General features: G+C 60.7%; 47 protein-coding genes. 32 read left to right on the top strand and 15 right to left on the bottom strand.

Features of this window, described 5'->3' with window-relative positions; translation table 11 throughout:
- Positions 1–128: 128 nt before the first annotated feature.
- The 3 genes from GT571_RS06625 to GT571_RS06615 all read right to left on the bottom strand — a co-directional run bounded on the left by GT571_RS06625 (position 129) and on the right by GT571_RS06615 (position 3,810).
- Positions 129–1,049 carry a helix-turn-helix domain-containing protein gene (locus tag GT571_RS06625; protein WP_161156201.1) on the bottom strand — a complete coding sequence of 307 codons (921 nt, stop codon included), beginning with the start codon at positions 1,047–1,049 and terminating at the stop codon, positions 129–131.
- Between the two features lie 455 nt (positions 1,050–1,504).
- Positions 1,505–2,584, bottom strand: coding sequence for a 6-phosphofructokinase (locus GT571_RS06620; protein ID WP_161156199.1), 1,080 nt, complete (start codon positions 2,582–2,584; stop codon positions 1,505–1,507).
- A gap of 140 nt (positions 2,585–2,724) precedes the next feature.
- A complete protein-coding gene (locus GT571_RS06615; RefSeq protein ID WP_161156197.1) occupies positions 2,725–3,810 on the bottom strand; it encodes a carcinine hydrolase/isopenicillin-N N-acyltransferase family protein in 1,086 nt (361 codons plus the stop codon).
- Between the two features lie 161 nt (positions 3,811–3,971).
- Between GT571_RS06615 and GT571_RS06610 the strand changes: the two genes are divergently transcribed.
- The 3 genes from GT571_RS06610 to GT571_RS06600 all read left to right on the top strand — a co-directional run bounded on the left by GT571_RS06610 (position 3,972) and on the right by GT571_RS06600 (position 6,441).
- Positions 3,972–5,357 carry a M18 family aminopeptidase gene (locus GT571_RS06610; protein ID WP_192934658.1) on the top strand — a complete coding sequence of 462 codons (1,386 nt, stop codon included), beginning with the start codon at positions 3,972–3,974 and terminating at the stop codon, positions 5,355–5,357.
- A gap of 216 nt (positions 5,358–5,573) precedes the next feature.
- Positions 5,574–5,954: a translation repressor RelB gene (locus GT571_RS06605; RefSeq protein WP_161156195.1), complete on the top strand. Its 381-nt coding sequence runs from the start codon at positions 5,574–5,576 to the stop codon at positions 5,952–5,954.
- A complete protein-coding gene (locus tag GT571_RS06600; RefSeq protein WP_161156193.1) occupies positions 5,947–6,441 on the top strand; it encodes a PIN domain-containing protein in 495 nt (164 codons plus the stop codon). Before GT571_RS06605 ends, GT571_RS06600 begins: the two co-directional genes overlap by 8 nt.
- A 234-nt stretch (positions 6,442–6,675) precedes the next feature.
- On the opposite strand, the gene GT571_RS06595 is transcribed toward GT571_RS06600, so the two are convergent.
- From GT571_RS06595 to GT571_RS06585, 3 genes are all read right to left on the bottom strand, one after another.
- The gene (locus GT571_RS06595) at positions 6,676–7,611 is read right to left on the bottom strand and encodes an NAD(P)-dependent oxidoreductase (RefSeq protein ID WP_161156191.1); all 936 of its coding nucleotides are present in this window, start codon (positions 7,609–7,611) and stop codon (positions 6,676–6,678) included.
- A 132-nt stretch (positions 7,612–7,743) separates the two neighbouring features.
- Entirely contained in the window at positions 7,744–8,631 is an 888-nt protein-coding gene (gene map, locus GT571_RS06590) for a type I methionyl aminopeptidase (RefSeq protein WP_161156189.1), read from the bottom strand.
- A gap of 55 nt (positions 8,632–8,686) precedes the next feature.
- Positions 8,687–9,463: a radical SAM protein gene (locus GT571_RS06585; protein WP_161156187.1), complete on the bottom strand. Its 777-nt coding sequence runs from the start codon at positions 9,461–9,463 to the stop codon at positions 8,687–8,689.
- A 225-nt stretch (positions 9,464–9,688) separates the two neighbouring features.
- On the opposite strand from GT571_RS06585, the gene GT571_RS06580 reads away from it, so the two are divergent.
- The 3 genes from GT571_RS06580 to GT571_RS06570 all read left to right on the top strand — a co-directional run bounded on the left by GT571_RS06580 (position 9,689) and on the right by GT571_RS06570 (position 12,960).
- Positions 9,689–10,486, top strand: coding sequence for an alpha/beta fold hydrolase (locus GT571_RS06580; RefSeq protein ID WP_161156184.1), 798 nt, complete (start codon positions 9,689–9,691; stop codon positions 10,484–10,486).
- A 212-nt stretch (positions 10,487–10,698) separates the two neighbouring features.
- Positions 10,699–12,579: a diguanylate cyclase gene (locus GT571_RS06575; RefSeq protein WP_161156182.1), complete on the top strand. Its 1,881-nt coding sequence runs from the start codon at positions 10,699–10,701 to the stop codon at positions 12,577–12,579.
- Between the two features lie 24 nt (positions 12,580–12,603).
- On the top strand, positions 12,604–12,960 hold the full coding sequence (locus tag GT571_RS06570; RefSeq protein ID WP_161156180.1) for an Hpt domain-containing protein: 357 nt from the start codon (positions 12,604–12,606) through the stop codon (positions 12,958–12,960).
- A 105-nt stretch (positions 12,961–13,065) separates the two neighbouring features.
- On the opposite strand, the gene GT571_RS06565 is transcribed toward GT571_RS06570, so the two are convergent.
- The 6 genes from GT571_RS06565 to GT571_RS06540 all read right to left on the bottom strand — a co-directional run bounded on the left by GT571_RS06565 (position 13,066) and on the right by GT571_RS06540 (position 19,629).
- A complete protein-coding gene (locus GT571_RS06565) occupies positions 13,066–13,875 on the bottom strand; it encodes a gamma-glutamyl-gamma-aminobutyrate hydrolase family protein (protein WP_161156178.1) in 810 nt (269 codons plus the stop codon).
- Between the two features lie 90 nt (positions 13,876–13,965).
- A complete protein-coding gene (locus GT571_RS06560; RefSeq protein WP_117629932.1) occupies positions 13,966–14,730 on the bottom strand; it encodes an amino acid ABC transporter ATP-binding protein in 765 nt (254 codons plus the stop codon).
- Between the two features lie 37 nt (positions 14,731–14,767).
- A complete protein-coding gene (locus GT571_RS06555) occupies positions 14,768–15,601 on the bottom strand; it encodes an amino acid ABC transporter permease (protein WP_161156176.1) in 834 nt (277 codons plus the stop codon).
- Positions 15,598–16,257, bottom strand: coding sequence for an amino acid ABC transporter permease (locus GT571_RS06550; protein WP_022094657.1), 660 nt, complete (start codon positions 16,255–16,257; stop codon positions 15,598–15,600). Before GT571_RS06550 ends, GT571_RS06555 begins: the two co-directional genes overlap by 4 nt.
- A gap of 138 nt (positions 16,258–16,395) precedes the next feature.
- Entirely contained in the window at positions 16,396–17,391 is a 996-nt protein-coding gene (locus tag GT571_RS06545; RefSeq protein ID WP_161156174.1) for a glutamate ABC transporter substrate-binding protein, read from the bottom strand.
- A gap of 456 nt (positions 17,392–17,847) precedes the next feature.
- A complete protein-coding gene (locus GT571_RS06540; protein ID WP_161156172.1) occupies positions 17,848–19,629 on the bottom strand; it encodes a 1-deoxy-D-xylulose-5-phosphate synthase in 1,782 nt (593 codons plus the stop codon).
- A gap of 228 nt (positions 19,630–19,857) precedes the next feature.
- Here GT571_RS06540 and GT571_RS06535 point away from each other — a divergent pair, with 228 nt between their 5' ends.
- The 11 genes from GT571_RS06535 to GT571_RS06485 all read left to right on the top strand — a co-directional run bounded on the left by GT571_RS06535 (position 19,858) and on the right by GT571_RS06485 (position 33,405).
- Entirely contained in the window at positions 19,858–20,415 is a 558-nt protein-coding gene (locus GT571_RS06535) for an HD domain-containing protein (RefSeq protein WP_161156170.1), read from the top strand.
- Between the two features lie 3 nt (positions 20,416–20,418).
- Positions 20,419–21,438 (top strand): putative ABC transporter permease, encoded by a 1,020-nt coding sequence (locus tag GT571_RS06530; protein WP_233505172.1) that lies wholly within the window; start codon positions 20,419–20,421, stop codon positions 21,436–21,438.
- Between the two features lie 198 nt (positions 21,439–21,636).
- Positions 21,637–22,914 carry an ammonium transporter gene (locus GT571_RS06525; protein ID WP_161156168.1) on the top strand — a complete coding sequence of 426 codons (1,278 nt, stop codon included), beginning with the start codon at positions 21,637–21,639 and terminating at the stop codon, positions 22,912–22,914.
- A gap of 218 nt (positions 22,915–23,132) precedes the next feature.
- Positions 23,133–23,471 (top strand): P-II family nitrogen regulator, encoded by a 339-nt coding sequence (locus GT571_RS06520; RefSeq protein ID WP_099432138.1) that lies wholly within the window; start codon positions 23,133–23,135, stop codon positions 23,469–23,471.
- Between the two features lie 74 nt (positions 23,472–23,545).
- Positions 23,546–24,208, top strand: a complete 663-nt coding sequence (locus GT571_RS06515; protein WP_161156166.1) for a TetR/AcrR family transcriptional regulator — start codon at positions 23,546–23,548, stop codon at positions 24,206–24,208.
- A gap of 100 nt (positions 24,209–24,308) precedes the next feature.
- Positions 24,309–25,571 carry an MFS transporter gene (locus GT571_RS06510; protein WP_161156164.1) on the top strand — a complete coding sequence of 421 codons (1,263 nt, stop codon included), beginning with the start codon at positions 24,309–24,311 and terminating at the stop codon, positions 25,569–25,571.
- Positions 25,572–25,686: 115 nt separating this feature from the next.
- Entirely contained in the window at positions 25,687–26,544 is an 858-nt protein-coding gene (locus GT571_RS06505) for an HAD-IIB family hydrolase (protein WP_161156161.1), read from the top strand.
- 121 nt (positions 26,545–26,665) lie between these two features.
- Entirely contained in the window at positions 26,666–27,376 is a 711-nt protein-coding gene (locus GT571_RS06500; protein WP_040358972.1) for a TetR/AcrR family transcriptional regulator, read from the top strand.
- A 12-nt stretch (positions 27,377–27,388) separates the two neighbouring features.
- Entirely contained in the window at positions 27,389–32,170 is a 4,782-nt protein-coding gene (locus GT571_RS06495) for a 2-hydroxyacyl-CoA dehydratase (RefSeq protein WP_161156159.1), read from the top strand.
- A gap of 85 nt (positions 32,171–32,255) precedes the next feature.
- Positions 32,256–32,765 carry an aryl-sulfate sulfotransferase gene (locus GT571_RS06490; RefSeq protein ID WP_204987205.1) on the top strand — a complete coding sequence of 170 codons (510 nt, stop codon included), beginning with the start codon at positions 32,256–32,258 and terminating at the stop codon, positions 32,763–32,765.
- Positions 32,766–32,955: 190 nt separating this feature from the next.
- Positions 32,956–33,405 (top strand): hypothetical protein, encoded by a 450-nt coding sequence (locus tag GT571_RS06485; protein WP_147344059.1) that lies wholly within the window; start codon positions 32,956–32,958, stop codon positions 33,403–33,405.
- Positions 33,406–33,533: 128 nt separating this feature from the next.
- Here GT571_RS06485 and GT571_RS06480 read toward each other — a convergent pair whose 3' ends face one another.
- Positions 33,534–34,673, bottom strand: a complete 1,140-nt coding sequence (locus GT571_RS06480; protein WP_161156155.1) for a DUF389 domain-containing protein — start codon at positions 34,671–34,673, stop codon at positions 33,534–33,536.
- A 307-nt stretch (positions 34,674–34,980) separates the two neighbouring features.
- Here GT571_RS06480 and GT571_RS06475 point away from each other — a divergent pair, with 307 nt between their 5' ends.
- The gene (locus GT571_RS06475; protein ID WP_161156153.1) at positions 34,981–38,436 is read left to right on the top strand and encodes a CAP domain-containing protein; all 3,456 of its coding nucleotides are present in this window, start codon (positions 34,981–34,983) and stop codon (positions 38,434–38,436) included.
- Between the two features lie 199 nt (positions 38,437–38,635).
- Here GT571_RS06475 and GT571_RS06470 read toward each other — a convergent pair whose 3' ends face one another.
- The gene (locus GT571_RS06470; protein WP_161156151.1) at positions 38,636–40,339 is read right to left on the bottom strand and encodes an OPT/YSL family transporter; all 1,704 of its coding nucleotides are present in this window, start codon (positions 40,337–40,339) and stop codon (positions 38,636–38,638) included.
- Positions 40,340–40,627: 288 nt separating this feature from the next.
- Here GT571_RS06470 and GT571_RS06465 point away from each other — a divergent pair, with 288 nt between their 5' ends.
- The 11 genes from GT571_RS06465 to GT571_RS06420 all read left to right on the top strand — a co-directional run bounded on the left by GT571_RS06465 (position 40,628) and on the right by GT571_RS06420 (position 51,113).
- Positions 40,628–41,479, top strand: coding sequence for a type III pantothenate kinase (locus tag GT571_RS06465; protein ID WP_161156149.1), 852 nt, complete (start codon positions 40,628–40,630; stop codon positions 41,477–41,479).
- Positions 41,480–41,563: 84 nt separating this feature from the next.
- Positions 41,564–42,088 carry a deoxycytidylate deaminase gene (locus GT571_RS06460; RefSeq protein ID WP_099432128.1) on the top strand — a complete coding sequence of 175 codons (525 nt, stop codon included), beginning with the start codon at positions 41,564–41,566 and terminating at the stop codon, positions 42,086–42,088.
- A 172-nt stretch (positions 42,089–42,260) separates the two neighbouring features.
- Entirely contained in the window at positions 42,261–42,539 is a 279-nt protein-coding gene (locus tag GT571_RS06455; RefSeq protein ID WP_099432127.1) for a NifU family protein, read from the top strand.
- Positions 42,540–42,648: 109 nt separating this feature from the next.
- Entirely contained in the window at positions 42,649–43,470 is an 822-nt protein-coding gene (lgt, locus tag GT571_RS06450) for a prolipoprotein diacylglyceryl transferase (protein WP_161156147.1), read from the top strand.
- Between the two features lie 144 nt (positions 43,471–43,614).
- A complete protein-coding gene (locus GT571_RS06445; protein WP_338400651.1) occupies positions 43,615–45,798 on the top strand; it encodes a DUF6020 family protein in 2,184 nt (727 codons plus the stop codon).
- A gap of 164 nt (positions 45,799–45,962) precedes the next feature.
- On the top strand, positions 45,963–46,769 hold the full coding sequence (locus GT571_RS06440) for a YebC/PmpR family DNA-binding transcriptional regulator (protein WP_006234926.1): 807 nt from the start codon (positions 45,963–45,965) through the stop codon (positions 46,767–46,769).
- 166 nt (positions 46,770–46,935) lie between these two features.
- Entirely contained in the window at positions 46,936–47,481 is a 546-nt protein-coding gene (locus GT571_RS10095; RefSeq protein WP_240136182.1) for an Asp23/Gls24 family envelope stress response protein, read from the top strand.
- On the top strand, positions 47,474–47,851 hold the full coding sequence (locus GT571_RS10090; protein WP_338400650.1) for a DUF2273 domain-containing protein: 378 nt from the start codon (positions 47,474–47,476) through the stop codon (positions 47,849–47,851). The genes GT571_RS10095 and GT571_RS10090 overlap by 8 nt, the downstream gene beginning before the upstream one ends.
- A 44-nt stretch (positions 47,852–47,895) precedes the next feature.
- Positions 47,896–48,411: an Asp23/Gls24 family envelope stress response protein gene (locus GT571_RS06430; protein ID WP_055251999.1), complete on the top strand. Its 516-nt coding sequence runs from the start codon at positions 47,896–47,898 to the stop codon at positions 48,409–48,411.
- 206 nt (positions 48,412–48,617) lie between these two features.
- Positions 48,618–49,640 (top strand): YitT family protein, encoded by a 1,023-nt coding sequence (locus GT571_RS06425; protein ID WP_082435553.1) that lies wholly within the window; start codon positions 48,618–48,620, stop codon positions 49,638–49,640.
- Positions 49,641–49,790: 150 nt separating this feature from the next.
- On the top strand, positions 49,791–51,113 hold the full coding sequence (locus GT571_RS06420; RefSeq protein ID WP_161156145.1) for a DUF4013 domain-containing protein: 1,323 nt from the start codon (positions 49,791–49,793) through the stop codon (positions 51,111–51,113).
- 140 nt (positions 51,114–51,253) lie between these two features.
- On the opposite strand, the gene GT571_RS06415 is transcribed toward GT571_RS06420, so the two are convergent.
- A complete protein-coding gene (locus tag GT571_RS06415) occupies positions 51,254–52,717 on the bottom strand; it encodes a M20 family metallopeptidase (protein WP_161156143.1) in 1,464 nt (487 codons plus the stop codon).
- A 162-nt stretch (positions 52,718–52,879) separates the two neighbouring features.
- Between GT571_RS06415 and GT571_RS06410 the strand changes: the two genes are divergently transcribed.
- The 3 genes from GT571_RS06410 (at position 52,880) to groL (ending at position 57,470) form a co-directional block, all read left to right on the top strand.
- Positions 52,880–54,523, top strand: coding sequence for an amidohydrolase (locus GT571_RS06410; protein ID WP_240136180.1), 1,644 nt, complete (start codon positions 52,880–52,882; stop codon positions 54,521–54,523).
- 919 nt (positions 54,524–55,442) lie between these two features.
- Positions 55,443–55,736: a co-chaperone GroES gene (gene groES, locus GT571_RS06405; RefSeq protein WP_022094351.1), complete on the top strand. Its 294-nt coding sequence runs from the start codon at positions 55,443–55,445 to the stop codon at positions 55,734–55,736.
- Between the two features lie 96 nt (positions 55,737–55,832).
- The gene (gene groL / locus GT571_RS06400; RefSeq protein WP_006234938.1) at positions 55,833–57,470 is read left to right on the top strand and encodes a chaperonin GroEL; all 1,638 of its coding nucleotides are present in this window, start codon (positions 55,833–55,835) and stop codon (positions 57,468–57,470) included.
- The last annotated feature ends 201 nt before the right edge of the window (positions 57,471–57,671 follow it).

Raw genomic sequence — 57,671 nt, 5'->3', positions numbered from 1 at the left:
AGTTGTTTGTAAGTTGCGGTGATATACGGACTGTTTGGCGCTTTGGAGCCTCAAAACAGTCCCTATATCACCGCAACTTGGAAAGGGCGGGCGGTGTCGGATGAGTGGCGCTGGCTGGTTGGGACGGTTTAGGCCTGTTTGCGGCACTTCCATTGTTTGCGGCACCAACGCATGAGTGCTTTTACGATGGGAATCGTGATGAGGATGATCCATGCAGGATGGGGCTGTCCCAAACAGAGCCACATGTAGAGGAACCAAGCGATGGCGGCTGCCGGATAGACACATTCAGTGAGCTTTGACAAATGGCGTCGATCGATAAAGTCACCAATCGCGTAGTAGATGGGAACCAAAAAGACGAGGAAAAGCCCCATGCCCCATGTGCCGTAGACAATGCCGAGCACCAGATAGGCGAGAGTGACAAGTGCGGGGAAGGGGAATTTGTTCCATGCACGTCCGACCTTGGTGTGGAAATGCTTGCCATGATGGTCGAGCTTGTCGTGTGCTTCCTTCCAGCTGGAAAATGTCTCGCCGTCGATGGTGACGGTGCCGTCGTCATTGGTACGCACGCTATATCCATCGTCCTCAAGCGTATCGATATGCACGCCGCCCGGCCCCACATGCACCTCTTCGCCCTTGCGCTCGTTGGTCACATGGATGCCGCTCCAACCAACATGGACTTCCTCGCCTTTATTGGGATCAATGACGTGGATACCACGCGCGAGGGAAATATCGACAAGAGGTTTGTCGCCGCAATCGGCGTGCTCGGCAGAATCCTCAGCCTCGTCAGCCACATCCGCCGTCTCGGTGTCGGCGCTACCGTCCTCCAGGTCGTCGGCATCGTTGGCCGCCTCCCCATATAGCAGCTCGTCCAACGACACGCCATACAGCGCGGCGAGCGCAATGAGGTTATCGGTATCGGGTGAGGACTCGCTGCGCTCCCATTTACTAACAGCCTGGCGGCTTACGCCCAGCTGGGCAGCAAGCGCCTCCTGAGAAAGCCCGGCAGCTTTACGGCGATCGACGAGGCGCTGTGCCATCGCAAGATCCATGGTGGTTCCTTTCGTTTGATGGTCGAATCGAATGAGCCGAGTATGCCGAGAACAACCGGTAGCGACCACCATTTCTAGTTAGAATCTGTCCCAACCCTACCGCAACTACCGGTAGCAACCCCTAACGACCAGCCATTTTAGGGTAAATGTCAATGCAAGTAGCAGCCAAGAGCCCCCACTCAGTAAGTTGCGGTGGAATAATTCCTAGATTCAGTCATTTGCGGGCTAAGCAGGAACTATTTCACCGCAACTGAATTTCAGACCAGGCACCCGCAGCAAGAAGACGAATAGTCTCGGCCTCCCTAGTTGTCGCAGGAGCCCCAGGGCTTACCTCCCAAATCTTTCCGCAGGACGGAAGGACCCCGCCGCGCGAAGCGCACGGTGGGGTCCTGACATGTCCGAGGACGATTTGGGAGGTAAGCCCTGGGGCTCCGATGGGGCGGTTCCGACCGAGGCTATTCGTCGCCGAAGCTGATGCCCAACGCCTTGGCCTCGCGCACCAGATCGCTCTGGGGATCGACAAACTTGAGCTTGCCGGCGACATCCTCGAGCGGCATGTGGCACATTTTGCCGTCGCGCAGGGCAATCATGTAGCCAAACTCGCCGCGTAGGCAGCCGAGCGCTGCCTCGACGCCGCACTGGGTCGCAAAGATGCGGTCCTGGGCGTCGGGCTGGCCGCCGCGCTGCGTGTGACCGGGGATGGCGACGCGGGTCTCGCGACCAGTCTTGGCTTCGATCTCCTTTGCGATGTCGTACACGATTGACGGGCTCGTGCGCTCGGCGAGCTTCTTCTTGTACTCCTTCTTGGACAGTGCCGCGTCCTCCTTGGAGATGGCGCCCTCGGCGACGACTACAATCGTAAAGCGGCTGCCGGTCTCCATGCGATACTCGATGGTCTTGATGACGTTATCCATGTCGTAGGGGATTTCGGGAATCAGGATGACGTCCGCACCGCCCGCGACGCCGGCGTACAGCGGGATCCAGCCAACTTTGTGGCCCATGATTTCGATGACGAACACGCGCCCATGGCTCGAAGCGGTGGTGTGGATGTCGTCGATGCACTTGGTGGCGACGTCGATGGCGCTCGTAAAGCCAAACGTCAACTCGGTGCCCCAGGTGTCGTTATCGATGGTCTTGGGCAGGGCGATAACGTTGAGGCCCTCTTCGCGCAGGCGGTTGGCGGTCTTGGTGGATCCGTTGCCGCCCAGCATAAACAGGCAGTTGAGCTGCAGCTTATGATAGGTGTGGACCATCGCCGGCACCTTCTCGATGCCATCGGCCTCGGGAACATCCAGGCGCTTGAACGGCGTACGGCTCGTGCCCAGGATGGTGCCGCCGCGGGTGAGGATGCCGCTAAAATCAGCGGGCGTCATGACGCGGAATCTGCTGTAGATAAGGCCCTGGTAGCCGTCCTCAAAACCATAGATCTCGATAGGCTCTTCGCTATTGGTCATAAGCGTTTTGACGATGCCGCGCATGGTGGCGTTGAGTGCCTGGCAGTCGCCGCCACTGGTAAGAAGACCGATCCTAAGCATGATGAATCCTTCCGGGCAAGTTATAACATGCGCATAAGTTTACCCCCGCACACTGTTGATACGGGGGTAAAACGTGTTAGCTCAAGCGTATGGAAATGTAAACAAGGTCAGGCGAGCGTAAGACCGACGGGCCTGGCTCCTTACAACACGAAGGCGTCGACGTCGCCCCAGTGGCGGCGCAGCGTAATATCGGCGGCGGGTTCGGTATTGTCAAAGACGACCGACCATTGCGTATTGCTGGTGATGTCTTCCGGATTGGGCTCTTGCGCTGCGGCGCGCAGGGCATCCCAGACAATCGATTCGTCCTGGGCACCGACATGGGCGTCAAGGACATCGGCGATTGCGACGGCGCGCTCTTTACCATGGCCCAGCTCGCCATTCTTTTGGTTGGGCAGCACTTCGTCGCCATAGCAGGCGTAGAAGTTCGTAACCTGGCGTACAGGAGTCGCTTTGAAAGCGCGGTCCGGATCGCGCGGATCCCACTCTACTACGTGCGCGTCACCGGCGGCGTCGTTGATAAAGAAGTGGTAATCGCGTCCTGCCATGGCGTGCATGTCGTAGGCGGAAAGCAGGTCTACGGCCTCCTGCGTGGTAGCGGCACGGTCGAGCACCAGACGGATGGCGAGCGAGGTATTGATGACGGGACGCTGCGTGTCCTGGTCACAGGGTTTGGAATCCAGGGTGAGTACGGCAATGGACACGCCGCATTCGTTAACACCGTCGAGCTGGGCAAACGGGCCCATGAGTGCGGCGGCGCGTCCGGCGACGGAGTCAAGCGGAGTGTTATCGCCCAGGTTGTTAAGGGCGGCAAACCCGATGGAGGCATAGCCGCCTCGTGGGTGATTGCGCACCAGCAGCGCCGAGGTGTCGTCCTTAAAGTCGTAATTGCGACCGGTGCGCACGCGGCCTTCGGCATCTACGGCGACAAAAGCGCTGCAGGCAAACTGGGGTGCCTGGACATGTGCCGGCACACCGGGCAGCACCTGCGCCACCACGGCATCGATGTAGGCCTGGTCGTCGCGCACGCCAGCGGCGATGATGCGATCAAGATCGTAGTCGTAGGCGATGTCGATTGCGTACAGGTCATAGCCATCTGCATGATCGGTCAAGCGTTTGAGCGACGCGGCGGACTTGATTTGCTTGCGGTAAACGATACCGGCGGCAGCGGCAAGGCCGACCGCGACCCCCGCGACACCGCAGGCGATGGCAATGTTACGTGGCTTCATGACGGCTCCTCTCGTCCTGTTAGCGCAATTGTCGCAAAAGGAGCGCGGGCATGATGGCTCAACTTGGTGAGCGGCGCGGAATTAAGCACGGAATGAAGAGTGCGGCGCTGGCGTGGCGGGGTATGCTGGAGGGGACCATCAGCCCAGCGAAAGGGGAGAGCATGACGGATCAGGAAACGCCCGAGCGCGCGCATGTGACGGCCGACGATATCGAGGCCGCCAACGACCTTATCGACTTTATCGAGGCATGCCCCAGCATGTTCCATACGGCGGCGACCATTATGGCCGAGCTCGACGAGGCGGGCTTTACCTACCTGCCCGAGAATGCGGCGTGGGACATCGAGCCGGGCGGGCGTTATTACACGCAGCGCAATACCTCGAGCGTTGTTGCCTTTAAGGTGGGCGAGGACCTGGCCGCGACGTGGGGCGAGGACGGCGTTGCCGGTGACTATCATTTTCAGCTCACGGCGTCGCACAGCGATTCGCCGACGTTTAAGGTCAAGGCCGTGCCCGAGCTCGACGGCGCGGGCGAGACGCTGCGCCTGAACACCGAGGCCTACGGCGGCATGATCGACTACACCTGGTTCGATCGTCCGCTGGCACTCGCGGGCCGCGTGCTGGTGCGCGAGGGCGACCGTATTGAGAGCCGCCTGCTTGCCACCGAGCGCGAGGTCGCTATCATTCCGAGCCTTGCTATCCATATGAACCGCGGCGTTAACGAGGGCTTTGCTCCCAACCGAGCCGTCGACCTGTGCCCGCTCATCAGCGCCGGTGACCTTAAGCAGGGCGACTTTGATGCTCTGATCGCCGACGAGCTGGACGTCGAGCCCGAACAGATTTTGGGCCGCGATTTGTTCCTGGTCAATCGTCAGGATGCGCGTATTTGGGGCTGGTCCGACGAGTTTATCTCGACGCCCAAGCTCGACGACCTGGCCTGCGCCTACACCTCGCTGCAGGCATTTTTGGGTGCCGAGAACGCGCACGACGTTTCAGTCTTCTGCTGCTTCGATAACGAGGAGGTTGGCTCCGAGACCAAGCAGGGCGCCATGTCGACGTTCTTGGCCGATGCGCTGCGCCGCATTAACGGCTCGCTGGGCTTTGACGACGAGTCGTATCATCGCGCCCTTGCCGCATCGATGCTCGTGAGCTGCGACAACGCGCATGCCGTGCACCCCAACCACGCCGAGAAGTGCGATGCCCGCAATCAGGTTGTGCTCAACGGCGGCATCGTCATCAAGGAAGCCGCCAACCAGCACTACTGCACCGATGCCTTTAGCCGCGCGGTGTTCCAGGCCATCTGCGATGACGCCGACGTGCCCACGCAGGCCTTCGCCAATAAGAGCGACATGGCCGGCGGCTCCACGCTCGGCAATCTGTCCAATATGCAGGCGAGCATGCATGCCGTGGACGTGGGCCTGCCGCAGCTTGCCATGCACTCGAGCTACGAGACCGGCGGCGTGCGCGACGTCATGTACGCTATCCGTGCCCTCACCGCCTTCTACGAGCGCGACCTAACCATCAACGGCGCCGAAAGTGTGGAGCTCTAAAACCTGCCAAAAAGGGACAGGTTTATTTTGGCAGGTTTTATCTGGGCAAATGCAAAGGGTGAAACCGAACTAGATCTGTGATACGTAGCCGCCGAGGTGCAGTGTGCCTCGGCGGCTTTTTGTGTACAGAGTACGGCTAATGCTTATAAATGCTATACATGCTTTACGTATCTACCATAGAGTTTTATGATAGTTTTGAAGTATTAAGGAGGGGTCATGACCACAACAGCCGCTCAGATCAACGTGCGCCTCGATGCCGATCTTAAAAGGAGTGGGGACGCCGCTCTCTCCAGGGCCGGTATGACGCCGAGCCAAGCGGTGCGAGCGCTCTGGCAGCTTGCAGCGTCGCTGGCCGATCGCCCCGGTGCGCTCGAGGATATCCTGCTGCCCAGTCGTGCCCGGGCGGAACAGCGCGAGCGCGAAAGGGCCGCCAAACGTAAGCTCGAGCTCATGGATCAGGGGTCGAAGCTGTTCGCTGCTGCTTGCCGTGAGTCGGGAATCGATATGGTCAAGGCTCAGCCATCGGACGACGAAGAGCTCAAACGGAATGCCTATGCGGATCGCTATGGCGAGGAGATGAGCTGGCTCTATGAGTGAGACTCCAAAGCGCATCTTGGTTGACACCAACGTGTGGTTCGATTACTTCATTCCCTCACGACGTGGTCGTTCGGTGGCGATTGAGTTTTTACGCGATGCATGCACGGCACAGGTGGATTTGCTGTATGCGGCGACATCGTCCAAAGACCTGTTCTATTTGATTTCAAGCGAACATAAGGCATGGTATCGGCGGGAGCACGGTTCGCTTTCCCAGTATGCCGCTACGGCAGCGACTTCGCTTGCATGGGATTGTCTTAGCGTGCTTTCGCAGCTTGCCACGCCAGTGCCCTGTGACCTGAGCGATATATGGATGGCGAGCAGGCAGCGTGAGCTCCATAGCGATTACGAAGACGATTTAATCATTGCGGCAGCGATACGTGCCCAAGCAGATTTACTGGTCACCAACGATGTCAAGCTTTGTTCGCATGCGCCCGTCGCAGCAATGAACGTCGAAAACGCAAGAAACTATCTAACAACGCTTAAATAGCACTAGACCCCTCTGGTCGAATAATGGTCAGCGAGAGCCCACAGGTAGGGCCGCGCCAGCAAAGCGCCGCAGGTTGAACAAAAGTCAGCGAGAGCCCGCCGTTTGAGCCAAGGTGCCGTGAAATGAAAAGGCGCTGACCTTCTGGTCGCGCCTTTGAAATTGAACGGCAGATTGGCCAAACGGCGGGCTCGCAGCGTCGAGGGGTTCCGGCGTTTGGTAAAACGCCGGAACAAATTAATGCTCGATCCAGCAGCGCAGGGTCTCGCCCGCCTGCAGGTGACGCAGGTTTTCCGCGGCGATGTCGACGACGTTGTTGAGCGTGGCGGTCAGGTGGAACCAGCCGGAGACATGCGGCGTGATGAGCATGTTGGGCGCATCCCACAGGGGGCTTGTCGCGGGCAGCGGTTCGGGGTCGGTGACGTCGACCGCGGCGCCGGCGAGATGTCCCGATTCCAGAGCGCCAACCAAGTCGTCGGCAACCACAAGATCGCCGCGGCCGCCGTTTGCAAAGAAGGCGCCCGGCTTCATCGCGGCGAAGAACTCGGCGTTCGCCAGACCGCGGGTCTCGGGTGTGCTGGGCATAAAGGATGCGACGATGTCTGCCTCGGCCAGGCGCTCGGGCAGGGCATCCATGCCGTCCATGTCCTCAAACACAATGGGGTAGACGAGCGGATGGCGCTTGATGCCGCGGACGTGTGCGCCCATGCTGCGGCAGAGCGTGGCAAAGTGGCCGCCGATATCGCCCGCGCCCAGCACCAGCACGTTGGCATTTTTGAGCGAGGTGACCGGGCCCAAGTCCTCCCAGCGATGCTCGCGCTGCAGGTCCTGGTAGCCGGGCAGGCGCTTCATCATTGACAGCACCATGGCAAATATGTGCTCGCTTACGGCCTGACCGTAGGCGCCGATCGAGCAAGACAGCTTGGCGTCAGCCGGCACGGTGCCAGCAGCAAGGTAGTCGTCATAGCCGGCGGTCTGCAACTGCAACAGCCGGAGATGCTCGCATGCCGTGAGCATGTCAGGGTCGATGTTGCCCAGGATCACGTCGGCATCGGCGACCTGCTCGCGCGTGGCGGCGTCGGCGCTCGTGTAGATAAAGTCCTCGCCCGGAGCGCTCGACTCAAGAATTGCGCGATGACGGTCGTTGACGGGCAGCAAAACCAGGATGTTCACAAGCAGTCCTCTCCGCTCGACCTACCAAAAGGGGCAGGTTAATTTTGGTAGGTTTTATCAGGCAAAACGCTATAAAAACGCCGGGCTTCGCGATGGTTAACATATCCATCGCGAAGCCCGGCGCATCTACAGCTACCAGCTCAGCAGCTCGTAGCCGCCCTCGGTCACCACGAGCTGTACCTCGCATTGGGCCGAATCGCTACCGTCCTTGGTACGCACGCACCAGCCGTCGCCCTTGCTGATCTTGATGCCGGGCGCTCCGGCGTTGACCATGGGCTCGATGGTAAAGACCATGCCCGGGGCCATGATGGTGTCCACATCGGGCGCCTCGGTGGTAAAGCCCACAAACGGGTCCTCGTGGAACTCCTTACCGATGCCGTGTCCGCCGTACTCGCGCACCACGCTAAAGCCGGCGTCCTCGACGGTCTTTTGCACTGCCTCGGCCATAACGGACAACGGCAGCCATGGCTTGACGGCCGCCAGACCCGCCTCCACGCTGGCACGGGTGACGTCGACCAGGCGCTGGCGCTCGGCAGAGACCTCGCCGATGCAGAACATGCGGCTCGAGTCGCTAAAGTAGCCGTCTAGGATCGTGGAGCAGTCCACGTTGATGATGTCGCCCTCGTGCAGCACATCCGCATCGCAGGGGATACCGTGGCAGACGACGTCGTTGATCGAGGTGCACACGCTCTTGGGATAGCCCTCGTAGTTGAGATCGGCCGGCGTGCCACCGTGCTCGACGGTGTAGTCGTAGATCATCTGGTCGATCTGGTTGGTGGTCATGCCTGCGGCGATATGCTCGCCCACATAATCGAGCACGCCCACGTTGATGGCAGCCGAGCGCTTGATGCCCTCGATATCGGCGGGAGTCTTGTAGAGCGTGCGGGGCAGAACCTCCCAGCCCTCTTCCCACAAGCGCTCGAGGCGCTCATCAAAGGCGCTATGGCATTTCTTGTATTTCTTGCCGCTGCCGCACCAGCAAGCGTCGTTGCGGCCGGGCACGGGTCCTTTGTCATACATGGCTAACTTCCTTTCGTTCGCAGCTAGTATAGCCCACCTTCAGAGCAGCTGCGCGCTAGTAGCTCACCTGGCAGGGAATGCCGAGGGCTTGGACGCGCGCGGCAATGGCGTCGAGGACGTCGGGTGCTGCCTTGACAAGGCCGGCGATCGGTGTCTCGCGCGCCACCGTGTAGATGGTCGCCTCCTGCGGGCGAATGCGTTCGAGCGCCGCGAGCCAAGGGCCAACGTACTCCTCGCCGGTGTTATCGAGAGACTTGCCCCGGTACTCACCGCTCAAAAACATCGTCTGGATAATGACGTGACCGTTAAAGCTCGCGAACGTTTCGATCTGGTGCTCTACATCGTAGGGGCCAACGGGCTGGTCGAGCAGCTGGATAAACGCCGGGTCGACGGTATCGAGCTTAAGAATGTTGTCGTCGACCATCATGAGCGCGTCGTGCACCTCGGGGCGGTCGGCGCGTGTGCCGTTGGAGAGCACGGCGATCTTGGAGTTTGGGGCAAGCTTGTCGCGCAGCGCGACGGCGCCGGCGATGGCCTGCGGAAATTCCGGCGCGGCGGTGGGCTCGCCATTGCCTGCGAAGGTGATCACATCGGGGAGCTCGCCCTCGGCTGCCATCTCACGCAGCTTTGCCTCGAGCGCGTCGAGCACCACGGCGGCCGTGTTGTACGGCTCATGGCAGGGGCGTTCGGCGTTGAGGCCGTTTTCGCAGTAAATGCAGTCGAACGTGCAGATTTTGCCGCTGGCCGGCATCATGTTGACGCCGAGCGAGAGACCAAGGCGACGGCTGCGAACGGGCCCAAAGATGGGGCTGGCATTCAAAAACGTAGACATAGGCATATGCTCCTCAAGACAATTGTGCCTAAGCATAGCATCGGCTCCAAAGCAAGGTGCGGGCTCTTGCTTTACTAGTTTCGTTTTTTCACGTCGCTCATGATGCCGTGCCATGAAAAGCCTCGGGTCGGGTACAGTTAATCTGTTAACAAGGCGTAAGGCAATGCGGGTCCATCCAACCGTACTGACGTGCAACTGGATGGGCATTGATGATGGGGGCACAACATGGATTTTACGGTCGAGAATGCGGGCACCACGATTGCCTGTCGCGAATATGCCGGCCCGGATGTGTCGCCTGATACTCCTGCTTTGGTGTGCGTGCACGGCGCTTGTGTCGACGGCACATTTTTCGACGGCATCGCTTGTGAGCTCAGCCGCAACTACCGCGTAATTGCCTACGACCGCCGCGGTTGCGGCGAGAGCGGCGACGCTGCGGACGGACGCTACGATCTCGCCGCCCAGGCCGCCGACCTGCAGGCCGTTATCGAGCATATTGGCGCTCCGACAAACGTGCTCGCGCACAGTGCCGGTACGTTGGTGACCCTGGAGCTTCTCCGTGCAAACCCCGTCATAATTTCGCGTGCGATCCTGCATGAACCCGCCGTGACAAACGAGGGCGCCGGTTTGGGCGCGGCCCCGGTTTTGCTCGAGATGATCGCTGCGGGAAAGGTCTCCAGGGCATTACGGGCCTTCCTGGGCGCTATCGGCGATTCGGACCCTGAGGCCCCCAAGACAACCGAGGCAGAAGCCAAACATGCCCTGCGCAACGGCCGCAGCTTCATGGCAAACGAATACGGGATTACTATGACCTGCGTTCCCGATTGGGATAGCGTCCGTGCGTCGAAAACGGTGGCCGCCGTGCTCCTGGGCGAGCTCTCGATTGGCACGCCTCGCGAGGCGGGCACGAGGGTGGCGGCTGAGCTTTTGGACTGTCCGCTCGTAACGGTTCCCGGCGCGCACAACGGCCTACGCGATCGCCCGGCAGCGGCTGCCCGGGCTGTTCGTGACATTCTGGGGTTCTAGCACCCGCAAATAGCCAAAGCAGGCTTCATCCGCAAACGTTTCGGCCGTGTTAACAAATGTGCTCAAAACCTCACGTCTGCGGCTTCAATCGTGCCGTCTGCCAACTCATAAAAATGTAGCAGCATTCACGTGCTTACCTTCATCGGCAAGGTGCTACCCTTGTAACATTTGGAACCCACCGCTACCATGCGAAACTATCGAAAGGGCCCCATATGCTCAATAATCACGAGGTCAATCTAACCGACGAGGAGGCTGCCGCCGAGGTTGCCCGTGTCGCGAAGACCTACCCCGTGGTGCGTTTGCTGTCGGCCGATCAGATTAAGAGCGAGCCTAACTGTCTGCTCGCCGGCGATCGCTGCCCTTGTCTGCGTCAGTCGAGTCTTGAGGCCTTGGCAGACTCCGATGAGGTGTCGGAGCAACTGCTCAACGATGGTACTGAGTACCGCGCTCGCCTGCGCCCTCTGAAGGTCGAGGGCGAGCCTCACGTCCTGCTGATGGTGCGTCCAATCGATGAGCAAGAGGCTGCAGAAGAGGACCTTGTCTACACCGACGTGCTGACAAGTGTGCGCAATCGCCGATATTACGAGGAAAAGCTCCGTAGCGCCCGCATGAAGGCCGGCGTGGCGGTGATCGACCTTGATGATTTTAGGGTCTTCAACGATACGTGTGGCCGTCATGCCGGCGACCTTGCGCTCGGTGCTGTGGCGACAGCCATACGCAGCAGCATTCGTTCGACTGACGAGCTTGTGCGCTATGGCTGCGACAAGTTTGTGGTCGTCATGCCCAATATTCCCTCCGATGACTTTACCCGTCGTCTGCATCAGGTATCCGATGCCGTTCATTCCACGATTATTCCGGGCCATGAGTACGTGAGCTTGACGGCATGTGTTGGTGGCGTTCGCATTCATGGCGAGACAGTCGATGAGGGCGTTGGCCGCGCTGTCCAGTTACTGAGCCGTGCTAAGGCAAAAGCCGGTACGGTCGTGACCGATGCCGATTCCATCGAGGCCTTCCAAAACGAAAAGCCTTCGGTGCTTATTGTTGATGACTCCGAGATGAACCGAGCCATTCTCAACGAGATGCTCAAGGACGAGTATTGCATCCTCGAGGCCGATAACGGTCGTACGGCGCTCGACATGGTCGACCGCCATGGCGATGAGTTGTCACTCGTGCTGCTGGACATTGTGATGCCGGGCATAAGCGGCTTTGAGGTGCTGGCCGATTTGTCGCGCCGATCGGGTATCGACAATCTGCCTGTCATCATGATCTCGAGCGAAGATTCCGACGATATGGTTCTGCGCGCGTACGAGCTGGGTGCCTCGGACTATATCAACCGCCCGTTTGACTCCCGTGTCGTGCGCCGCCGCGTAAACAACACCATCCGCCTGTACGCCAAACAGCGCCGCCTGACGAGCCTGCTGTCCCAGCAGTACAACGAGCGCGTCAAGAACAGTCGCATGCTCATCGACATCATGGCCGGCGTCATGGAGCTTCGCAATGGCGAGAGCGGCAGGCACGTTACGAACATCGAGAAGCTGACCGAGCTGCTGCTTGGCTGTCTGGTCCAGCGTAGCGACACCATCTCCCTCGACAATGAGGAGCGCTCCACGATTGCCCTGGCTTCGGCGCTGCACGATATCGGCAAGATGTCGATTGATGATGCGATTCTCAACAAACCCGGGCGCCTTACGCCCGAGGAGTTCGAGATTATGAAGACGCATACTACGATCGGCGCCGACATGTTGCTTGAGCTGGGCCGCCATCACGTCGGTAATGCGCTTATGGAATATGCGTACCAGATTGCGCGTTGGCATCACGAGCGCTGGGACGGCAGGGGTTATCCCGATGGCCTTAAGGGCGACGAGATTCCCATTGCCGCTCAGGTGGTTTCGGTGGCTGACGTGTACGATGCGCTGACGAGCGTGCGCGTATACAAAGACGCTATCCCGCACGAGGAGGCGATCCAGATGATTCTGGACGGTAAGTGCGGTACCTTTAACCCGCTGCTGCTCGATTGCCTGCTCGAGGTGCAAGACCAAATTGCCGAGACGTTGGCACGCCCCGCTGACGTCGTTGCGTTTCCCACGATTTAGTTTGACCAAAGGAGTTTTTAACCCATGATTTCCATGCGTGAGGCGTATGAGAAGATTGGCGCCAATTATGATGACGCGTGCGCTCGGCTGATGGGCGAGGAAATGCTTGCCCGCTTTGCCCTCAAGTTTTTGGATGACGAGAGCATGGACAAGCTGGAGGCTGCCATGGCGGCGGGAGATGCCGAGAGCGCGTTTATGGCAGTGCATACGCTCAAAGGCGTGAGCCAGAACCTGGGATTCGATAATCTGTACGAGCCGGCGGTCTTGGTGACCGAGGCGCTGCGCGGCGCCGATGCCGTTGACGGCGCTCGTGAGGGAATGCATGCGCTGCAGCAGCAATATGCGGCCACGATGTCGGCCCTGCGCGAGGCGGCTGAATAAGGGCTCGCGAGCCTTGGGCTGTGTGCCGGCAGCATATAGGTAATAGGGCGCCCCGTCGGACCATGTGGCCGGCGGGGCGCCCTTATCTGTTGTGCGGTTCGCGAGCTAGCGGGCCTGCTTTACCTTGGTCGCTGCCTCGACAAACGACTTCCACAGGTTAAAGTCGGTCTCGAGCGTCTTCCACGTATACTCAGGGTGCCATTGCACGCCCAGGCAGAAAGGCTGGCCTTCGACTTCGATGCACTCGGGAACGCCGTCGGTTGCCTTGGCGACCAAGCGCGTGCTCTTACCCAGACGGTCGACGCAGCAGTGATGTGCCGAGTTAGTCTGGATCAGCCTGTGTCCGCCAACCGCGCGGTCGAGCAGCGAGCCCGGCACGACCTCGACGGGATGCACGGGGTCGTTGAGCACGTGGGTATGGCGCCACTGCGTGCGGCCCTCGCGAGCGCCCAGGCTCGGCACGTCCATGCACAGGGTGCCGCCAGTGGCGACGTTGAGCAACTGCGTGCCACGGCAGGTGGTAAAGAGCGGCTTTTTGGCGCGGAGCACTTCGCCGACCAGCTTAAACTCAAAGCTATCGCGGATCTCGCAGCAGAGGGTGGGGTCGTAGGGTCGATCATCGCCCCAGCGTTTGGGGTTGACATCCGGGCCGCCGGGAATAGCGATACCGTCGGCGATATCGACGTAATGGCGGATGACCTCAATGTCCTCGGTGATGGACATCTGCAGCGGCAGGCCGCCGGCGGCAAGGATGGCATCGACAAAGACACTTGCGATTTCCTCGTTGGGGGAGAGCGTCTCGCTTAAAAACGGCTTCGCCTCTTCCCAACGCGGCGCGACGAGGATGAGCGGGCGGTCGGCGGGATCGACGTCGACGTGCGGGGTGTATGACGATGAAGTGCGAGTTCCGATCATAGGTGTTGCTTTCGAATCTAAAGGTGACAGGGCGCATGAGAGACGTCGTAGGACAACACTTTCAATGGATTTGTCCCACGGGGTGGCTGGCTAGTGGCCCTTGATGGAGTTGAGGAAGTCCTGGGCGCGCTTGGTCTGGGGGTGGTCGAAGAACCCGTCGGGCGTGCCGGTTTCCACGATCTGGCCATCGGCCATAAACACGACACGGTCGGCCACGCGGCGGGCAAAGTTCATCTCGTGCGTAATGACGATCATCGTCATGCCCTGCTGCGCCAAGCGCACCATGACCTCGAGCACCTCATTGATCATCTCGGGGTCAAGGGCACTCGTGGGCTCATCGAAGAGCATGGCCTTGGGCTGCATGGCAAGAGAACGGGCGATGGCCACGCGCTGCTGCTGGCCGCCCGAAAGCTGTGCGGGTACCTTGTCGGCCTGCTCGGCCACGCCCACGCGGCTCAGCAGGTCCATGGCGCGCTCACGAGCCTCCTCCTTGGACACGCCCAGCACATCGACCGGTCCCAGCATGACGTTCTGCAGTACCGTCATATGTGCAAACAGGTTGAACTGTTGGAACACCATGCCCAGCTCGGCACGCATGCGGGCAAGGTCTTTGCCTTCCTGCGGCAAGGGCTCGCCCTCGATGAGGATCTCGCCCGAGTCGATGGTTTCCAGGCGATTGATGGTGCGGCACATGGTCGACTTGCCCGAGCCCGAGGGGCCGATCACCACGACGACTTCGCCGCGGTCGACCGAGAGATTGATGTCGTTGAGAACGTGCAGGTCGCCGTAGTGCTTATCGACGTGCCTGAGCTCGATCAGCGGCTGATTGCCGGTGGAAGAGGTGCTCTGTGCCATGGTGCTCGGCTCCTTATGACTCGAAATGGTAAAAGCGTTAGCGGATGATCGTCGCGCCGGTCTTGTGCGAAACGTAGACAGCGGCCTTGTTGATCGCGACGTTGATGAGGATGTAGATGACCGCGATAACCAGGTAAACCGACACGAGGGCGTCGTAGTTGGTAATGAGCACGCGGGCATTTTGCATGAGGTCGGGGTAGCTCACCACGTAGGCGACGGTGGTGTCTTTGACTACGACCACGAGCTGCGAAATCAACGACGGAATGATAAACCGAATCGCCTGGGGCAATACGATTTTAAAGGTGATTTTGGCCTTGGAGAGACCGAGCGCCTGGGCTGCCTCGACCTGACCACGCGGCACGGCGTTGACGCCTGCGCGGAAGATCTCGGCAAGTACGCCGGCTGCGGCGAGCGCGACGGGAAGCGTGAGCATCCAAAACGACGGCAGTGAAATCTTGTACTGAGGCAGCACCAAAAAGAAGAAGTAGATGAACAGCAGGCTCGGCACGCCACGGAAGAAATCGGTGAGCACGCGGCAGACCAGCTGCAGCGGCTTGATGTTGCTGGTACGGCCGAGCATGAGGGCTAAGCCCAGTACCAGCGCGATGGCGCCGGCGGTGAGCGCGACCTTTACCGTGCCCTCAAAACCGGCAAGCAGGAACTTCCAGGTGGTGAGGTGCGTAAAGAAGTACCAGTAATGGACCGAAAGCTGGCCGGTCACATAAAAGCGCTGCAGTACCAGAGCGATGAGCGCGGCCACGGCAACAAGTGAGATGGCGGTGCCGACGCGAATCTTGGCGCGCATCTTGGGGCCGGGAGCCTCGTAGAGCGCATCGCGCATGGTGAGCGCGGAGGTGGAGTGCTTGCTCATCGGAGGATCCTCACCTTCTTATCGATATAGTTGCCAATGTGGCTCACCACAAAGGCCGTGCCCAGGTAGCCGAGCGCCGAGATAAAGAACGCGGCGACGCCGCCGAGCGAGCGCGTGTTGATGTAGCTCACCACGCCGGTGAGCTCCTGCGGTTTAAGCGGCACCTGACTGCCGAGCGCGGTGGTGAGCATGACGGCGATAAAGAGGTTGGTCATGGGCAGCACGCTCGAGCGCAGCGCCTGCGGAATCACGATCTTGGCGAGGATACGGCTGAAGCTCATGCCCAGCGAGCGGGCGGCTTCCACCTGGCCGACACCGACGGTGTTGATGCCGCTCATAAAGTTCTCGGAGCCAAAGGCAGAACCCAAGAGCACTGTGGCGACGATGACGCAGGTGCGGTAGGGCAGGACGACCTTGAGCGGCGGCAGCGCGTAGACGACGATAATGAGCAGCGCGATGCCGGGGATGTTACGGAAGACCTGGACATACAGGTCGCCAAAGACGCGCAGCGGCTTGAGCGGCGACACGCGCATCACGGTGACGGCGACGGCCAGCACCATGGCGATGGCAAACGACTCAAGCGTCATGCCCCAGGTTGCTAGCAGCGCGTCGATATAGTTCTGGCCATAGAGCGACCAGAGCTCGGAGAGACTCATGCGGACCTCCCGCCGGTAAGGAAAGGGGCTCCCGTGTGTACGGAAGCCCCGACAACTCAGTGAGGAAACAGTTTAGCGCAATAAAGCGCATCGTGCGTTTCCGTATGGTTTCGTAGCGGCCGTTACTAGGCTCGCTGCCTAGGCGCCGATCTCGGGCAGCTCGGGAACATTGGTGTCGCCCGTACGGTCGCCAATGCAGATCTGCCACAGCTCGGTCCAGGTGCCGTCATCCTCGATCTTCTTAAGGAAGTCGTTGACAAAGGCGACACCGTCGGAATCGAGCGGCAGGCCGATGCCGTAGGGCTCCTTGCTGCCGAAGGGCTTGCCGGCAATCTTGTACTTGCCGGGCTCGCGGACCAGGGCGCTCTGCTGCATGTTGTTGTCGATGACGTAGGCGTCAACGCGTCCCTGCTGAAGTGCCTGGCGGGCCTCCTCGTCGGTCTTGAACTCCTGCTGGCTGGCCTTGGGAGCGAACTCCTCCAGGATGGCGGGGCCGTTGGAGCCGGACTGGACGGCGACGTTCTTGTCGGCCAGGTCGTCGACGCTCTTGATGTCGTCGTTATCGGCAAGCACCAGGATGGCCTGCTGCGTGTAGTAGTAGGGACCGGCAAAGGAGACAAGCTTCTTGCGCTCGTCGGTGATGGTGTAGGTGGCAAAGACAGCGTCGACCTGGCCGTTCTGCAGGACGGACTCGCGCGTGTCCGAGGTCACCTGGGTGATCTCGACCTTGTTCTCGCCTAGGATGTAGTTGGACAGAAGCTGCGCGATGCCGGCATCGAAGCCACGGGTCTGACCGTCTTTCTCGTTGAGGAGGGAGAAGAGCGTGGAGGTCTGAACGCCACCGATCTTAAAGACGCCGGCGTCCTTGACGGCCGTGGCCCAGGTGCTGGCGGCGATGACATCGTCATCGGCCTTGGGGCCGTTGTCGACGAGCTTGTCGAATGCCTTGGCGTCGAGCGTGGTGGAAGCCTCGGTATCTTCGGAGCTCTTGGAGGAGCCAGCGGCGGAACCCTTGTCAGCCTCGGCGCTGGTGTCAGAGCAGCCGGCAAGACCAAGGCCGGCGACGGTTGCGAAGGTGGCGGCAACGAAGCCGCGGCGGTCGAGAACGACCTGCTGGGAGAGGTTCTTGCTCATAGGAGAACACCTTTCTCAATAAAATCCCTAGCGGTTGAGTAGAGTTATACCCCATCCCGCTCAAATGGGTCAACACGAAATAACTCAGAAACATACTTACCTTATGGGTAATTCTTCCTACCAAAAAGGGACAGGCACCTTTGTGGTGGTTCTTGCAGATGTGGTGGCCTGTCTCGCTGCTTTGTCTCAATCTGTAACAGTTAGACGAGGAAATGGGTTCTACCTGTTACAGATCGAGATTTTCTCTTTAGGGGAATTCGAATGTCTCAATCTGTAACATCTGGACGGCCAGAAGGTCTCTATCTGTTACAGATTGAGACAAAGGTCAGGGACTAAGACGTCTTTTCTAGATCTGTAACAGTTAGACGGGAATTCGGGCCATAGATGTTACAGATTGAGATAATCGCGTCGCGAAAATAAAAACCTCCGCATGGGTGCTTCCCTTGCGGAGGTTTTTTACTCGTTGAGTAGCCTTACGGCCTCGGCGGCCATGTTCTCGACCGTCATGCCGTTCTGAGCGAGCAGCTCGTTGGGGTCGTAGCGGTCGGGGAAGCCCTTGGCGATGCCGAAGGTGCGCGTGCGCACGGGCGTGCAGGCCAAGTAGCACGCGACGCGTTCGCCCCAACCGCCGTCCAAGATGCCGTCCTCGAGGGTGACGACAACGCGATGCTTGGCGGCAAGGCTGTCGAGGAACTCGCGGTCAAGCTCGGTTGCAAAGCGAGGGTTGACGAGCGTGGCCTCGATACCGTATTCGGCTGCCAAGCGGTTTGCCACACGCTCGCCCAGCTCAAAGAAATCGCCGAGCGCGAGCACGGCCACGTCGCGGCCTTGGCGCACCACGTTGTAGCGCGCGACACCGTAATCGGCGTCCTCGGCAGGCGCCAAGTCGGGGCGGCTTACCAGGCCAATGCCGGGCACGCGAATCGCCACAGGATGCTCGCGGTGATCGAGCGACCAGCTCAGCATGGACAGATATTCCTCCATGCAGGCCGGCGCCAAGTAGTGCATGTTGGGAAGACCGCCCAGCATGGAAATATCAAAGAACGAGAGATGCGTCTCGGATGTGGTGCCAAAGATCGACGCGCCAAATACCAGGATGGTTGCGGGGGCGTCGTTGAGGCACAGGTCGTGCCACAGCTCGTCGTAGGCGCGCTGCAAAAACGTGCCGTACACACCAAAGACTGGCTTGGCGCCCGAGCGCGCAAGCGCGGTGGCAAAGGTCACGGCGTGCTCCTCGGCAATGCCCACGTCAACAAACTGCTTGCCTGCCGCGGCGCGAAGCTCGGGTGTAAAGCCCATGATGTAGGGCGTGGCGGCCGTGATGCCCACGACCTGCGGATCGTGCTCGATGGCGGCGCTGAGCGCCTCGCCCGTAATGTCGGCATAGGTGCGCGGCGCAGGCTCGCTCGGATGGCCCGGGCAGAGCTTGCGCCCGGTCGCCATGTCAAACGGACCCACGTGGTGCCAGCGCTCGGGGTCGCTCTGGGCCGGCTCAAAGCCCTTGCCCTTTGCGGTGGAGACGTGCAGCACGATGGGATGATCGATATCGCGCAGCTCCTGCAGCGCGTCGACCAGGGCCAACACATCGTTGCCGGCGTCCAGATAGCGGTAGTCGAGTCCCATCGCGCGGAAAACGTTGCGCTCGCAGGTGCCGTTGCTGGCGCGCAGCTCGGCCAGATTGCGATACAGGCCACCGTGGTTTTCGGCGATGGACTGGTCGTTGTCATTGACGATGATGATCAGGTTGCTGTCGAGATCGGCGGCGTTGTTGAAGCCCTCAAACGCCAGACCGCCCGAAAGCGAACCGTCGCCAATGATGGTAATGACGTTGTAGCTGTCGCCCGCCAGATCACGGGCGTGTGCCAAGCCGCAGCCCAAGCTCACCGATGTGGAGGTGTGGCCCATGGCGAACAGGTCGTGCTCGGACTCGTCGGGATTGGCAAAGCCAGAAGCCTCACCATAACGCTCCGGATCGATATAGGTGTACGCGCGCCCAGTCAGCGCCTTGTGGGCATAGGTCTGGTGTGACACGTCAAAGACAATTTTGTCGGTGGGGGAGTTAAACACGCGATGGAGCGCGACCGTAAGCTCAACGACGCCCAGGTTGGGGGCAACGTGCCCGCCGACGGCGGCGGAGCTTTCGAGGATGGCGTGGCGGATCTCGCCGCAGAGCAGCGGAAGCTCGGCGCGATCGAGAGCCTTGACGTCCTCGGGCGTTGTCGTTTGCGTAAGCAGCATCGTTGTGGGTTACTCCATGCGAATCGTGCGCCGGCACTCCCTCGGCCGGCACAATTGCACAAGACAGTCTCGCACATTTTGGCGTTTGATATGTGACGGCGGCGCGGTAATTCGCCAACTGGTGGGGCAAAACGTTTTGTCCGATGCCATACTGGTAGATTCGATGATGATTTTATTCATTGCGTGCAGGCCGCGGCTTGCCGCCGAGCGCCGCCGGAAGGAGGCCGCATGTCCGATACCATTCGTGCCGAGAAAATCGCGCGCGAGGTCGACGATGCCGCCCGTCAGCTTGCCCAGGCGGGCCGCTTGGACCTGATGCATGAGTTTATCCAACATGGCGATGTGACGGTTTATGCACATGTGACCTCGGTGGCGCGGGCAAGTCTGTCCTTTGCCGAGCGCCTGGGCCGCGTCGGTATCTCCGTCGACCGCTTGTCGCTGCTGCGCGGGGCCCTGCTGCACGATTACTTTCTCTATGACTGGCACGATCCCGACCCAAGCCATCGACTGCATGGCTTTCGTCACCCGTTTTTTGCCCTGGCGCGTGCGGAGGAAGATTTTGAGCTGACGTCGCGCGAGCGGAATATTATCGTGCGGCATATGTTTCCGCTGGTACCGGTGCCGCCGACGTGTCGCGAGGCATGGATTGTGTGCTTGGCCGATAAATGGTGCGCATTGCGCGAGACGGTTGCCGGTCGTCTGCCACGCAAAGGCGGCGCGAACGATTTGAACGAGGGCTCGAGTGACGGCTCGAGCAAAGAATCGAACGAAAAGAGGAGTGGGTAGACGGTGGGAACCGCGATCGACATGGCATTTGACGGCGCGACGCTTGCTGCCTGTCCGCTCTCGGCGCTGGTACTCTCGTTTGCCTTCTACGGTTTTTGCGGCTGGGTATGGGAGTCGACGGTTTGCGCCATGCTCAACCACGGACGCTTTGCCAACAGCGGCTTTTTGCTAGGGCCGTGTTGTCCCATCTACGGTGCGGGCGGCATCGCGTGCTGGTTGCTGCTGCGTGGAATCCCAGACGCCTCGAGCCAGTTTGTCGCTGCCGCGCTCGTATGCAGCGTGATCGAATATAGCGTGGGCGTGCTGTTGGAAAAAACGACGGGTGCCCGGTTTTGGGATTACTCGCATCTGCCGTTTAACCTGCACGGACGCATCTGCCTGTACTGGGCCTGCGCGTTTGGCTTGGGTGCGTTGTGTATTTGCCGTTTAGTGGAGCCGGCATTGCTGGGGCTGCTTGGCCATCTGCCGGTGCTGATTGTGCGGCTGTCCGCCTTTATCGTCGCGGTCGCGATGATGGTCGATGCGGTGTGCTCGTTGGCCAGCTGGCGCCGCCTGTCCGATCAGCTTGAGCGTGTGCGTGCCGACCTTGCCGACCGCATCAATGAGTCGCTTGCCGACGCCTCCGACTCTATGCTCGAACGTATTCCCGATTCGGCGATCGACTCGGTGGCGCAGACGCATATCCGCGGTCGCGCCGTTAACGCTTGGCTGGCCGAGCTGGGCGACGCGGCGCTCGATGCCCTGCGCGAGAAGGCTTCGATGCCGACGTTTATCTCGGATGGTGCTCGCGGCCTGGCGCTCGCTGCCCGCCGCGTTGCCGATGTCGCGCCGAGCATGCCGCGTCCGTCGCTCAGTCGTCGCCTTGCCGGCAAGCGCATGAGCCGTCCGGTGCCGAGTGTGTCGCTCAGCCGTCGTGACCTGCGCTTCTTTAACGCCTTCCCGCGTCTGCGCATCAATCGCTACGAGGGCGTCATCCGAGCTACCGACCTCCGCGACCGAGCCCGCGAGCTGTTCCGGCGCTAGCCAGAGCGGAGCCAAGCGCGCCCTTCTCGTTCGCACGTTTCCCGTTCGTTTCGCGCCCGTTGCCGTGCCGTTTCCAAGATTGCGGCACCGTTTCCATTCGACAACGCAGCGTTTAACAACGCCGTATCTGGTCTACACCAGTTGGCCCTCGGCCGCATCATGAGCGCCGACAACGTTCATGCGACCAAGGGGGAGCGAATGTACGATACGGGATCGACAACGTTTATGCTCATCTGCACCATGCTCGTGTTTTTAATGACACCGGGTCTGGCGTTTTTCTATGGCGGCCTGTCCAGGCGCAAAAATGTCATCAACACCATGCTTATGTGCTTTGGCGCCATTGGCCTGGTTGGTGTGCTGTGGATTGTTGCCGGCTGGTCGCTGGCCTACGGTGGCGACGGTTCTAACCCGTTTATTGGCGGCTTTGACCAGCTGCTGTGCCTGCCGGTGCTCAACCAGGTGCTGCAGGCGGCCGAGGGCAATGCTGCGGATGGTGCCGTCTACCCTCAGATCATCAACATCGCCTTCCAGATGGCGTTTGCCATGATCACCGCCGCTATCGTTACGGGCAGTCTGGCAGGCCGCGTTAAGTTTGGTGCCATGACGGCCTTCCTGGGCATTTGGCTGCTCGTGGTCTATGCGCCGCTCGCCCACATGGTTTGGGGCGGCGATGGTTCCTTTATCGGCGACATCATCGGCGCGCTCGACTTTGCCGGCGGCGACGTGGTACACATTTCGTCCGGTCTCACGGGCCTGATTCTCTGCTTAATGCTCGGCCGTCGTCGCGGCTTTGGCATGATGAGCTACCGTCCGCATAACGTGCCGTTTGTGGCGCTGGGCGCCGGCCTGCTTTGGTTTGGCTGGTTTGGCTTTAACGGCGGCAGCGAGTTTAAGGCCGACGCCGCGGCGGCGCTCGCCATCCTCAACACCGTGACGGCCAGCGCGGCGGGCATGGTCTCGTGGCTTGCCGTCGAGCGCGTGCACACCGGTCGCCCCACGCTGGTGGGTGCCAGCACCGGTCTGGTTGCGGGCCTTGTGGTGGTCACGCCGGGTGCGGGCTTTGTCGAGCCGTGGGCAGCGCTGGTCATGGGCCTGATCGTCTCGCCCGTCTGTTACCTGGCCATCAGCCATCTTAAGACCAAGTTTGGCTACGACGATGCGCTCGACGCGTTCGGTTGCCACGGTATCGGCGGCATCTTGGGCGGTGTGCTCACGGGCCTGTTCTGCGTGCCGGAGCTCTCGTGGACCGGTAAGGGCGGCCTGTTCTACACGGGTGACATGTCGCTGCTCATCTCGCAAATCCTGGGCATTGTGGTGACGGTCGCTATTGTGCTGGTGCTCGACTTGGTGATTGCCGCGGTGGTCAAGGCGCTGTTCCGCGGCAGCCTGCGCGTGGACGAGGCCGATGAGGCGCTGGGCTTGGATGCGAGTCAGCACGGCGAGAGCGCTTATCCCTCGTTCTCCGGACTCGATTAGCAGCACGGCTTTCCCAGGCACCCGACCTTGCCCCTCAAACCGTCGCTTGCGTACCGAAGTACGCTTCGCTCCTCTTTCACGGCAATCTGCGGCACTTGGGAAACCTGCTAAGACCAGTCAGTTGAACTTATTGATCTCTGAGGTTGGTTTGCGGCACCTGGAAAACCCGTGCCATGTGAAGGGCAATTCATTTCTTTTATTGAAGAGAGGAATTCACTATGAAGAAAATTACGGCTATCGTGCGCCAGGAGAAGCTTGAGGTTCTCAAAGACGCGCTGTTTGCTGCCGATGTTCGCGGTATGACGATTAACCAGGTGCAGGGCTGCGGCGCACAGCATGGCTGGAAGGAATACGTGCGCGGCAACGAACTGCTCGTCAATACCATCCCCAAGGTGCAGTTCACCCTCATCTGCGCTGATGAGCACGTTGACGGAATTGTCGACATCATCTGCAATGCCGCCCGCACCGGTGCCGTTGGAGACGGCAAGATTTGGGTCGAGCCGGTCGAAGAAGTCATCCGCATTCGCACCGGCGAACACGGCCCGGCCGCGGTGTAGAATCGACCGTCTGCCATCCGCAACGTTAAAATGCTGCAATGAGGCACAAGACTTGCGTTGCGGATGGGCGGATTATGGGTCGCAATAAATATCCCGAGGAGACGGTCGCGAAGATTCTCGACGCGGCACTGGAACTATTCTGCGCACAGGGTTATGAGGGGACGAGTATTCAAGATATCGTTGACCGTCTCGACGGCATGACCAAGGGCGCTGTCTATCATCACTTCAAGAGCAAAGAAGAGATTTTCAACGCCGCGTTTGATCGGGCGATGACTCCGATTGTTGAGCACCGCCGCTCGATGCTTGGCGTCGGTAATATGACCGGAGCCCAAAAGCTCAAGCGACTGTACGCTCCCGAGTCCGTTGTTCCACAAATTGAGCTATGGGCACGTATGCGTCCTGCAGCAGATCCGGTAAAAAGCTCGCGCCTACTGGCGATGCAGTACCAGGGCTCGTTTGACGAGTCAGCCGATGGCTGTCTCTTGCCAGTGATCGAGGAGGGCATCGCCGACGGCTCCATTGCGTGCGAATGCCCGCGCGAAGCGGCGGAGGCCGTATCGTTGCTAGCGAATCTCTGGCTGCTGCCGCTGTTCCGTCCGCTCGAGCCCAAGGAGCGAATGCTCGCTCGCGCACAATGTTTGGCGCAGATGGCTGCCGCGGTGGGACTCGATTTGGGGGAAGAAGTGCTTCAGACAACGGCGCAGATTTGGGACGTATGGGACCGCGCCGGGTGGTAATATAGATACCAACGGTATGTAATAGATTTGAGAGGGCAGCTCCGGCTGCCCTTTTCAAGTCGATAAATACATATTAGCGGTATGTATAGGGAGCGGACTTATGGCTGGACTGAGAGACGTCAGAGTCTTGTTGGAACCAAAAACAGTGCGGTCAATCAGGCTTGCGGAACTTCTGGTTGCGCAGCTGTGCACGTATTCGATGCTGTCAGCGCTGTGCTTTGCGTATCCGCTTTACTTGTTCGATTGCAGCGGATCGTCAACGTTATATGGCGCCGTCGTGGCGACGGCGTTCATACCCGGCGTACTCGCAACTCCGGCTGGCGGAATCTTGGCGGATAGGGGAAGACATCGCGAGGCCCTCGTGGCCCTCGGCATTGCTCTGATGACTGCATCACTGCTGTCTATCCCCATGAAGCACTCATTGCCTCTTGCGGTCGTCGTAGTAGCGATACTTTGTGTTCAATATGGCGCTCAATCGCTGCTAAAGCCAATACTCCAAATTGAGACGGTGCGCATGGCGGGTGAAAAGAAGGTTGAGCGGGCCACTGCATTGGTTTCGCAGGTGACCATGGTGAGCAATATCTTGGGTCCTGTGGTCGGGACGGCAGTCTATGGGTGCTTTGGCATCGATGCTCTTTGCACAATCGCGTCGGTAACGTTTGCGATTTCAGCTCTGTTGTTTGGTGGCGTACTCAAGCAAAATGCCTCATCTGAAACGATGGGAGACGGCGCGACTCGTACGACATGCCGAAACGATTTTCGGGAGTCGATTCGGTATCTGTTGCAAAATGCATCATTGGTCGCTGTGATTTTGCTTGCGGCAGTTTTGAACCTTGCGTTGGTTGGGCTAACGATTGGCGCTCCCATTATTGTTACAAAGCATCTCGGCATGCAATCGTCCTGCGTTGGGATAGTTGAGGTTGCTCTGGGCCTGGGTGGTCTTACCGGCAGTGGCTTGGTCGGCATTTGGCCGCATCGTTTTTCTTTCAATGGCATATGTCGATATGTTGCGATGATCTGTTTTGGAGTCGCGCCGATTATTGTTACGCTGCTGTTCGGCGTAGATGTATGCGTGTTCACCGTGTTTGCGGTCGCTTCGGCATGGGCCATGGTGTGGGCAAGCATTGCGTCGGTTGAAATCACCGCGTTTGTTCAGCGGGCAGCGCCGACTGAGCTCTGCGGAAAAGTGCTTTCGGTCGTTTACATGGTCCTTTCCTGCGCAACACCTATCGGCCAATTGACGTACGGGGTTGCATATGATCGATGGACACCGGCGATTGTATTCGCAGCCATGTTGGCGGTGCTGACGTTGACGACGGCGCTGTTTTATCGTCTGAAAAATCGCTTGCGGCGATTGTCTTGACGCGCTGGGGCACCGTGAATTTGCGGAGGCAGTGGCCCGCCGCGCCGGGACGGCATTGTTCGGGCATGCCTCTCTTTCGTCTACAATATCGTGCAGACGAAGGAGAGGCACGCCCATGATCAAGATGTTTGCGAGTGACTTAGACGGAACGCTGCTGAACGCCCTGCACGAGGCAGATAGGACCATCCGCCGTGCCATTCGCGAGCTGACCGAGGCTGGCCTGCATGTGGTTCCCGCGACCGGGCGCTCGACGTTGCCAATCGGCGAGCATGGCTTTACGGGCCTGGCGCTTGACGCCTGCTGCTCCAACGGGTCCATCGTGCGCGACAGCCACGGCGAGGTGCTCAAGACCTGGACCATCGACCCGCAGATTACCGAGGAACTGCTCAAGGAGTTTCCGGATATCTGTTTTGACTGCTCAACGCCCGATGGCATGTTCTCGAGCGGATCGTTCGAGATGCATCAGGCGGGCTTTAAAAAGGACAGCCCTATCAAGCGCATCGTGATGCGCGGCATGCGTGCGCGTGGCGGCTATCACGAGGAACAGTACTTCGACCAGTCGATCGGTGACATCCTGCGCCACGATGTGTGCAAGATCAACTGTCGCGTGACCTCGCCCGAGCTGGAGCGCGACCTTAAGGCGTATCTGGCCGAGCGCTCGGACCGCGTGGTCAACGCGCCGTTCGATCCGGTGATGTTCGAGATCACGGACGCGGCATGCAACAAGGGCGAGAGCGTGGCATGGCTGGCGGGCTACTACGGTATTGCCGAGGACGAGGTCGCGGTCTACGGCGACGGCGGCAACGATATCGCCATGCTCAAACGCTTCCGCCACAGCTACGCGACCAAAAACGCTAGCGATGCAGCTAAGGCCGCCGCGAGCGTGACCATCGGCAGCTGCATGGTCCATGCCGTCCCCAAACACATGCTCGCCACCATGCGCAAGCAAAACTCCCGCACCGTCATCGAATAATGTGACAAAGGGACAGTCCCTTTGCCACAATCTAAATATTGCCTTTACGTGTTGGTACACACGGTGTGCAATAATACTCGCACTGTGCAATAGTGCACAGGCTGAGTAACAAGGAGGACGCTTGTCCCAGCTCGAGAAATGCGATCGCCGGTCCCTTCGCTCGCAGCGTGCCCTTCGCCAGGCACTTGCCAGCGAGCTTGCCGAAAGCGGCGACCTTTCGCGCATTAATGTCGCGTCGCTCACCGAGCGCGCCGGCCTTACGCGTCGCACGTTCTATTCACACTACCGCGATATCCCCGACTTTATCAATCAAATCGAGGACGGCTTGCTGGCCGAGATCCGTGAGCGCATTGAGCTCATCACCGCAGCTCAGCTGCCTGATCTCTATCACAACATCGATGAGCTCGAGCCGGCGCCCGGTTCGGTTGAGCTGCTGCGTTATCTTGCGGCCAACCGCGACTTAATCGGTGCGCTGCTGGGTCCGGGCGGCGACCAGGCCTTCATTAAAAGGATCATCGACACTGCGCGTGAGGCTGTGGTGCCGCGTGCGCAGACGGGCATTTTGGGCCTGGCGCTGGGCACGTTCTTTGACTACTACGTCACCTACGTTGTGAGTGCCGAGGTCGGCATGATTCAGCGCTGGTTTGAGCGTGGGCTCACCGAATCGCCCGAGGCCATGGCGCGCATTATGACGGTGCTCGCTTTTGTTCGTCCTGGTGACCTGTATGGCCAGCCCATCGATATCAACGTGCCGGAATACGGCATGAAGCTATTGAACTTGCAGCTCGAGGATGCGGCCGACACCGCCGCAACCGTCGAGTCCAACAACTAAGAGGAGAGACAGATGAGCAAACTCGTCGAGGGCATCAAGGACCGTATGGTCGCTGCCGCACGCGAGGCCGCGCCCGCCGTGGTGGACGCCGCGCAGAAGGCCGCGACCGCGGCTGCCGAGAAAGTTGCCGAGGCCGTTGCCGATGCCAAGAACGTGGCAGGGGAGACGTCCATCGCTAGCGAGCCCGCCACCGCCGCTGAGCCCGTAGCCGCCGCCCACGCCCCCGAAGGCGCGATCTTCAACCCCGAGGCCGCCCGCGGCAACCTGCACCTGGGCATCGACGTGGGCTCCACCACCGTCAAGCTTGCCGTGCTCAACGATGACAACCAGATCGTCTACGCCAAGTACCAGCGCCACCACACCGACGTCCGTGCCTGCGCCCGCGATCTGTTCGAGGGCGCCGCGACTGTGCTGCCGACGGCCCAGATGACCTGCGCCATCACCGGCTCGGGCGGTCTGCTGCTGTCCCAGTGGCTCGACTTGGAGTTTGTCCAGGAGGTCATCGCCAGCAAACGCGCCGTCGAGACCCTTATCCCGGCCACCGATGTCGCCATCGAGCTGGGCGGTGAGGACGCCAAGATCATCTACTTTGACAACGGCATCGAGCAGCGCATGAACGGCACCTGCGCCGGCGGCACGGGCGCGTTCATCGATCAGATGGCCACTCTGCTGCACACCGACGCGAGCGGCCTCAACGAGCTCGCGGCCAACGCCACCACCATCTATCCCATCGCCAGCCGTTGCGGCGTCTTTGCCAAGACCGACGTGCAGCCGCTCCTCAACGAGGGCGCCCGCCCCGAGGACGTCGCCGCTTCCATCTTCCAGGCCGTCGTGACCCAGACCATCTCGGGCCTGGCGTGCGGCCGTCCCATTCGCGGTAACGTCGCCTTCCTGGGCGGCCCGCTGCAGTATCTCTCCGAGTTGCGCCACCGCTTCTACCTCACGCTCAACCTGGACGAGGAGCACCGCATTGTGCCCCAAAACGCCCACCTGTTTGTGGCGAGCGGCGCTGCCATGGCGCACGAGTCCAACAAGCTCAGCACGTTCCCGCAGCTTATCGAGGCCATCGACAGCCTGGGTGACACACAGGGTGCCGAGGTCGAGCGCCTGGATCCGCTCTTTGCCACCGACGATGACTTTGTCGAGTTCAAGAACCGCCACGACCAGGAAGTCGTCCCCAAGGGTAAGCTCGACGGCTACACCGGCCGCGTGTTCATCGGCATCGACGCCGGCTCCACCACCATGAAGGCCGCGCTCGTGGGCGAGGACGGCCAGCTGTTGCACACCTGGTACGGCAACAACAACGGCGACATCCTGGGCACGGCCAAGGTCATCATGGCCGATTTCTACAATCACATCCCTGCCGGCTGCACCATCGGCCACGTGACCACCACGGGCTACGGCGAGGCGCTGCTCATCGAGGCCCTCAAGGCCGACTCCGGCGAGATCGAGACCGTTGCGCACCTGCGCGGCGCCAAGGCATTCCTGCCCGGTGTCGAGTTTATCCTGGACATCGGCGGCCAGGACATGAAGTGCCTGCGCGTGAAGGACGGCGTCATCGAGCACATTATGCTCAACGAGGCCTGCTCATCGGGCTGCGGCAGCTTTATCGAGAGCTTCGCCGTGTCCATGAACATGGACGTGCGCGCGTTCGCCGATGCCGCCATCCATGCCAAGGCCCCGGTCGATTTGGGCAGCCGCTGCACGGTCTTTATGAACTCGCGCGTCAAGCAGGCGCAAAAGGAAGGTGCCACGGTGGGCGACATCGCGGCCGGCCTGTCCTATTCCGTCATCAAGAATGCCCTGTTCAAGGTTATTAAGCTGCGCGATCCCAAGGAGATCGGCAGTCAGGTGATCGTCCAGGGTGGTACCTTTATGTCCGACGCCACGCTGCGTGCGTTTGAGCAGCTCACCGGTGTTCACGCCGTGCGCCCCGATATCGCCGGCTGCATGGGCGCCTACGGTGCGGCCCTGCTCGCCCGCGATCGCGCCGGCGCCGACGGCACCTCGATCATCCTTTCGGCCGAGGACATCGCGCACCTCACCGTGACGCAAAAGCACGTCCGCTGCGGCCGTTGCTCCAACAACTGCCAGCTCACCGTCAACGATTTTGGCGGCGGTAGGCGCTTCATTACCGGCAACCGCTGCGAGAAGGGCGCCGGCCACAAAAAGCAGAAGACCGAGGCCCCCAACCTCTTCAAAAAGAAAAACGAGCTGCTCTTTAACCGCGAGGTGCTGAGCCCCGACGAGGCCCCGCGCGGCACCGTCGGTATCCCCCGCGCGCTCAACATGTACGAGAACTACCCCTTCTGGCACGCGTTCTTTACGCGCCTGGGCTTTAGCGTGCAGCTGTCCGACCAGTCGAGCAAGAAGACCTACCAGGCGGGCATCGAGTCCATGCCGTCCGAGAGCGTGTGCTATCCGGCAAAGATGAGCCACGGCCATGTGATGAACCTTATCGACCGCGATGTCGACTTCATCTGGATGCCGTGCGTGCGCTGGGAGCGCAAGGAGGATCCGACCGCCGGCAACTGTTACAACTGCCCCATCGTCATGAGCTACCCCACGGCGTTGGCACTCAACATCGACGAGATCCGCGAGCAGAACATCGAGTTCCTGTATCCGTTTGTGCCCTATCACGACAAGACCGAGCTCAAGCGCCGTCTGTACCAGGTGCTCGCCGTCGACCGTGTGGCCGATGCTGAGGCCGGTCGCGGTCGCGTGCGTGGACCCAAGATCACGCGCTCCGAGGTCGATGCCGCCGTCAACGCTGCCTTTGAGGCCGACGCGCGCTTCCACGAGGACATCCAGACCATGGGCGAGGAGGCCCTTAAGTGGGTCGAGGACCACGGCGGTCACGGCATCGTGCTCGCCGGTCGTCCCTACCATAACGACCCCGAGATCAACCACGCCCTGCCCGAGCTTATCTCAAGCTTTGGTTTTGCGGTCTTTACCGAGGATTCGCTCGCGCACCTGGTAAAGCCTGAGCGTCCGATTCGCGTCGTCGACCAGTGGATGTACCACAGCCGCCTGTATGCCGTCGCCCGCTTTGTGACGATGCGCAACGACCTGGACCTGATCCAGCTCAATTCCTTCGGCTGCGGCCTTGATGCCCTGACCACCGACCAAGTGCAGGAGATTCTGGAAGCCAGCGGCAAGATCTACACCGTGCTCAAGATCGACGAGGTGTCCAACCTGGGCGCTGCGCGCATCCGCATCCGCTCGCTCATGGCGGCGCTCAAGGACCAGGAGGCCGAGCGCTTGGCCGAGGCTACGGCAGCGGGCGAGGCCTACGAGCAGGGTGATGCCGCGCCGGTGGCGCCCTCCACGGATGCCCCCGCGTTCGCGAGCCGCAAGTACACGTTCGAGGCGCAGCGCGAGAGTGCTTCGACCGCGTGGCCCAAGGTACCCTTTACCGAGCAGATGCGCGACGAGGGCTACACCATCCTGTGCCCGCAGATGGCGCCGATTCACTTTGACCTGGTCAAAGAGGTGTTCCGCGGTGCCGGCTACAACTTGGAGCTGCTGCCCTCGACCGATCACGATGCCGTCGAGGCCGGCCTGCGCTACGTGAACAACGACATCTGCTATCCGTCGATTCTGGTGACGGGCCAGATCATGGAGGCCATCGAGAGCGGTCGGTACGACCTGTCCAAGACAGCCGTGGTCATCAGCCAGACCGGCGGTGGCTGCCGTGCTACCAACTACATCGCGCTTATCCGCAAGGCCCTGCGCGAGAGCGGCCACCCCGAGATTCCGGTGATCTCGCTTTCGGCCGTGGCGCTGGGCGAGGACAACCCCGGCTTTAAGATTACGCCGGCGCTGCTTAAGCAGGCAGTCTACGCGGTGCTCTTTGGCGACGTGATGATGCAGATGCTCTATCGTTGCCGCCCGTACGAGGCAACGCCCGGTGCCGCCAACGCGCTCTACGAGGAGTACATGGCGCGTGCCCGCAAGCTGGCACCCAAGTTTAACCGTCACAACTACACCAAGTTGTGCCGCGAGGCCATCCGCGCGTTCGACACTATGCCGCTCGTGGGCGAGGGTACTAAGCCGCGCGTGGGCGTGGTCGGTGAGATCTTGGTCAAGTTCCATCCCACGGCCAACAACCACGTGGTCGACGTTATCGAGCGCGAGGGCTGCGAGGCCGTGGTGCCGGGTCTGCTCGACTTCTTCCTGTACTCCATGAGCAACGCCGAGCTGCAGAAGGACGAGCTGGGAAGCTCTGCTACGACGCGCGCGGGCATGCAGGCGCTCATCAAGCTTGTGGACTGGATGCGCACGCCGGTGGAGGAGATGCTCGAAAAGTCCCGCCGCTTTGAGGCGCCCGAGCGCATCGGCACCATGGCCGACAAGGCCCGCACGGTGCTTTCGGTGTGCAACAACATGGGCGAGGGGTGGCTCCTCACGGCCGAGATGCTCGACCTGATCGACCACGGCGCGCCCAACATCATCTGTACGCAGCCCTTCGCGTGCCTGCCCAACCACGTGGTGGGCAAGGCCGTGATCAAGGAGCTGCGCCGCCAGCATCCCGAGAGCAACATCGTCGCGGTGGACTACGACCCCGGTGCATCCGAGGTCAACCAGCTCAACCGTATCAAGCTCATGATCAGCGTGGCCAAGGAAAACATGCGCGCCGGTAAGGGCTTTAGGCTCGAGAAGGTAGCGCCGCTCGCGATGGACGAGGTCACCGGCCAGATGCGTGCCCACGACGGCTGCGTGAGCTGCGGACCGGGCAGCGAGGAGGCCGTGGCGTCGGTCGCCGAGCGTCTGGGGCGTGGCATTAAGAAGTAACTGGCCTGCTATGGGCTGGATATGAGACAAACGGGTGGTAGCCGGTACGGCTACCACCCGTTTTTGCTGGACATATGTTGCGCAAATGACCTTGCTACAGCCTTCCGTGGGCTTGCCCGATTTTTGGGCCGGTCCGGGCTTTGAGGACAAGTTGCTGCGGGCCCAAGGCGATTTTTCGCTCAACGCAGGCCAGCACGGTTTGACCTATCTGCCAAATGACGAGACGACCACGATTGGTCGCTACCAGGTGCTGCTATACGACAACAACTTTGGTGCGGCAGAAAGCTATCCCAAGTTCGACTGGGGCCAGCTGGGCGCCGCGGTAGTGACTGATTACAGCAAGGGCACGCATTCGTTTGGGCGCGTGTTCGCGGTGGACGAGACCGCACGCACCTATGAGCTCGAGGACCAGATCGCGGTGCCGTTCTCGGGCTACGTCAGCAGTGCGCAGCGCGTCGGCAATTCGAACAGCATGCTCGTGGCATCGGGCCAGGCCAAGACCTTTACCGAGTACGATCGCTGCGGACTGCCCATCGCCACCTACGAGATGGAAGCCGAGAAGTACATCTATCGCGTGTACAAGTACAAGTTGTAGCGCTGCGCTTAGGTTTGACCAATAGAGTATGAAAACACGCCGTTCGCCGATGCCCCCTCCGTGAGTGGCAGCCATATGGTTTGATGTTGGAAACATATGATTGCCGGCAGGCCATAGGTGACGTTCCCCCTGATATCGGAGGTTCCAGGTATGTTTCGCGCTCCGTTAAATAACTATCGGTTGGGCTAACATGGGTCGCCGTGCTATTTCGATAACCCTTGCAGTGGTCTGCCTGGCTGTGCTCTTAGGCGCTACGGGGCTGTTTGCTATAAGTCGAGAAACATCCTATATGCAGGAATGTGCTTCCGAAGGCTTTGTCATTGATGGTTACTATCGGGATGACAAAACGAGTCGGGAAACCCTGGCTTTTCTTGAGGAGGACAACTGTCGATGGCAGCTGGTCGACCAAGACGGAATCTGCACAGACGGGCAGTTTAAGCGTACGGATGACCCCAACATCCTGATATTAAAGAAGGAAAACGGTGAAGAATTCGGTACGGTCCACGTGGCGTACTTGTCACGCCGACGCGATCAGGGCTTGCTCTACCTATTTAGAGATACCAGGGTGACCCGTTTTTATCTGGTGAGTACCGGTCCGGCGTTTACGGTGGAGTCTGGCGATGTCGATGCGGACAGTTGATTCACGGCAATAAAACAGCGAGCGGGGCACGGACATGAATCGCGCCCCGCTTTTTTGCTCGCGGCCTGCGTCGCGTCTGCGCCTCGTTCCGACTCGCGCCCGTGCGCGCATCCATCTCACATCCCGCATCACTTCACATCGAACTCCACGCGATCGAGTTCGGGTACGTTGAGGTCGATGAGCTTGCGGGCAACGCGGCGGTCGTGTGCCCCAAGCGCCTCGCCTGTCGTCACATGGGCGACAATCTCGCGCTCGACGATGCCCTCCTCGTCCCCTTCGGTGGCCGAGGTCTCGACGGCGACGGTGTAATCCTTAAAGCCCGGCAGCACCGCGGCAAGCTCGCGTGTGGTCTCGGTGACGCCGTAGCCGTCCTGCACGCCGACCTGCGCCGAGCCAATAGACCCCGCGGTCATAACGATGCAGGGGATGGCAAAGATCACCGTGCCCACAATAATGCGGCGGCGCACCTTGCGTGACAGCTCGTCGACCTCGGCATTTTCCTCAGCAGTCACAATACCGTCGCCGTTGAGGTCGCGCTTGAGCGGCACACGCAATAGAAGTAGTACGGCTTCGGCAGCCAGTGCGATAAAGACCACGTTGATGCCAAACTCGTAAAGCGCCGAGAGAAACAGCGACCCGCTTGCGATGGCGATGCCGTAGCCCGCCGCGCACAGGGGTGGCATGAGCGCGGTCGCCACGGCCACACCGGCGATGAGCGTGGCGGGTTCCTGGTCGCGCGAGTTGCCCAGGCCGCCTGCAAAGCCGCCGGCGAGCGCGACAGCGAGGTCCCAGACAGTTGGTGTCGAATTGTCGATAATGGCGGCCGTGGTGGTGCCAAGGGGCGAGAGCTTAAAGTACAACGTGGATGTGACCAGGCAAAAGGCCATTTGCAGCGCAAGGCTGGCGACGGCTTCGACGGTAATCTCGCGGTCGAGCGTGGCAATGCCGTATGCCATGGCAAGAACCGAGCCCATGAGCGGGCAGATGAGCATGGCGCCCACGATGGCGATGTCCGAATCGATATCGAGGCCGATGCTTGCGATCAACATGGCGATGATGAGGATGCATAGGTGGGAGCCGGTCAGACGCGCCCCGTTTACAAAACGCTTGCGGATCACGTGATAGGGCGCGCGTCCCTCGCGAATGTTGAATGCGCGCTTTAGGAAGCGGGTGGCGTTCTCCATGGCCTCACTATGGGCAGGGCGGATGCCGTGGCGCCGGTGATGGCGTTCGCGCAGCCGCTTGATCTGTTGTTTATCGAGTTCCATGTCCACCTCGTTCCAGCGCGGTCCGCGTATCCCGCTCGTCGCCCTTACTCTACACCGTGGCGGGCGGGGTGTCTGTTGGATGCGGAATCCGATAGGGCGGATGACGCGGGAGCAAATGCAAATCATAGGCTCAATTCGATCCTGCAAGAATATGATGCACCAGTTCCTACATATGTGACGAAATTGTGAAGCACGAGAGCGCGAATTTCAAAAAATCCGCTGGTGACCAATGTTGCGCAACAGAATTCAAAAATCAGCTCCTACATTTTGAAGCGTATGGATACATCCGTGTCAAAGGGAGAAAGCCATGGCAAACTACAGTCCACAACACTTTGAGCCTCGGACTAAGGCCGTCAACGTCAAGGGCGTTGCCAACCGCGCCGTCGCAACCGTTTTGACGGCGGGCCTCATTGCTCAGCCGCTTATGTCGCCGCTGGCGGCAATTGCTGCACCGTCAACCGATAACGGCGATTCTGTTCAGGGGGGGGGTAGTTCTGTAGAGAACACCGTTGCCGCCGGTAACCAAGCGGTCGTAAAGACGGCTGCCCAGCTGGCCGAGGAGTCGGCAAAGCAGCTCAAGGACGCTCAGGCCGTCTACGATGCCGCCCAGAAGAAGGCCGACGCGGCGGGCCAGTCTCAAAAGCAGGCGCAGCAGCAAAAGAATCAGGCCTCGCAGGCTGTGAGCGACAACGAAATCGAGCAGAACGCAGCAGAAGTCGCCGCGCTCCAGGAGAAGATTGACGAGCTCAAAGCCGCCGTCGAAAAGACCGAGCAGCAGCAGAAGAAGCTGGGCGACCTGAACGATCAGCTCGATCAAGCCAACAAGAGTGTCGAGGATAAGACCCAGGCGCTCAAGGACGCCAAGGCAAAGCAGGATGAGGCCAAGAAGGCCCTCGATGATGCCCAGGCCAAGCTCGAGGCCATGGGTATGGACGAGTACGAGGCCGCCAAGAAGGCCGTCGAGGACGCACAGGCAAAGCTCGATGACGCCAATAAGGCCGTTGCTACTGCACAGGCCAATCTGGACCAGGCCAAGGCTGCCGAGGCTAGCGCCCAGCAGGAAAAGAAGGACACTGAGGCCGCTCTGACGACTGCCCAGGCCAAGAAGCAGGAGACTGCCGCTGCGCTCGCAGCCGCAACCACCGCGCGCGATAACGCCCAGCAGAAGTTCAACCAGGCGCAGGCCGCGCTCGATGCTGCCGTCTCGGGTACGGGTGTCGACCTGAGTGCGCTTGAGGCCGCCAAGATCGCTGCTGCTGGTGAGCTCAAGACCGCGCAGGCGGAGCTCAATGCCGCGACGGATGCCGACGCTACCGCCCAGGCGAACCTGCAGGCGGCCCAGAATACCGCCACCGCCGCGCAGGAGAAGGCCAACGCCGCCAACGCTGCCGTGGCATCTGCCCAGTCTGCATACGATGCGGCAAACAAGGAGTACAAGGACGCGGCCAGTAAGCGTGACGCCGCGAAGACGGCATACGAGCAGGCCCAGCAGACCGAGGCCGACAAGAAGGCGGAGTACGACCGTCTCGTCGAGATCCGTCAGCAGAAGCACAACGAGTTCAATCAGGCTCGTGCTGAAGTAACCGATGCGAAAAATGCATACGATGCCGCAACCGCCGAGGTCGAGAAGCTTAACCAGCAGATCGCCGACCTCAAGTCGAACATGACCGTAGACCAGAATGTCATCAGCCAGGGTATGTTCGGCTTCATGAACTACATCATCGGCGGCAGCCAGTTCACGGCCACGCAGAAGAAGAACGCCCAGGACGCCGTATCGATGCTGACCGGTGCCGATGACAAGGCCGAATGGTATGACCAGTACGTCGATCAGGACATGTCTCGCGACACCAACCCGCTTTCCCTGGAGCAGATGCGCAACGCCCTGACATATCTCGACACCCAGAACAACCTTCGCAAGGCGAACGGTCAGTCGGCGCTCAGCGTCAGCCTCCGCATGACTGTGGCAGCCGCCCTTAATGCATCATATTCATCGAACATCTGGGGGCACTCGGGCTGCTACTGGGATAACGGTGAAAATCTTGCTGGTGGAGGCGGTGCATATACCGGCGGCGAGACTGAGGACACCCTAGGCTGGCCCTACACCGGTCTCTATACCCAGGAGAAGGAGGCATTCGATAAGTACGTCGCGCAGTACGGCGACGACCTCGGTAGCCACCGATATGATGCCTATTACATCTATCAGAACTACAACAGCATCTACCATGAGTGCGGGCACTATCTCAACATCATCGATTCCGCTACGGAAGCCATCGGTATTGCAACCGGTAGCGGTAAGAACACCGATTCCGAGGTAACCATCTTCGATTACAGCGCTGATGACACTCAGGCTGATTTCACTGTCTCCGAGTTCAAGAAGCTTCTGAACGACTACATCGATTCCGCCTACAATGCAGGCGGCACGCAGGAGCAGAAGGAGCAGCTGAAGCAGCTTCAGAATAAGCTGGCGGAGGCGCAGAAGACGCTGGGTACGGCCGATACGGCATATCTCGCCGCTCTCAATAATCAGAAAGACGCACAAGACGCCTATGCTGCGGCCGATACGAGTGTGAATACCGCCAAGGGCGAGTACGAGAAGGCCAAGTCCGGCACCGCCGCCGCGAAGACGGCCCACGACGCCGCCGAAGCCAAACTCAAGGGTATCGACGTCAAGACGCCCAAGACCAAGCTCGACGCCGCCAAGAGCGAGGCCGCTACTGCCCAGGCAGCTCTCGATAAGGCAAACGCCACGCTTGCTGACAGCAAGACGAAGGCAGCCGATGCCGCTGCTCACAAGGCGAAGGCTCGCAGCGCCCGCGACGCCGCCAAGGTAAAGTCCGATCAGGCCAACGAGGCGTATGACAACGCTACCGCTTCGGTCAAGGACCTTGCCGCCAAGTGCGATGCCGCCAAGACGGATCTTGCGAACAAGCAGGGCACGCTTAACGATGCCAAGAAGGCCGACGACACTGCCCAGGCTGGCGTTGACAAGGCTCAGGCCGCAGATGTGCACGCCGCGACCGCTCTTTCGGGCGCCAAGCAGGCAGTTGCCGCCAAGACGCAGACCCTGTCCGACGCACAGGCGAAGGCCAAGGCCGCCGAGGACGAGCTTGCCACCGCAAACAAGGCCTTCGAGCGCTTCGCCGGTGCCCAGAAGGCGGTCGACGACGCCAAGGCCGCCTATGACGCTGCCGTCGCCGGTGTCGCCGATGCCCAGAAGCAGCTCGAGGCCACCAACGAAGCCGTCGTCGATGCGAACTTCGAGATCGTCAAGGCCAAGGCCGAGCTTGCCAGCGATGAGGCACTCAAGGCCGATCTTGAGGCTGTCGACCATAAGGCATCCCTTGCCGCGGGCACGACGGGCAACGAGAAGCTGGTCAAGCTGAACGCTGCCTACGCTCGCTATAAGGCTGCCGTCGATGCCGCCGCTGGTCTCAAGGCTGCTCTGAGCGATGCCGATGCCAAGCTGTCCGATGCCAACGACGCCTATGCCGCCGCGCTTGCCGAGCTTGGCGATGCCAAGGATGCCCTGGCTGCCGCGCAGGCCGAGTACGACAAGTATCATCCCAAGGCTGAGCCGCAGGCCAAGCCTCAGGTTGCGCAGACTGCCGCAAAGGCTCCTGTCGCCAAGAAGAAGGCCACGGACGGTGCACTTGCTCAGACGGGCGATACCTCCGCGCTTGCAGGTGAGGTCTTCGTCATCGGCGGCATTACGCTCGTTGCCGCGGGCGTGACGCTGGGCGATCGTCGTCGCAAGCAGATGTAGCGTTTCGAGCGTAGTTTCTGCAACGAACTTCAATTCATAACGGGACCGTCTCGTTAGCCAAACGATAAGGCCGGCGCGCTGTTAAATGCAGCGCGCCGGCCTTTCTTTGCGTTGGTATAAAAAGCCCGGTCGGCAGCCGCAAAAGCTACCGACCGGGCAAGTCGTAGGCAATATGGTTGCCGTCGAGCAGCTGCTCAGCTTAGCCCAGCAGGCTTAAGCCCACGGAGACAAACGCCAGGATAACGCCGACGATGGACTCGCCGCCGAGCAGGCCGCTGGCGACAACCAAGCCCTGTTCCTGGAAGGCGGCGTCCTTGGCGGCCTTTTCCTCGTCAGAAAGACCAGCGGTGGCGTCGCGGTGGGCGGACCACTTGTCGTAGGCGAGCTTGACGCAGGAGCCCAGGAATGCCGTGAGTGACATGTAGAACGGCAGGTACACGCCCAGGCCGATCATCATGGCCGGAATGCCGAGCCAGTACATGACGATGCCGGCGATAAAGCCGCCAACGAACCACGGCACGCTCGGGATGCCCGAGACCATGGTGGCGACAACGCTTGCCTGCGCGGCAACAAAGCTCTTGTCGGGGCCAAAGGCGTCCGGGCCATAGGCGGTGACGAGCGCGACCATGACGGCTGCGGCGACCAGGGCGCCCACGATGCCGCCGATGGCCTGGCCGATCCACTGTGCACGCGGGTTGGTGCCCAGCACGGCGCCGGCTTTAAAGTCGTTCATGACGTCGCCCGCAAGGCCGCACGCCACGGCCACGATGCCGGCGATAAAGAACAGTTTGACCTGAGCGATCTGTGCGAAGGCTGCCACGATGAGCATGACGATGAGGCCGAAGATCTCCATGGGGTCGATGCCCGTCTGGCCGCAGCTCTGCGCGCTCATGATGGTGGTGACAAAGGTGAACAGCGTCACGATGACGGCCGGAACGGGGCCAAGGTCAAGCACGATGGCGATGATCACGGCGATGGCGGCAGCGCCCAGGCCGATGATACCGGCGTCGAGCTTGAGGGAGCCCGAGATGAGCGACTGCTCGTCGGTGTCGGTGGAGCTGTCGGCGGCGAGGCCGCGGACGATACCGGCGACCTGCGGCAGGATGTCCTTGAGGACGACGGCGACGCCAAAGCCCATCATGAGGCCCATACCCAAGGACTTGACGATGCCCTGCGCGGTCACAACGTCGAACAGACCGGCAGCGGTGCCGCCCACAATGATGCCAAAGTTGCCTAGCAGGGCACCGGCAAACCAGAAGGCGACCGGGGCGAAGCCCACGAGGAAGCCGACGGAGAGCAGCATGGGCGAGTTGTAGATGCCAAAGGTCACGCCGGGAATATTGAGCGTGCAGAGCATGCCGGGCACCACGCCCAGGGCGTCGCGCAGCACGCTATAGATGCCGGCGATGGCCATGGAACCAAAGAGCTGCTTGCCGGTTTTGCCGCCAGCCTCGGTTGCGCGCAAGGTCTGAGCTGCGGCGTTGCCGGTGGGGAACTCAAGCGCGGCGTCCACGATAAAGTGACGGTGGATGAGCGCGGTGGCCAGCAGACCCAGGATAGTGCCGGCGAGTGCCACGATAAACATGTCGAGCCAGCTAATCTGGTCGGCATAGCCCAGCATCCAGGCGCCCGGGATGGTAAACGCCAGACCGCCGGCGACCATGGCGCCTGCGGACATGATGGTGTGGGTGACGTTTGCCTCGTTGAGGCTGGCGTTGCCCATGAGTTTGAGGAAGAACAGCGAGATGACGGCAGCAAAGACGATCGGCCAGGGGAGTGCGCCCATCTTGAGGGCGGTGTAGGCCGAGCTTGCCGTGATGATCACGCAGCCAAGGACGCCGATGACGACGCCGCGCAGCGTGAGTTGCCCGCGCATCGAGGCGCGGTTCGAGGGATTGCTCATATAAAACTCCTTTGCGTATATCCGCTTCCCCCGGGAGCGCCGTTACGGATACGGCGCGGGAAGTCGGGTTACCAAGGGCCGCCGCGTGAGCTCGCAAACGACCGCGCACCAGTATAGCCGTAAGGCAGCTCATTTAGGACGGGGCTTTTTAGCTGACCCAGGCTCGGCCAAAGGATGATTGTTCTGGGACGGGGATTTAAAAATCATTGCGTACCTGATGATTTTTAAATCCCCGTCCCAGAACAATCATCGGGATATACTGCTGGGCAGACGAAAGGAGCGCCGACGATGCTTAATGGGTGCGCATATATATTGACGGTCGACGTGGGCAACACGTTCATTCGCTTTGGCCTGTTTGCCGAGGATTCGGCCGCGGCGCAGGAATGTCCGCTTGCGACGTGCGAGATCACTACGCCGTCGAGCATCACGGCAGACGAGGCGCGCATGCGTCTCGTGCAGGTCATGGCCGCACTGGCGGCCGATGCGGGCATGCCGGGTGCGCTTGTGCCCGCAGCCGCAGTGCTGAGTTGCGTGGTGCCGGCGCTCGAGCGCCCGTGGAAGACGGCGCTTTCCCGCACTTGTACGGGGCGCGTGCTCACCGTGGGGCCGGGCCTCAAGACCGGCATGCCCGTGCACTACGACGATCCGGCCGAGATCGGCCCCGACCGCATCGCCGATGCCGTGGCGGCGCGCGCCGTCTACGGCTCGCCGTGCATTGTGATCGATCTAGGCACCACGACCAATATCGAGGTCATCGATACGCACGGAACCTTTGTCGGCGGCGTTATCGCGCCGGGTCTGGCGCTCGGCGCCCGCTCGCTCTCGGCCGCTGCGGCGCGCCTACCCCAGGTTGAGCCCTCGGCGCCGACACACGTCATCGGCCGCAACACGCGCGAGGCCATGCGCTCGGGCGTGGTCTTGGGCGAGGTAGCCCGCATCGACGGCATGCTCGACATGGTGCTTGCCGAGATGCGCGCGACCAAGGCCGCGGGGGAGGGCGACGTGCCCATCGTCATTACCGGCGACGATGCCGAGGCACTCGCGTCGCTGGTCGGTCACAGTCTGACGGTCGACGACGCGCTGACGTTGCGGGGTCTCGCCGAGCTCTACCGCATCAATCAAAAGCCCCGCCGCGTGTAAAGGTGAGGGCGCCGGTGGGACAAACGCCCCCACCTTTCACCTGCTACAATGGGTCAAACTATTGCGATTACGGAGGTGTCTGCCATGTCGGACGATCTTCATCAAACTTCGTCAGGCAAGCGCCTGGACGTCATTAGCTGGGACGAGTTCTTTATGAGCGTGGCCATCGCCGCGCAGCGCCGCAGTAAGGACCCCAACACGCAGGTGGGCGCGTGCATCGCCAGCACCAACCACCGCATCCTTTCGGTGGGCTACAACGGTACGCCCTCGGCGCTCAACGACGACTTTTTCCCGTGGGGCACGAGCGACGACCCGTTGCAGGACAAGCACAACTACGTGGTGCATGCCGAGGCAAACGCCGTGCTCAACTACCGTGGCTCGCTCAAAGATCTTGAGGGTTCCACGGTCTACGTCACGCTGTTCCCGTGCCACGACTGCGCCAAGATTTTGGCGCAGGTGGGCGTGGGCGAGGTTGTCTACCTGGACAACAAGTACGCCGACACCGATGACGGACGCATCAGCCGCCGCATCCTCGACTCCTGCGGCATCAGCTACCGCCAGGTTATCGTCGATGTTCACATCGGCACCGAGGGGCAGGCTCAGCAGTAGCGCGTGGCAACGCCAGCTGGCAACAAAAGGCAGCCAAAAGAGCCCCGTCCCAAATTGACTACTCGTGAAAGTCGCGTCTGCGCGCATGGACGGCTCGTGAGCGGGTACACGGCTGTAGTAACATAGCTTCTGTCCGCGGGCGCGCCCGCGTAATTGTGAGAAAGGAGCCCCTGTGGCTGTTAACGAAGAGCTGCTTAAGAAGGTTCTTGAAGAGATTCGCCCCAACCTGCAGGCCGACGGCGGCGATATGGAGTATGTGGGCGTTGACGACGAGGGCGTCGTCAAACTGGAGCTGCAGGGCGCTTGCGCCGGCTGCCCCATGAGCTCGCTGACCCTGTCCATGGGTATCGAGCGCATCCTGAAGGAGCATGTGCCCGGCGTTACCCGTGTCGAGCAGGTCAATGCCTCCGGCGAGACCGACGACCTGTACGACGAGTACGCGCCGTTCTAAGATGCGAAAGCTGCGGACGGCATACTCCGCATAGACGTTACGCCCAAATATGCGGCTGCGAGCGTAAGGCCCGCGGCCGCATTTGTATGTAGGGAGTAGGAGGGTCGACATGCTCAACGACTTCTACCATATGCTTGATCCCGTCGCGATTTCGGCGGGGCCCATCACGATTTACTGGTATGGTCTGGCCTATGTGGTCGGAGCTCTGCTCACGGCGGTCGTTATGTATCGCACGCAGCGTCGCTGGGGCTTTAACATCACGATTGACGACCTGACGAGCGTCGTGGTCGGTGTGGTCTTTGGCCTTATCATCGGCGCCCGCCTGTTCTACGTCATCTTTTACGGCGACGGCTACTACTGGGCACATCCGCTCGAGATCTTTGCCACCAACGAAGGCGGCATGAGCTTCCACGGTGGCCTGGTCGGCGGCATTATCGGCGGCAACATCGTGTGCCGCATGTATAAGCTCGACGCATGGACTTTGGCAGACCTTGCCGTCATAGGCGCGCCGCTGGCCCTGTGCCTGGGCCGTTGTGCCAACTTTGTCAACGGTGAGCTGTGGGGCAAGCCGACCGATCTGCCCTGGGGTGTGGTCTTTGGCGGGACTGCGGGCGATATGCCGCGTCACCCCTCCCAGCTCTACGAGGCATTTCTTGAGGGCATCGTGCTTTTTTGCATTCTGCAGGTGCTCAGCCGCAAAAAGCCGCTGCTGCCCCAGGGCACGTTTATGGGCGTGTTTGTGATGGGTTACGGCATCGTCCGCTTCCTCGTCGAGTTCGTGCGCGTGCCCGACGCCCAGCTTGGCTATCTGCTGGGCGGCGTCATCACGATGGGTCAGCTGCTGAGCCTTCCGCTCGTTATTGCGGGCCTGGCGCTCATCATCTTCGCCCGACACCGCAATCGCCCCCAGCGCATCTACCTCGACGCTTAACCACCACATACGACCACAAAGGGGGCAGGCACCTTTGTGGTGGTTTGCTGGGCAATGATGACAGAACCGTAACGTTTCCCCAGATAAAACCTGCCAAAATAAACCTGTCCCTTTTTGGCAGGTTTCTAGAAAGGCTTTCGGACTGTGAAGGATTCCGATCTCTCCACAACGGCTGCGCGCGACGCGGCCCGCATCGTCTGGTTTAAGCGCTACCCCGCCAAGCAGACGCTCATCGCATTTCTGCTCGCGCTGTTGGCGACCACGGCGTTTTCCATCGATCCCGCCCCGGTGTCGAGCAACGCAGTCTTGGCGATTGACCCCAAAGCCTCGGGCATGCTGTACGTGTGCTACGAGGTGCTCCTCTCGTTTGCCGGCCATACCGACGCGGTCATGCTGCTTGCGCTTGCCTGCCTGCTCACGCTGCCGTTTCGCTACGTGTTCTTTGGCCGTGGCGACACCTGGCGTCCATCGATCATTCTGCCGTCGCTGTTTTTCGCCATCTGCATGGTGTTCGGCCGCAGCTACGACCTCACCGACTCGGCCGAGATTGTTCTTGGCGACAAGGCCCGCATCATCTGCGCCTGGATTGGCGGCGCGGGCTGGATGCTCCTAGCGATCGTGGCCTTCTATCTGGCTTTTGAGTGTCTGGATTGGCTGAGCTCCCGACGCATCCCGTTTTCCGAGGCGCACTTTGGCCGCATATGGCGTGTGGCTCACGCCGTGCTCTCGGTCCATCCCTTTGCCGGGCCCTTCCTGGTGCTTATGATCGCCTGGGCGCCCACGCTCATCGCTTCGCTGCCCGGCCTTTTTATGGGAGATACGGGTGCGCAGATTCGCCAGTGGTTCAACTATCCCAACGGCACGAGCGACTACCTGCGCCTACTCAACCCCAACGTGCTGCTCAACGGGCATCATCCCGTAGTGCACACGGCCATTATCGGCTCGTGCGTTCAACTGGGGCTTTCGCTGTTCAACAGCGCTAACGCGGGCCTCATCATCTATACCTGCGCTCAATTTGTCATCACGGCTGCCTGCATGGCCTATTCCATTTCGTCGCTGCGCAAACTGGGCGTGAGCCTGCCGGTTCGCGGTGCGATCCTGCTGTTCTTTGCGTTTATGCCGATGTTCTCTAACTACGCGGCGTTGCTCACCAAAGACGTGCTCTTTGCCGACGCGTTTTTGGTGCTGCTGGTACAGACCGTCAAGCTCGTGGCATGTGGCTTGCCCCGTCGTGATGCCAATGCCGAGCGTGCGGGCGAACAGAGGCCCGTGCTCTTTGCGCGCCACGACTGGCTGTTGCTTGCGCTGGCTGCCATGGGTTCCACGTTTTTGCGCAATGGCGGTCTGGTCTTTCCGTTGGCGGCCTGCGTGATTGCGGCGGCGTTTTGCGCATGGGATGTACATGTCGCCCGTCGTGCGGCTAAGCAGACGGGCACCGCGGTCTCATGCGCCACGCCGCGCTTCCGCTGGGTTGGCGTCCTCGCGGTGCTCGCACTCTGCCTTGCCTCTAATATGTACTTCACCAAGGTCTTTATGCCGGCGCACGACATCACGCCTGGTTCCAAGCGCGAAATCCTCTCGATTCCGTTTCAACAGACGGCTCGTTTCGTCCAAAAGCACGACGGCCTCAACTCGGGCGTCAACCCCACGGTTAAGGAGGACGGCACCATCGTGGAGGCTCCTTGCGACGGCTTGGTGACCGATGAGGAGCGTGCCGTGATCGATCGCGTGCTCAAGTATGAGAACCTGGGCCGCCGCTACAACCCTGACAAGTCCGATGCCGTCAAGAACTGCTTTAACGAGTACGCCTCGCAGGAGGACATCGATGCCTATTTTGAGGTATGGGCCCAGATGTTTAAGAAGGATCCCGAGTGCTATATTTCGGCGCTTATCAATAACTACTATGGTTATTTTTATCCGAGCGCGCGTGATGCCTGGGTCTACAGCACGGCGCGTAGTGCCGAGATCATGGCGCGCCCCGACAACCTCAAGTATTTCGACTTCCATCCGGTTGACAGCAACGTGGTGCGCTGGTGTGACCACCTGATCAATCTGTACCGTGTGGCGGTGCAGCGCATCCCGTTTATTTCGCTCACTATGAGCTCGGCCACCTATGTGTGGATCATGATCGCTGTGGTGGTCTACCTGCTGCGTCGTCATTCATGGCGTGCGCTGGCGATCTGGGTACCGCTGTTGGGCGTGCTCGCCGTGTGCCTGATTGGTCCGTGCAACGGCTCGACCTACATGCGCTACCTGTATCCTGTCATCGCCTGCATGCCCTTCGCCATCGGCGCCGCCGTCACCCGCAGCGACTTCCTCTGGTCCTAACTTGGTGCATTGTGGCCAGGTTTCTTTGCACCAAAGGGGGCATCATCACGACGCCTTCATTTTGGGGTTTATCTCGCAGGCTAGTAGGTATATCATAACGACGTTTGTTTATATTGCCCGAGCATCTGCGCTGGGCTTTAGGTCGAAACCGATAGGAGACACGTATGTCCGGACACTCTAAGTGGGCCACAACCAAGCATCGTAAGGGCGCGCAGGACGCCAAGCGTTCCGCCCTCTTCTCCAAGCTCAGCCGCAACATCACCGTTGCTGCCCGTCTCGGCGGTGACCCGCTGCCCGAGAACAACGCCAGCCTCGCCGCTGCCGTTGCCAAGGCCAAGGCTCAGTCCATGCCTAAGGACAAGATCAAGTCCGCTATCGACAAGGCTTTTGGTTCGGGTGCTGACGCCGCCGTCTACGAGAACATCGTGTACGAGGGCTACGGTCCTGCCGGTGTCGCCGTCTACGTCGACTGCCTGACCGACAACCGCAACCGCACCGCCGCTGATGTCCGTTCCGCCTTCTCCCACGCTGGTGGCAACCTGGGCACCTCCGGCTCCGTCGCCTTCCAGTTTGAGCGTAAGGGCCAGATCGTCGTCGCCAAGGAGATCCTGGACGAGAACGCCAAGAAGGAGACCATGATCGCCAACGGTGCTGCCGGTGACGAGGATGAGTTCATGATGGCCATCGCCGAGGCCGGTGGCGAGGACTACGAGGATGCCGGCGAGGAGTGGATCGTCTGGACTACTGCCAACGAGGTCATGGCTGTCTCCAAGGCGCTCGAGGAGCAGGGCGTCCAGGTCAAGGGCTCCGAGACCACCATGGTCCCGACCACCCCGACCGAGGTCTCCGGCGCCGACGCCAAGAAGGTTCAGCGCCTCATCGACCGTCTTGAGGAGCTTGACGACGTCCAGGATGTTTACAGCACCATGGACATGACCGACGAGGTCATCGCTGCCCTCGAGGAGGAGTAGCGCTCGCACGGGTTAAGCCGTGCATATCTGGGCATAATGAAGCGAGCATGCAAGCCTCGTGGAATAGATGAGCCGGATCCGCGTGCGTAGAGCACCGGACCCGGCTCTTTTATAATGATGCGAACCGTTCTGCATTTCGAGAGCCGAGATTTGAAGGGAGCGCCGCGTGCGCGTACTCAAACGAGCCCTAGCGATCGTGTATCTTGCCGCCACCATCGTGGCGCTGGGTACGCTTGTCTGCCAGTTTTGGGGGCCGTATACGTATCGCTTTATGCTGCTGATGCGCGACTCCATGCCGCGCATCGTCGTGACGGTGTGCGCCGGCGTCGTGGCGATCGGCGTACTGATAAGCTTCTTCCGCCTGATGTTCGCCCGTCGCGAACCGTCCTGCGTGCATCCGGCGGGGGAGCGCAATATCGAGGTTACCCTTGCGGCGCTTTCTTCGTGCGCCAGGGCTGCTGCCGAGCGTGACGACCGCGTGATGGTCGAGCATGTCGAGGCCCGCGTCCAAGGCTCCGACGATTCGCACGTCCGTTTTAAGGTCGAGGCCATCGCGCTCGATGATAAGGACGTTGCCGCTCTTGCCACCTCGATGCAGCAGCGCATCGAGAAGGCCTGCGACACCATGCTCGGCACGCCGGGTACGACCGCGCGTGTCCGTTTTTTGCCGTCCAAGACTACCGTCCAGACCGTGGAGGTTTCCGGTGAGTGATACCAATCAAGATAAGACCGCTCGTACGCCGCGCCTGACGATTGACCAGAGCGCCACGTCGGCGAGCGAACCTGTTGATTCCAAAGTAGAGGCAACCGAGTTACAAGACGCGGCAGCCGCGGATTTTGACGAGGCTATGGGTCTCATCAAGGGTACGGGCGCTGCCATCTGGAGCTATGCTGTGCGTCATCCCAACACCACGCTCGGTGCCGTCGCTGGCTTTATCCTCGCCGTTTTGGTGCTCACGCTCGGCCTGTGGGATACGCTCGTCATTGCATTCTTCGTGCTGATCGGCGCTGTGATCGGCCAAATTCGCGACGGCGAGAACGGGATCGTCAACTTCTTCGGCCGTCTGTTTAGCGGCCGCTAATATGTATTCGACTGTCGCATCCGCGGCAGGCATAAGGAGGAACCATGGCTTTTAATACGAAGGTCGATGTAGCCGATACCGAGCTCGAGGAGAACGAGGCGGTCGTCGCCGAAGCTGAGGATGTGACGCTCGAGGACGAGGCTCTCGTCGAGGCCGAGTCCGATACGGATGAGGACGACGAGGAAGCAGACGAGTCCGAGGACTCGCTGACCTATTCCAACGGCGTGATCGAGAAGATCGTTGCCATGGCCACTCGCGAGGTTCCGCACGTTCTGGGCATGAAGGGCAACCTCATGCACTTTGTGCAGGAGCAGTTTGGTGCCGAGAATCTGACCAAGGGCGTGACGGTCGAGGTCACCGATGACAATCGCGTGGTCGTCAACATCTCCGTCATCATCGAGTACGGCGCCTATGCGCCCGCGATCTTCGACGATGTTAAGGCACGTGTCACCGAGCGCCTTGCCGCGATGACCGGCCTTGAGGTGGCGGGCGTCAACCTGCGCATCGAGGATGTCATCACCCCCGAGGAGTATGAGCACCGCACCAGCCAGCACGAATAACCTTCCAAAAAGGGACAGGTTTGTTTTGGCAGGTTTTATCTGCGAAAACATTAAACGGCCGACCGCGCAAGCAAAAGCGTGGCCGGCCGTTTTTGTACGCTCCCGATATAGTCATACCGCTCGTCTAACTAAGGGTTGCAATCCCCACGTTCCGCGTTACTCTAATGGGCGCATTGTTTCCAAATTGTTAACGAGGGGTTGCCGTAATGGCCGACGAGCACGAAACAGAAAGCAAGGCATGGGCAATTGAGGCCGCTGCGGCAGAGGCGGCGTCGCGTGCTGCCGAGGAGGTGCATCGTCCTCCCGTAGTGCCGATGGAGCGCGTGGTCGATCGCGATGTTATCGAGCGGGGCGAGCGCGCTGGTCGCAAGCGCAGCCAGGAGCCGGGCTTTCCGCGCTTTTTTGCCGAGCTCAATTTGGGCCTGATCCTCACGGCCTTTGCCATCGTCGCGTTTAAAACCCCTAATCACTTTGCTTTTGGCGGCACCTCGGGCGTGTCGGTCATTCTGTCCACGCTGTTCCCGACCCTGCCCGTCGGCGTCTTTATGTGGATTATCAATGCGGTCCTGGTCGTTCTGGGCTTTATCTTTTTGGAGCGCAAGGCAATCCTGTGGAGTGTCTTTGCCTCGTTTGCGCTGTCCGCCTATGTTTCGCTGTTTGAGCTCTTTATCCCGACCGATGTCTCGATGACGGGCGATATGTGGCTCGACTTGTGCTTTGCCGTGATTCTGCCGGCGCTCGGCAGCGCCATCGTCTTTGATATTGGTGCCTCGACGGGCGGCACGGACATCCTCGCCATGATTCTCAAACGCCGCACGACGCTTGAGATCGGCCGTGCGCTGCTGCTGGTCGATATCGGCATCGTGACCATCGCGGCCTTCTTGTACGGCCCGCGCGTCGGTCTGTATTGCGTGCTCGGCCTGTTTGCCAAGACGCTTGTGGTCGACAAAGCCATCGAGAGCATCCACCTGCGCAAAGTCTGCACGGTCATTTGCTCCGAGCCCCTTAAGGTCGAGGAGTTTATCGTCAAGCATCTCAACCGTACGGCGACTATCAGCCGCGGCTACGGTGCTTTCTCGGGCAAGTGCGTGACGGTGATCATGAGCGTGCTGAGTCGTCGCGAGGCCGTGCAGCTGCGTCGCTACGCTCGCGAGATCGATCCGGGTGCCTTTATCACGATCGTCGACAGCTCCGAGATCGTCGGCAAGGGTTTCCGCGGAACGAACTAACGCGGTCGAGCTTATCAAACAATCGAATAGCGCCCTGCGCATTGCAAATGCGTCATGTTGGAGTATTTGTCCCCACATTGGGTGATAATGATGCCAAAGACATCGTTTGCGATCCAGATGATTCGCTCAAGATACGAAGGGATGATCTCGATGTTCTGTTCGCAGTGTGGTGCCCCCATGGGCGACAACGATAAGTTCTGCGGTGCGTGTGGTGCCCCCAATGCCGGTGCCGCAGCCTCTGCCCCTCAGGGTCAGCCCCAGCAGTTTGTTCCGCAACCGCCCGTGGCGAATGCGTCCAAGGGCTGTGTGGCTCAGGCGTTTGAGGACATGACCAAGACGCCGGGCGTGCTGCAGCGCGTGTGCCAGATCGCCTTTTTGCCGGCGCTCATCTGTGTCGTGTCAGTGCTCGTGCTGTTCATTCCCGTTATCGGCGGTATCGCGGCTGCCATCGGCTTTTTGGCAGCTTGCATTGCGAGCGTGTGTGGTTCCGGCTTTGGTATTGAGTGGGGTCGCGATCTGTCGCTCAAGGTTGATGACGGTATGGATCGTCCACTCATGCGTTCCACGTCGTTTGGCCTCGGAGTCTTTTCGAGCGTTATCTCGGTCGTGCTCGAGGTTATCGCTGCCATTCCCGTTATCGGTGTAGTGCTTTCGCTGGTGGAGAGCGTGGTAATTGGCGCCGCGGGCTCGTATTCGTATTACGGCTCTTATGCACTCGAGGCAGCGCTGTTCGGCTCGCTTGGCCTGCTTGTCCTGGCTATGATTGCCACGGCGGTCTTGGGGGTCTTCTTTAAGATGTTCGCCGACATTGCCGTGATGCACTTTGCGGTGACCGGTCGTGTCGAGAGCGCGTTTTCGCTCGATAAGGTCTGGGCGGCCTTTAAGCACAACAAGACCAAACTGTTCTGCGCTTCGTTCCTTCCCGAGTTTTTGACGGGCCTGGTCGCCAACGTTGTCACCTGGATCCTGACGTTCGTCTTTGGCACCATTGCCTCTGTCGGTATGTATAGCTACTACTACCGTCCTACGGCTATTGAGGCGCTTGTTACCGGCGGTGGCATCACGCTCGTATTGTTCTTGGTGCTGACGGCGTTTGTCACGGTATTCCTCACGGTCTTTGGCAAGATGCTCAAGCACCGTGCCGTTGGCTATTGGGTTGCACGCTACGCAAGCGAGTGGGCCGACGAGGACAAGGACGACGTCCTGACTTTTGTGCTGCCGTTTGAGAAGAAGTCTGCTCCGGCTGGTTTTAGCGCCGACGCAGCGCCCGTATCCGATTCCGCTGCGGCGCCGGCGCCTGCGCCCGAGCCCGAGCCCGCGCCCGTGCCTGAGCCTGAGCCTGAGCCTGAGCCTGAGCCTGAGCCCACGCCCGTGCCTGAGCCCGAGCCCGCGCCCATGCCGGAACCGGAGCCCGAGCCTGCGCCTGAGCCCGAGCCTGCGCCAAGCTCCGACGAGGACCCGCAGGACGAGTAACCCTGCCACCTGCCATTTGGGGATGGGGTAGAAACGGTAGAAATAGCGCTTGACAAATAAGCGGGGGCGGACGTGCCGAAGCGTCCGCCCCCGCTTTGATATCGCGATGCGGCTATGACTGCGAGATGGTCGTGGATCGACTACTCGTCGTGCTTCTCCTCGCGGCGAGCGGCGGCACGTGCATCGTGGATGCCCTTGATTGCGGCGTGTCGGGCGGTGCGGGCATCGTGCATGGCGTCGCGGGCCTCGGCGGCCGTGGCCTTGGCAGAGCGCAGTTTGGCTGCCAGGTCGGGATTGGTCTCGGCGACCGCGGCAATCGTGGGGCCGTCGAGCTCCTCTTGCGTGGGCTCGGCCAAAAAGTCGATGGCATATTGGGCGGCCACCATGGAGCCCTTTGCCAGCACAGTCTCGTCGATCTTGTAGAAGCAGGAATGTTGGGCGTACGTGGCGCCAATCTTGGGGTTGCGCGTACCTACAAAGGCGAGCACGCCCGGTACGCGGCGCAGGTACTCCGAAAAATCCTCGCCCGAAAGCGTGCCGCGGTAATGACCTTGACCGGTGGGGCCCAGGCATTTGATTACTGCCTGGCGGCAGCGCTCGCTCGAGGCGGCATCGTTTTCGACCTTGTAATTGGCGATGGTGTAGTCGGTGAGCTTTGCCTCGGCGCCCAAGGCGGCCGCGGTATGCTCCACGATGCGACGCATAAGCTCCGGCATTTCCTCGTGGGTCGAATCGCCGTAGGTGCGCACCGTGCCGGCGAGGTAGGCCGTGCCGGCGATAACGTTGCGCGCGGTTCCGCCGTGCAGCTCGCCGACGGTAATGACGGCCGGCTCGTAGGGGCTGATCTCGCGCGAAACGATGGTCTGCAGAGCGTTGACGATCTCGGCGGCAACCATAACGGCGTCGTGACCGCGCTGGGGCATGGCGCCGTGGCACGAGGTGCCGCGGACGTCGATGCGGAACCAGTCGGTATTGGCCATGCGCGGTCCGGGCTCGCAGCTCACGGTGCCGGCGTCGACCTCACTCCAGATGTGCGCGGCGTAGGCGCCATCGACGCCGTCGAGCACGCCCGTGCCGATCATGAGCTTGGCGCCCTGGCCGTTTTCCTCGCTGGGCTGGAAGACGATGCGGACTTCGCCGTGGATGTCGTCGGTCATATGGCGCAGGATTTGCAGCGTGCCGAGCATCATGGCGATGTGGCAGTCGTGGCCGCAGGCGTGCATGCAGCCCTCGTTGACGCTGGCGAAATCCTCGCCGGTCTGCTCGGTGACGGGCAGGGCGTCGATGTCGGCGCGCAGCAGGATGCGGCGGCGCGGCGTGCCGTCCTCGCGATAGGCGTCGGGCGCGGTGCCGCGAAGGGTCGCCACAAGACCCGTCTTAAGGGGACGCTCGTAGGGGATATTCATGGCGTCGAGCTGGTTGGCGATGTCAGAAGTCGTGCGCTCCTCGGCGAGACTTAGCTCCGGGTGCTTATGGAAGTGGCGGCGCTGCTTGATGATGTAGGGTTCAAACTCGGTAGCGATATCTTGGATGGCTGCGGTGACGTCGTCAGCCGCGCGAGCCTCGGTCGCCGCCATAATCTGCTGTGCCTTGGTCTTCGTCATGGTCGATTTGCTCCTTGCTGGGTTGATCGCAAAATCGTACAGGCTCTCTCCAGTATGCCACCTGCCGCTAGGGCTGGTAAAGTTGCCGTTTGCCGCTTGGGGTTTTGTTACAAGGGCGGGGGAGTACACTCGGGGGTGTTGAATTTCCTGCCAGAGATGGGGATGCCCATGCAACATATCGATCGGATTATCCGCTCCAAGAACGTCTTTACCGCGCAAGACGGCATCGATACCGCCCGCGAGCTGGCGATTGCCATCGCAGGCGACCGTATCGTCGCAGTCGGTGCGCCCGATGACGTGATTGCCGCCGCGCCTGCCGCCACGCCGGTTATCGACTACGGCGAGCAGTTTGTCTGCCCAGGTTTCCATGACGCTCATCTGCACTTCTTCCATACCTCGGTCGGCTCCTCGCCGTACATGCTCATGGATATGGGCACGTCCGAGGCGGCGCTGGTGCAACATGCGCTCGAGTTTTCCAAGGACCTGCCCGATGACGCTTGGGTTGTGACGCAGGGCTGGCGCGACTACCGTTGGGACCCGCCCGAGCATCCTACCAAGGCGTCGCTCGATGCGGCATTCCCCGATCGTCCCTGCGTTATGTATTCGGGCGACGGGCATACGCTTTGGCTCAACAGCCGCGCGCTCGAGGCACTCGGCGTGACGCGTGACAGCGAGCCGCCGGCGGGTGGCAGCTACGACAAAGATGCAAATGGCGAGCTCACGGGTATTGCTCATGAGGCTGCGGCCATGCAGCTGCTGCCGCGCTGTCTTGAGTGGCTGGGGGAGGACCGTATCGCGAGCGCGTATGCCGACCAAATGAAACGCATGGCCGAGCAAGGCATTACCTCGATTTGCGACATGTCGCTCATGCCCATGCCGGGCTGCGATTTTATCCGCGACGACGTCTACGACAAACTGCAGGCAGCCGGCAAGTTGGGCATCCGCGCCCATCTCTTTCCCACGCTGCTGGATGACCAATCGCGCTTAGAAGAACTGCAGACCCGCTACGCGAACAACGCGCTGCTCTCGGCGCCTGGTTTTAAGCAGTTCTTCGACGGCGTGTCGAGCGAGCATACGGCCTATCTTACTGAGCCCTATACCAACCCGCGCTTCCCGGGCGATCAAGGTCGCCTGACGGTTCCTGCCGAGCGTATGCGCAAGCTGGTCCTCGCTGCCGCGGAGCGCGGTCACACCGTGCGCATCCACGTCATCGGCGACGGTGCGATTCATGCCGCGCTGGATATCTTCGAGGAGGCCGCCGACCTGTACGGCCTGCCCCAGCACGGCCATAACACACTCGAGCATCTGGAGAACCTCCTGCCCGAGGACATCGACCGCCTGCGCAAGCTCAACGTGGTCGCCTCGAGCCAGCCCTGCCACATCACGCTCGATCCGGGTGGCCCAGAGCGCGACCTTGGCCTGGAGCGAAGCCGAATCATGTGGCCGTTCGCAACCTATAAGCAGCGCGGTATCCGTCAAGCTTTCGGTACCGACAGCCCCATCACGGCCGTTACCAGCATGAACGTGCTCTACACGGCTATCACGCGCCAAGATCCCCGCAGCCACTGGCCCGAGGGCGGCTGGCTGCCGAGCGAGCGTATCGACGCGGCAACGGCCCTGCGCAGCTACACGCTTGGCAGCGCGTACGCAGCGGGCGACGAGCAAAACCTCGGCAGCCTAGAGCCCGGCAAATACGCCGACCTGGTAGTCCTGGACCAAAACCCGCTCACCATCGACCCCCAAGAGCTGCAAGCCACCAAGGTTCAGGCCACCTACCTGGCGGGCAACTTAATCTACGAGCGCTAATATTCATGCCGTACCGTTAAACGCGGCTCGGGCAGCATATTTTGGGATGGCGCTCGAGCCGCGTTTGTTTGCCGATGGGGGTTCGTTAGGAGCGTCCCCTCTCTGCTGGATTTGGGCGCAGGGTGGAAGCGCTGCTGCTCCGCGCGCTCAATTGGGACATCAGCGATGCTTTCTCTTAGCGTTTTGCATACTTCCAGTTGCAGATTGCAAAAAAAGTTGAGATGTTCTTTCCGGTCCTGATGTACCCCCGCCTGGGCCGTGCAAAAAATGGAGTATTCAGCACCGTGAGCTCTGCCGGTGCCGCTGCAGTCGGGTGGCATTGCGGAGATCGACGTCATTTTGGGGTCCGGTGCGGCGCGAGGCACGCTTTTTTGTCCTGACGGGGTTTGCCCGTCGACCAAATCGCCGGTCAAAGGCGTTCTTGGGACCAATATGGTGTGTCCGGCGCGTATGCAGCCGTCCTGGCTTGCTGAAAACTCCCAAAAATGCACGCTGCTCCCCAGGGGACCCGTGCGCGCAGCGAAAACCATGCCCACATTCCTATCCGCATCGCCATTTTGCTGCACTGACTTTTCTGAATGCCGGGACCGAATTAGTTAACCTGGCTCCCGTGTGGCTCCGGAGGGGCGGGGCATAAGGTTTATCGTGAGTTCCGCACGAGCCGAAGGCCACTTAATGTGGCCTTCGTGCGAGCAGGACTGCCCGAGCAGGAAACCTTATGCCCCGCCCCTCCGGAGCCACACGGAAGCCACCGCTAAGTTATCCCCCGGTATTCAGAAAATCTAAGTGCCAAAAAATAAGATTTTTTGACTCCGTGTTGTATAACCCGCCATTCGTGGGTACCATTCAACGCGTACGCAAACAAAAAAGGGTTAATTCGCGCGGCATAACCGCGCGGCCCAAAAAGGAGGAGACAAGCATGTCGTCTTTGAAGCCGCTTGCAGATCGTGTTCTGGTCAAGCCCGACGAGGCCGAGCAGAAGACCGCTTCTGGTCTGTATATCGCCAGCAACGCTCAGGAGAAGCCGCAGCGTGGCACCATCGTTGCCGTTGGCGCCGGCAAGGTCAACGACAAGGGTGAGCGCATCCCCATGGACGTCAAGGTCGGCGACGTTGTCATCTACGGTAAGTTCGGTGGCAACGAGGTCAAGGTCGACGGCGAGAAGTATCTGCTGATGCGCGCCGACGACATCTACGCCGTCGTCGAGGCCTAGTCTCGTCAGAATCTCTGATTCGTCTTTGAACGCGATCGTCGCATAGGACTCGGAAGCGGCGACGCGAGTCACATTTCTTTTGGAGGATTACCTACCATGGCAAAGAACATTACGTTCAACACCGATGCCCGCGCTAAGCTTGCCAAGGGCGTCAACACTCTGGCCGACGCCGTTACCGTCACCATGGGCCCCAAGGGTCGCTACGTTGCGCTGCAGCGCACGTTCGGTGCTCCGACCATCACCAACGACGGCGTTTCTGTCGCCAAGGAGATCGAGCTCGAGGACAACATCGAGAACATGGGCGCTCAGCTGGTGAAGGAGGTCGCCACCAAGACCAACGACACCGTGGGTGACGGCACCACCACCGCAACCCTGCTCGCTCAAGCCATCGTCAACGACGGTCTGCGCAACGTCGCCGCTGGCGCCAACCCGCTGGCCATCCGTCGCGGCATCGACAAGGCCGTCAACGCCGCCGTCGCCGAGATGAAGAAGCAGGCCAAGCCGGTCGAGACCAAGGAGCAGATTGCTTCCGTCGGTACCATCTCCGCCGGTGACCCCGAGGTCGGCGAGAAGATCGCCGAGGCCATGGAGGTCGTGGGCAAGGACGGCGTCATCACCGTCGAGGATTCCCAGACGTTCGACATCACCATCGACACCGTCGAGGGCATGCAGTTCGACAAGGGCTATGTCTCCGCTTACTTCGTCACGGATAACGACCGCATGGAGGCCGTGATGAAGGATCCGTACATCCTCATCACCGACCAGAAGATCTCCAGCGTCCAGGACATCATGCCTGTTCTCGAGGCTGTCCAGCGCGCTGGCCGTGGCCTGCTCATCATCGCTGAGGACATCGATGGCGAGGCTCTGCCGACCCTCGTCCTCAACAAGATCCGTGGCGCCCTCAACGTCTGCGCCGTCAAGGCCCCGGGCTACGGCGATCGCCGCAAGCGCATCCTGGAGGACATCGCCGTCCTCACCGGTGGCCAGGCTGCTCTGGACGAGCTGGGCGTGAAGGTCGCTGACATCACCGCTGATATGCTCGGTACCGCTAAGTCCGTCACCATCTCCAAGGACAACACCGTCGTCGTCGGCGGCGCTGGCTCCAAGGAGGCCATCGACGCCCGCATCGCTCAGATCAAGGGCGAGATGGAGAACACCACCTCTGACTTCGACCGTGAGAAGCTCCAGGAGCGCCTGGCCAAGCTCTCCGGTGGCGTTGCCGTCATCAAGGTCGGCGCTGCTACCGAGTCCGAGCTCAAGGAGATCAAGCACCGCGTTGAGGATGCCCTGCAGGCTACCCGCGCTGCTGTCGAGGAGGGCATCGTCGCCGGCGGTGGCGTCGCCTTCATGGACGCTGCTCCTGCGCTCGATGCTGTCGAGATCGACGACCCCGAGGAGAAGATCGGCGTCGATATCGTCAAGAAGGCTCTGACCGCTCCGGTTGCTACCATCGCCAAGAACGCTGGCTTTGAGGGCGCCGTCGTGGTCGACAAGGTTGCCGAGCTGCCCGCCGGCCAGGGTCTCAACTCCGCCAACGGCGAGTGGGGCGACATGATCGAGATGGGCGTCCTCGACCCCGTCAAGGTCAGCCGCGTCACCCTGCAGAACGCTGCTTCCGTTGCCAGCCTGATTCTCATTACCGAGGCTACCGTCTCCGATGTGCCCAAGAACACTCAGCTTGAGGACGCTATCGCTGCTGCCACCGCTGGTCAGCAGGGCGGCGGTATGTACTAAGGCCGACAAGGTCTAGAACTCCCACCGGGAATCCGGGGGCGTGACGGGGGCTTCTCTCCGGAACGTCCTCGGACATGCAAAGAGGCTCCGCTGCGCGCTTCGCGCTGCGGAGCCTCTCTGCGTCCTGACGCTCCTATTTGGCAAGGTGTTTTTTAGAATCCATTTTGCGCTCGGCCTCGAAGGCCCGCCTGTCCCAATCGA

It is taken from the genome of Collinsella aerofaciens (assembly GCF_009876115.1).
Classification (GTDB): domain Bacteria; phylum Actinomycetota; class Coriobacteriia; order Coriobacteriales; family Coriobacteriaceae; genus Collinsella; species Collinsella aerofaciens_N.
This window is presented reverse-complemented; position numbering and strand designations above follow the sequence as displayed.

What these genes read in the sequence shown, in the direction of transcription:
- GT571_RS06580 (WP_161156184.1), top strand. Translation starts at nt 9,689, where the DNA reads ATGGATTTTACGGTCGAGAATGCGGGCACCACGATTGCCTGTCGCGAA.
- GT571_RS06410 (WP_240136180.1), top strand. Translation starts at nt 52,880, where the DNA reads ATGCCCATGCAACATATCGATCGGATTATCCGCTCCAAGAACGTCTTT.
- GT571_RS06440 (WP_006234926.1), top strand. Translation starts at nt 45,963, where the DNA reads ATGTCCGGACACTCTAAGTGGGCCACAACCAAGCATCGTAAGGGCGCG.
- GT571_RS06525 (WP_161156168.1), top strand. Translation starts at nt 21,637, where the DNA reads ATGTACGATACGGGATCGACAACGTTTATGCTCATCTGCACCATGCTC.
- GT571_RS06565 (WP_161156178.1), bottom strand. Translation starts at nt 13,875, where the DNA reads ATGATCGGAACTCGCACTTCATCGTCATACACCCCGCACGTCGACGTC.
- map (WP_161156189.1), bottom strand. Translation starts at nt 8,631, where the DNA reads ATGTATGACAAAGGACCCGTGCCCGGCCGCAACGACGCTTGCTGGTGC.
- lgt (WP_161156147.1), top strand. Translation starts at nt 42,649, where the DNA reads ATGCTCAACGACTTCTACCATATGCTTGATCCCGTCGCGATTTCGGCG.
- GT571_RS06605 (WP_161156195.1), top strand. Translation starts at nt 5,574, where the DNA reads ATGACCACAACAGCCGCTCAGATCAACGTGCGCCTCGATGCCGATCTT.
- GT571_RS06490 (WP_204987205.1), top strand. Translation starts at nt 32,256, where the DNA reads ATGACCTTGCTACAGCCTTCCGTGGGCTTGCCCGATTTTTGGGCCGGT.
- GT571_RS06415 (WP_161156143.1), bottom strand. Translation starts at nt 52,717, where the DNA reads ATGACGAAGACCAAGGCACAGCAGATTATGGCGGCGACCGAGGCTCGC.
- GT571_RS06480 (WP_161156155.1), bottom strand. Translation starts at nt 34,673, where the DNA reads ATGGAACTCGATAAACAACAGATCAAGCGGCTGCGCGAACGCCATCAC.
- GT571_RS06430 (WP_055251999.1), top strand. Translation starts at nt 47,896, where the DNA reads ATGGCTTTTAATACGAAGGTCGATGTAGCCGATACCGAGCTCGAGGAG.
- GT571_RS06615 (WP_161156197.1), bottom strand. Translation starts at nt 3,810, where the DNA reads ATGAAGCCACGTAACATTGCCATCGCCTGCGGTGTCGCGGGGGTCGCG.
- GT571_RS06465 (WP_161156149.1), top strand. Translation starts at nt 40,628, where the DNA reads ATGCTTAATGGGTGCGCATATATATTGACGGTCGACGTGGGCAACACG.
- GT571_RS06475 (WP_161156153.1), top strand. Translation starts at nt 34,981, where the DNA reads ATGGCAAACTACAGTCCACAACACTTTGAGCCTCGGACTAAGGCCGTC.
- GT571_RS06515 (WP_161156166.1), top strand. Translation starts at nt 23,546, where the DNA reads ATGGGTCGCAATAAATATCCCGAGGAGACGGTCGCGAAGATTCTCGAC.
- GT571_RS06535 (WP_161156170.1), top strand. Translation starts at nt 19,858, where the DNA reads ATGTCCGATACCATTCGTGCCGAGAAAATCGCGCGCGAGGTCGACGAT.
- GT571_RS06610 (WP_192934658.1), top strand. Translation starts at nt 3,972, where the DNA reads ATGACGGATCAGGAAACGCCCGAGCGCGCGCATGTGACGGCCGACGAT.
- GT571_RS06575 (WP_161156182.1), top strand. Translation starts at nt 10,699, where the DNA reads ATGCTCAATAATCACGAGGTCAATCTAACCGACGAGGAGGCTGCCGCC.
- GT571_RS06510 (WP_161156164.1), top strand. Translation starts at nt 24,309, where the DNA reads ATGGCTGGACTGAGAGACGTCAGAGTCTTGTTGGAACCAAAAACAGTG.
- GT571_RS06495 (WP_161156159.1), top strand. Translation starts at nt 27,389, where the DNA reads ATGAGCAAACTCGTCGAGGGCATCAAGGACCGTATGGTCGCTGCCGCA.
- GT571_RS06600 (WP_161156193.1), top strand. Translation starts at nt 5,947, where the DNA reads ATGAGTGAGACTCCAAAGCGCATCTTGGTTGACACCAACGTGTGGTTC.
- GT571_RS06555 (WP_161156176.1), bottom strand. Translation starts at nt 15,601, where the DNA reads ATGAGCAAGCACTCCACCTCCGCGCTCACCATGCGCGATGCGCTCTAC.
- GT571_RS06470 (WP_161156151.1), bottom strand. Translation starts at nt 40,339, where the DNA reads ATGAGCAATCCCTCGAACCGCGCCTCGATGCGCGGGCAACTCACGCTG.
- GT571_RS06520 (WP_099432138.1), top strand. Translation starts at nt 23,133, where the DNA reads ATGAAGAAAATTACGGCTATCGTGCGCCAGGAGAAGCTTGAGGTTCTC.
- GT571_RS06505 (WP_161156161.1), top strand. Translation starts at nt 25,687, where the DNA reads ATGATCAAGATGTTTGCGAGTGACTTAGACGGAACGCTGCTGAACGCC.
- GT571_RS06485 (WP_147344059.1), top strand. Translation starts at nt 32,956, where the DNA reads ATGGGTCGCCGTGCTATTTCGATAACCCTTGCAGTGGTCTGCCTGGCT.
- GT571_RS06560 (WP_117629932.1), bottom strand. Translation starts at nt 14,730, where the DNA reads ATGGCACAGAGCACCTCTTCCACCGGCAATCAGCCGCTGATCGAGCTC.
- GT571_RS06570 (WP_161156180.1), top strand. Translation starts at nt 12,604, where the DNA reads ATGATTTCCATGCGTGAGGCGTATGAGAAGATTGGCGCCAATTATGAT.
- GT571_RS06625 (WP_161156201.1), bottom strand. Translation starts at nt 1,049, where the DNA reads ATGGATCTTGCGATGGCACAGCGCCTCGTCGATCGCCGTAAAGCTGCC.
- GT571_RS06545 (WP_161156174.1), bottom strand. Translation starts at nt 17,391, where the DNA reads ATGAGCAAGAACCTCTCCCAGCAGGTCGTTCTCGACCGCCGCGGCTTC.
- groL (WP_006234938.1), top strand. Translation starts at nt 55,833, where the DNA reads ATGGCAAAGAACATTACGTTCAACACCGATGCCCGCGCTAAGCTTGCC.
- GT571_RS06460 (WP_099432128.1), top strand. Translation starts at nt 41,564, where the DNA reads ATGTCGGACGATCTTCATCAAACTTCGTCAGGCAAGCGCCTGGACGTC.
- GT571_RS06420 (WP_161156145.1), top strand. Translation starts at nt 49,791, where the DNA reads ATGTTCTGTTCGCAGTGTGGTGCCCCCATGGGCGACAACGATAAGTTC.
- GT571_RS06550 (WP_022094657.1), bottom strand. Translation starts at nt 16,257, where the DNA reads ATGAGTCTCTCCGAGCTCTGGTCGCTCTATGGCCAGAACTATATCGAC.
- GT571_RS06425 (WP_082435553.1), top strand. Translation starts at nt 48,618, where the DNA reads ATGGCCGACGAGCACGAAACAGAAAGCAAGGCATGGGCAATTGAGGCC.
- GT571_RS06620 (WP_161156199.1), bottom strand. Translation starts at nt 2,584, where the DNA reads ATGCTTAGGATCGGTCTTCTTACCAGTGGCGGCGACTGCCAGGCACTC.
- GT571_RS06540 (WP_161156172.1), bottom strand. Translation starts at nt 19,629, where the DNA reads ATGCTGCTTACGCAAACGACAACGCCCGAGGACGTCAAGGCTCTCGAT.
- groES (WP_022094351.1), top strand. Translation starts at nt 55,443, where the DNA reads ATGTCGTCTTTGAAGCCGCTTGCAGATCGTGTTCTGGTCAAGCCCGAC.
- GT571_RS06585 (WP_161156187.1), bottom strand. Translation starts at nt 9,463, where the DNA reads ATGTCTACGTTTTTGAATGCCAGCCCCATCTTTGGGCCCGTTCGCAGC.